Here is a 55,226-nt window from a genome sequence, read left to right as displayed (position 1 = left end):
CACGCGCTCGCGGCTGAAGCGGCCGAAGTTGTAGTACGCCGCGCAGGCGCCCTCGGAGGACACCATGCAGGTGCCGATGGGCGTCTCCGGCGTGCACGCCGTCCCGAACACCTTGCACTCCCACGGCTTGAGCACGCCCTTGAGCACCTCGCCGCACTGGCAGGACTTGGGGTCGGCCACGCGTATCCCGGGCAGCTCGAAGATCCGTTCGGCGTCGAAGGCCGCGTACGCGTCGGACAGGCCGAGCGCCGAGTGGGAGATGAAGCCGAGCCCGCGCCACTCGAAGTGCGCCCGCATCCGCATCACCCGGCCGATGACGTCCATGGCCGTGCGGTTGCCCTCCCAGGGCACCACGCGCGCGTACTGGTTGGCCACCTCGCAGCGGCCCGCCGCGATCTGCCCGAGCAGCATGTGCACGGACTGCAGGATGTCCAGCGGCTCGAACCCGGCGACGACCAGTGGCTTGCCGTAGTCGCGGGCGATGAAGTCGTACGGCCGGCAGCCGATCACGGCCGAGACGTGGCCCGGCCCGATGAAGCCGTCCAGGCGCAGGTCCGGAGAGTCCAGGATGGCCTTGATCGCCGGAATGATCAGGACGTGGTTGCAGAAGACCGAGAAGTTGCGCACGCCCTCGGCGGCGGCCCGCAGCACGGTCATCGCCGTGGACGGCGCGGTCGTCTCGAACCCGATCGCCATGAACACCACCCGCCGCTCCGGGTTCTCCTTGGCGATCTTGAGGGCGTCGAGCGGGGAGTACACCATGCGGATGTCGGCGCCGGCGGCCTTGGCCTCCAGGAACGAGCCGGTCCCGCCCGGCACCCGCATCATGTCGCCGAACGACGTCATGATCACATCGGGCTGGGAGGCGATGTGGATGGCGTCGTCCACCCGGCCCATCGGGATCACGCAGACCGGGCAGCCGGGGCCGTGCACGAGCACGACCTCCTCCGGCAGCAGGTCTTCCAGCCCGTGCTTGTAGATCGTGTGGGTGTGCCCGCCGCACACCTCCATGAACGTGTACCGGCGGCCCGGCTCGCACCGGGCGGCGATGTCCGCGGCCAGTGTCCGTGCCCTGTCCGCGTCGCGGTACTCATCGACGAACCGCACACGCCCCCCTCACGTGATGTCCGACTGGCGCAGCGCGTCCAGCTCGTCGTCGTAGGCCTGCCCGAGGCCCTCCAGGTAGTCCAGCACCGCCTGCGCCTCCGACTCGGAGATCTTCGACAGCGCGAACCCCACGTGCACCAGCACCCAGTCGCCGACCTTCAGGTCCTCCTCCACGAGGAGGCCGACGTTGATCCGGCGGCGCACCCCGGCGACGTCCACCACGGCGAGGTCGGCGTTGTCCGGGTCGGCGGCGACGAGCTCACCGGGGATGCCCAGGCACATCGGCCGGCTCCTCCCCGAAGGTGATGGACTCCAGCACCAGCTCGTCGCCGCCGGAGACGTCCACGTCGGCGCTGCCGCACGGCGGGCAGACCGCCAGCACGTCCAGCGACTCGCAGCGCGCGCCGCAGGCCCGGCACGTGACGGTGACCGGCATGACGACGAGATCGACGGCGGCGTCCTGCGCGGCGGTGCCCGCCGCGGCGAGCGTGAAGGCCTGGTCGAACGCGTCGTCGACGACGGCGTGGCGGACGCCCACGCGCACCCGCGCGCCGCTGATCCGCCTGCCTCCGGCTCGCTGCTCCAGCAGCTCGACCAGGCCCTCGCACATTCCGATCTCGTGCATACGGCGCTACATCCGTTTCATCGTCAGATAACGCTGGATTTCCGGCCATTGGCGGACGATTACCGCGGTCACCACGGCTGTCGCGATCAATGCCGCTACTCGTGTCCTTCTCATGCCATGTCACCTCCTTCCGGATGCGGAGGCCGGGAGGCGGGCCCGGCGTTTTCCGCAATCATGTCCATCACCAGACGGACGGCTTGGGCGGCCGCCTGCCGCACGGGCTCGCTCAGCTCCACGAGCACGTCCTCCTCCGGCCCGCCGGCTGGTGCCACGGCGGGCTCGCAGCACACGACGACCACCCGGCCGGGCAGCCGGCCGAGCTCCCCGGCCAGCCGCAGCACCTGGACCGGGTCCATGCCGTGGCCCTCCACCTGCGCCCCCGAGGGCACGCCCGCGGGGTCCGGCTCCAGCACCGTCAGCGTGCCGGGCGCCTCCCCGCGCGGCGCGGCGTCCACGAGGATCGCGAGGTCGTAGTCCCGCTGGAGCGCGTAGACCAGGTCCATGCCGCGGATGCCGAAGTCGACCACGTCCACGCCGGCCGGCTGTGGCAGCGCGGCCATCCGGCGGGCCACCTCGACGCCGAACCCGTCGTCGCCGAGGAAGACGTTGCCGATGCCCGCGACGAGGATCCGCGTGCCGGGAGCCTGCGCGGCCGGCGAGTCCAGCGGCTCGACCTCGTCGGCCCCGTAGAAGAACCGGTGGCCGGGCATCCGGGCCTCCCCGAGGTCGCGGCCCGGGTCGTCGTCGAGCGTCACCGCGAGGTGGAAGGCGCCCTCGTCGTCCTGCTCGATCGACTCGACGACGGCGACGCGGCCGTCCAGGACCAGGTCCATGATGTCGGTCCGCCCCAGCGCGGAGGGGCGCAGCCGGACCCGGGAGCCGGACCGTACGGGCCGCCCGGCGATGGTCACCACGTCGGGGCCCCGCCGCTCCATCCGCGCCCAGAACCCCATCCCCAGCATGCGATCGGCCCCGTCCGCCGAGCCGTCGCTCATGTCGGCTCCGTGCGGAGGACGCCGTGCAGCCGCATGAGCTGCTCGGGCGTGAGGGCGTCGCACCGCTCCAGGATCTCCCTGCCACGCGGGTCGCCCTCGCGGATCTCCCGCTTCTCCTCGTCGCTCAGCGCCAGCACGCTCAGCGTCAGCAGCTGGTCGATCTCCGTCGCGTCGAACAGGTCGCCCGGACTCTCCGGCGAGATCCGCGGGTGGTCGTACAGGATGATCGGCGCCGACAGCATCGTGTGCCGCTCGCCCTCCTCGCCGACGAGGACCGGCCAGGTGCCGATGTTGCCGCAGCCCTCCGCGTGGGCGCGCAGCTCCTCGGGCGGGTCCATCAGCGAGACGAACCGGCCCTGCGGCGCGTGCAGCACGCTGTGCGCCGAGACCAGGGTGCGCCGCATCACGCCGGTACGGGTGCCGCCCTCCCATGGAGTGGTGTTGACCACGGTGACCGTCAGCCGGAACAGGCCGGGCTCCACCTGCTCGGCGCCCACCTCGACGTGCCCGCGCAGCTCCTCCCAGGACCGGAGCGCAGCGCCGGCCCCGTCGGCGAGGACCTCGGCCTCCCGCCCGGCGGGCACGTCGATCGCGGCGCGGGCGGGCCGCCGCAGCAGGCCCTCCAAGGGCAGGCCGCACGCCGCCACCTCCCGCTCCACCGCCTCCTCCCGGACGAGCACCCGCGCGCCGCCGGGGTCCGGCACGGGCTCGGGCACGCCGCCGGGGACCGGCTCCGGTACGGGCTCCGGCACGCCGTCCCGGAGGACGGCCGGCTCGCGGACGACGACGTGCAGGAAGCGCACCCGCACGTCCACGGCCGCGCCGGGCTCCGCCTCCAGGAGGCACTGGGTCCGCATCAGCCACGGGTTGCCGTCGTGCGCCCGGCCGTACGGCTCGGGGTGCACGCCGCCGATCGTCCAGCGGTGCCGGTTCTTCAGCGCCGACTGCCGGTACGGCCACAGCAGGTAGCCCTCGTACAGCACGGCCCGCGCGATCTGCCTGACCTGGTCCATCAGCGGCTCCCTGCCTTCAGCAGCGACTCCACGACGTCGTCCCAGCCCGGCAGGGCGTTGCGGGTCCGGTAGGCGTGCAGCCGGTCGAACGTGTCACGGCCCAGCCGCAGCCAGGCGCCGCCGGGGAAGTAGTGGTCCATGAGCTCCCGCCAGGTGGCGGCCGGCATGCGGAAGCCGGCCTCGGTGTCCCACGGGATGCGCGCGGCCCGCAGCGAGCCGCCGTCGAGGTGGAACGTCGTGCCGCTGAAGAGGAACTCCAGCGGGATCTCCCCGTCGCGCACACCGTGGAGGTACTTGGCGGCGGCCACGTCGAAGTCGTAGGTGCAGGGCACCCGTACCACGGCGGCCGTCTCGCCGGTGAAGGCGGGCAGGTGCGTGACGGTCTGCGCCCACATCAGGCTGCCCAGGCTCCTGCCCCACAGCTCGGACGGCCCGAACACCTCCGCGAGCCGCTCGCGGCTCGCCTCGTCGTAGCCGCGGCGGGCGGCGGCGATGCGCAGCTGCGTCTCCAGGATGACCGACCGCACCTCGCAGCCGCTCGGGTCGGTGATCCGCAGCGCGAACTCCAGCGTCGGCACGGCCGCGAACTCGGCGGCCCGGGCCTCCTCGACCGTGATGCGCAGGGCCGGAACGCCGCCGGCCGTCGTCGTGTCGGGCACCGGATCAGGCGGGGGAGAGGTTGGGCATGTCGGGGTCGATGACGTCGCGGTCCGCGGCGTTGACGCCGGTGGAGCGCGCGGCGGTGGAGCGGCCGTCGATGAGGTGCCCCACCTGGCGCTCGTAGTGGCCCACGGCGTTGCCCTCGTTGACGCCCTTGATGTGCGAGGGCGTGTCGGGGCGCACCTGGCGCCGTCCCGTCCTGATGTGCGATTCGCTCTTGCGGGTCATCGCGTTCTCCCTTCAACTGTCGTCGACCTCGTGCGCAGCTCGCCGAAGAAGTCGCTGATCGCGTCCCAGACCCGCGATCCTCCGGCGAGCCCCTTCCAGTGGGTGCGGAGCAGGCCGACCAGGGTGTAGCAGTCGTCCACGGGCACGATCCAGTGCTCTCTGGCGCCGCCGGTCCGGTTGACGAGCAGGGCCTCGACGTCGGGTGTCACCCGCCGCAGCACCGGGTTGGCCTCCTCCAGCCGCCGCCACAGGGACGGCTCCAGCGGGGACTCGACGGCGCCGGCGGGGCTCGGGTAGAACAGCGCCGTACGCCGCGCCGCCGCGTCGTGGAAGAGGAACGCCATCTGGACCGGGATGCTCAGCCCGGCCCACGTCTCGTCGTCCAGCTCGAACCCGTCGAGAAGCCACCGGCGGTCCGGAACCAGCCGGTAGGGCCCACCCGCGGCCCCCCTGCCGCCCGTCTTGCCCGTGTTGCCCGTGTTGCCCGTGTTATCGGAGAACAGCACGGAGCACGGCCGGCAGGCGCAGCGCAGCTCGCGGGCCGTGAGGTCGAGCAGGTGCCGGTGTGCCTCGGGAAGAGGGGCGGCGCACAGCTCGCACCACTCCCCGGCCTCGCCCCCGGACCTGACCGCCCGCTGTCCCGGCGCCGCGCCCGGACGGGCGATGAGCCTGCGCAGCGCGCTTCCCGTCATGGCCGCCGCCTCACGCCCGCGTCCTCGGGGCCCTCAGCAGGCTCTCCACGGGGATCACCACGGGAGCCGGTACGGCGGCCGGCTCCTCCACCACGACCCGCTCGAACTCCGGCGCCGCGTCGCGCACCGCCTGCTCCACGGCCGAGCGCACCCGCGCCGCCGAGGACCGGCAGCCCCCGACCGGCCGGCGCAGCCGCAGCCGCACCAGGTCGTCCTCGACCGCCACGACCTCCGCCTCGGCCCCGCCCAGCCGATCCCGCGCCGCCTCCAGCGCGTGGCCGATGCGGGTGGTCGCGTCCAGCGGGTGCAGGCCGTGCAGCAGCAGCAGGTGCGCCACCAGGCCGTCGGCCGCGATCCGCTCCGGCAGGCCGCCGCCGGCCGCGGCGGCCACGGCCATGACCCGCCCCAGCGCCTCGCCGTACAGGTCGAGCAGCGCCTCGGCGAGCTCCACGGCCCGCGGGTCCGTCCCGCCTTCGAGCAGCGCCTCGACGCGGCGCACCCGCTCGGTCACCTCCAGGTCGTCCATCGCGGATCAGCCCGGGACGCTCGTGCCGAGGGTGGGGGAGTGGACCTGCCGCAGCACCTTGCCGTCGCCGAGGTACATGTGCACGCCGCACGGCAGGCACGGGTCGAAGCTGCGGACGGTCCGCATGATGTCGATGCCCTTGAAGTTCTCCGGCCCGTTCTCCTCGAAGATGGGCAGGTCCTGCACCGCGTCCTCGTACGGGCCCGGCGTGCCGTAGATGTCGCGCGGGCTGGCGTTCCACGGCGTGGGCGGGTACGGGTGGTAGTTGGCGATCTTCCCGTCGCGGATGACCATGTGGTGCGACAGGACGCCCCGCACCGCCTCGTGGAAGCCGCAGCCGATCGCCTCGTCCGGCACGTCGAAGTCGGTGAAGACCTTGGTGCGCCCGGCCCTGACCTCGGTGAGCGCCTGCTCGACGAAGTGGAAGGCCAGCGCGGCGGCGTAGGCGACGAAGTACATGCGGGCCCGGTTGCGCTCGATCGTGTTGGCCCACTTCGGCACGTGCCACTCCAGCCGCGTCTCCGGCAGGGAGCCGGACTTCGGCAGGTTGATCTCCACGCTGTGCCCGGTGGCGCGCACGCCGCCGACGTCGACCAGCCCGGCCAGCGCCGTGGTCCACAGCCGGGCCAGCGGCCCGCCGCCGGTGTCCAGGGCCAGGTGGTCGCCAGTGCGCCGGTCGTACCAGCGGGGGCTCATGACCCAGCTGTAGTTGCCGTTCTCCAGGTCGCGCCGCTGCGGCTTGGGCAGCGTCGTCTGGTTCCACGGGTGGCGCTGGTCGACGGGGTTGCCGAGCGGGTCGTGGGTGACGAACGTCTCCTCGCCCTGCCAGTCGTCGTAGTAGGAGCTGCCGAGCAGGATGCGGATGCCGAGGTTGATGTCGACGAGGTTGGTGGTCAGCAGCTCGCCGTCCAGCACGATGCCGGGCGTCACGAACATGGCCCGGCCCCACTCCTCCATGTGCCGGTAGTCGTAGTCGACCACGTTCGGGTCCTGGAACGCCCCCCAGCAGCCCAGCATGACCCGCCGCCGGCCGACCTCCTCGTAGCCGGGCAGCGCCTGGTAGAAGAAGTCGAAGACGTCGTCGTTCATGGGGACGGCCCGCTTGATGAAGTCGAGCGCCCGGATCAGCCGCACCAGGTAGTCGGTGAACACCTGCGGCGTGGCGACCGTGCCGACGCCGCCCGGGTAGACCGTCGACGGGTGCACGTGCCGGCCCTCCATCAGGCAGCACATCTCCCGGGTGAGCCGGCTGATCTGCAGCGCCTCGCGGTACACGTCGCCGGTGAACGGGTTGAAGGCGCGCATGATGTCGGCGATGGTCCGGTAGCCGTGGATGTGCCCCCGTGGCGCCTCCGTGGTCTCGGCGCGGCGCAGCATGCTGGGGTTGGTCTCCTTGACCATCTGCTCGCAGTAGTCGACGAAGACCAGGTTGTCCTGGAACAGGGTGTGGTCGAACATGTACTCGGCGGCCTCGCCGAGGTTGAGGATCCAGTCGGCCAGCGGCGGGGGCTTGACCCCGTATGCCATGTTCTGCGCGTAGACGGAGCACACCGCGTGGTTGTCACCGCAGATGCCGCAGATGCGGCTGGTGATGAAGTGCGCGTCGCGCGGGTCCTTGCCCTTCATGAACACGCTGTAGCCGCGGAACAGGGACGAGGTGCTCTTGCACTCCGCGACCTGCCTGTTCTTGAAGTCGATCTTGGTGTAGATGCCCAGGTTGCCGATGATCCTGGTGATCGGGTCCCAGGACATCTCCACGAGCTGCCGGGTCTCCTGCTCTGGCACTGATCGGGTCGTCACCTCGACGCTCCCCCTTCTAGCCCTGCCAGCGGGGGTCGTACCCGCTGGTCAGCTTGCGTTCGTTGTGACGCCACTTCGGTTCGGTGTTGACCGTCTTGTTGGTGATGGCCCGCAGCCCGCGCACGAGCCCCCCGTAGACGCCCGCCATGCCGGCGGACACGGACGCCCCCGGCGGCTGGTCCATGAACGGCATGAACTTGTCCGGGAAGCCGGGCATCGTGCAGCCGATGCAGATGCCGCCCACGTTGGGGCAGCCGCCGATGCCGTCCATCCAGCCGCGCTTGGTGACGTTGCAGTTGACGACCGGGCCCCAGCAGCCCACCTTGACCTGGCACTTGGGCGAGTTGTAGTCGAGGGCGAAGTCGCCCTGCTCGTAATAACCCGCCCGGTCGCAGCCCTCGTGGACCGTCTTGCCGAACAGCCAGGTCGGCCGGAGCTGCCGGTCGAGCGGGATCATCGGCGCCAGTCCGGCCGCCTGGTACAGCAGCCAGGTCAGGGTCTCCATGAAGTTGTCCGGCTGCACGGGGCAGCCCGGCACGTTGACGATGGGCAGGCCGCCCGCGGAGCGGAAGTCCGGGCCCAGGTAGTCGGCCAGCCCCATCGAGCCCGTCGGGTTGCCCGCCATGGCGTGGATGCCGCCGTACGCCGCGCAGGTGCCGATCGCGACCACGGCCCACGCCCGCGGCGCGAGCCGGTCGATCCACTCGTTGACCGTGATCGGCTGCCCGGTCGCCGGGTCGTTGCCCATCGAGGTCCAGTAGCCGTCCCCGTTGATGTTCTCGTTCGGGATGGAGCCCTCCACCACGAAGATGAACGGGCCGAGCCGGTCCTCGGCGGCATCGTGGAACGCGGCCATGAACGCGCTGCCGACCTCCGGGGCGAGCACCTTGTTGTGCAGGTGGACCTTGGGCAGCCCCGGCACGAGCCCGAGGACGACGTCCTCGATGCTCGGCAGTGAGGCAGCCGTGATCGAGACGGTGTCCCCGTCGCAGCTCATGCCTTCGGACGTCCACAGGATGTGCACCTCATCCAGGGCGGTATCCGGCTTGGCTGTGCTCATGGCCCCGAGCCCCCTTTGTCGGCCTGGCATCGCCGTACAGTGTCCGTTCGGTCACCGTGTGTAGTGCTTTACCGCGTCGCGGAGGGTTGCAAACCATGACACCGATCGCGAAACCGCGATCGCCCCGCCACGCTGTGTCAGCGCGCGAGGGATCGGGCGCGGGGTGCCCGGGTCGGGGAGGCGCCGGTCGAGCGGGCCGCCCAGAGCGCGACCGCGATGTACAGCGCCTGCTCCGGGAGCCGCACCCACAGCGGCGTGGCGGGGGCGCCCTGGAAGGGCACGCCGGCGAGTGCCGCGTACACGTTGGCGGGAAGCAGCAGTACGAAGAGGACCGCCAGGGCGACGCCCGCGGCCCCGCGGGTCGCCGTCACGACCAGCCCTGCGGCGCCGAGCAGCTCCAGCACCCCGGTCGCGTACACCATGAGGCCGGGCAGCGGCACGAAGGGCGGCACCATCGCCACCATGTCGGCGTGGTTCGGCATGAAGGTGACCCCGGCCGGCACGAAGTGCGCGCTCGCGGTGACGACGAGCAGCAGTGCCAGGGCGTGGGCCGCGCTGACCGGCCAGCTCGCGAACCGGCGGACGCCGAGCCTGCCCAGCAGGCGCAGGCCGAGTGTCGTGGCCAGTAGAAGGACGATGAGGGAGAACACGGGCACTCCTCTAGATAGTTACGCTATCCGAATACTGGATAGCGTAACTATCTAATCGGCTCGTGTCCACCTATTGACGACATCCGAAACCGGCGCCTACGGTCGTCCGGACCGGTCTGAACAGGCCGGGCCGAACAGGTAGGTCTGATGGACGACACGCAGGACGCACGCGCCGGCGGGCGGCTCAAGGTGGAGACGCACGGGCTCGACATGATCGGGGACGCCGATCGGAAAGGACGCCCCCGACAGCTCTTCTGGCCCTGGTTCGCGGCCAACGTCTCGGTCCTCGGGCTGAGTTACGGCTCGTTCGCCCTCGGCTTCGGGATCTCGTTCTGGCAGGCGCTGGTCGCCGGGACCGTCGGGATCGTCTTCTCCTTCCTGCTGTGCGGGTTCGTCGCCGTGGCCGGCAAGCGGGGCTCGGCCCCGACGATGGTGCTGAGCCGGGCGGCGTTCGGCGTGCGCGGCAACCGGCTCCCGTCCGCGATCTCGTGGATGCTCACCCTCGGCTGGGAGACCGCCCTGACGGCGCTCGCCACGCTGGCCGCCGCGACCGTCCTCGACCGTCTCGGCTGGGGCGGCGGGACCTCCACCAAGGTGATCGCGCTCCTCGTGGTGGCCGCGCTGATCGTCGCCGGCGGCGTCATGGGCTTCGACGTCATCATGCGCATGCAGACCGTCATCACGGTGGTGACCGGGGTGCTGACCGTGGCGTACATCGTCCTGGTCCTGCCGCACATCCACTGGGACGCCGTGCAGTCGGTGGCGCCGGGCTCGGCCCAGCAGTTCATCGGCGCCCTGGTGTTCATGGTGACCGGGTTCGGGCTGGGCTGGGTCAACGCGGCCGCCGACTACTCGCGCTACCTGCCGCGCCGGTCGTCGAGCGCGGGGGTGGTGGGCTGGACGGCCTTCGGGGCGTCGCTGGCGCCGCTGGTCCTGCTGGTGTTCGGCCTGCTGCTGGCCGGCTCGTCCCCGGGGCTGAACAAAGCGGTCGCCGCGGACCCGATCGGGGCGCTGACCACGGTCCTGCCCACGTGGTTCCTCATCCCGTTCGCGGCGGTGGCGGTGCTCGGCCTGGTCGGCGGGGCGGTGCTCGACATCTACTCCTCCGGGCTGGCGCTGCTGGCGGCCGGCCTGCGGGCGCCGCGCTACGTCGCCGCGCTGATCGACGGAGTGCTGATGGTGGTGGGCACCGTGTACATCGTGTTCTTCGCGGACGACTTCCTCGGCCCGTTCATGGGGTTCCTCACCACGCTCGGCGTCCCGATCGCCGCCTGGTGCGGCGTCATGCTGGCCGACCTCGCGCTGCGCCGCCGCGACTACGACGAGGCCGACCTGTACCGCCCGCGGGGCCGCTACGGGGACGTGCCGCTGCTGCCCGTCGCGGTCGTGGCCGCCGGCGCCGTCCTCGGCTGGGGCCTGGTCACCAACAGCGGCGCGAGCTGGCTGGGCTGGCAGGGCTACCTGCTCGGCCCGCTCGGGCTGGGCGGCAAGGAGGGCGACTGGGCCTTCGCCAACCTGGGCGTCCTGGTCGCGCTGGCCGTCGGCTTCGTCGCCATGCTGGTGCTCGGCCGGTCGCGGGTACGCGCCCAGGAGAGCGCCCCGTCCTCCACCGAGACCACCGAGGATGCGCGGGCATGACGTCGCGCACGGGCCGGCTGGCGGTCATCGACATGCAGCGGATCTTCGGCGAGCCGGACAGCCCCTGGTTCGCCCCCCGCTTCGCCGAGATCGTCGAGCCGATCAGGAAGCTGGTCGGCGCCTTCGGCCCGTGGGTCACGTTCACCCGGTTCGTCGCCCCCGAAGCGCCCGCCGGTGCCTGGGTGGACTACTACGAACGCTGGCCGTTCGCCCTGCAACCACCCGGCTCCCACGCGTACGGGCTGGTGGACGACCTCGCCGGCCTCGCCGCCGACGCCGGCCCGACGCTGGACGCCCCGACGTTCGGCAAGTGGACGCCGGAGCTGGCCGGCCGGGTCGGCCAGGACGGCCGCCTGGTGCTGGCGGGCGTGTCCACCGACTGCTGCGTGCTGTCCACGGCCCTGGCCGCGGCCGACGCAGGCGTCGAGGTGCTCGTCGCCGCCGACGCGTGCGCGGGCGCGGACGACACGAGCCACCAGCGGGCCCTGGAGGTGATGCGGCTGTACGAGCCGCTGATCCGCGTCGTCACCGTGTCGGACATCCTCGCCCGCCCCGACTGACCGCCCGCCCCTTGCATCGGCCGGCGGTCGCCAAGACAAGATCGATATCACCCACAGCCCTACCGGCTGCCCCGTCACTGCGGGTAATTCATCCGTTTCCCGTCGGATGTCCTAGGGATGATCAAGAATGGCGCCATGGGATGGATCGGGATCGCGACGGGCCACGAGCTCACTGTCGGGGGGACGCGGCGGCCGGTGCTCGCCTGCCGGACGGCCGCGGGCCACGTGCTGGCCAAGGTGCCCGCCAACGTCAGGAAGGATCCGATCGCGGTACGGGTCGCCGCCCTCTGCGACCGGCTCGGCGAGCATGCGCGGGCGGTGCACGACCGGGTCGAGTCCTGGATGGTGCGGTCGCTGCCCGTCCCGGCCGCGGTGTTCGCGGCCGTGTGGCACGACCCGGTATGGCGCGAGACGCTCACCGACCTGGTCATCGCCCCGATCGTCGACGGCGCGCCCGACCTCCGCCGCTGCGCGCTCCTGCGCGAGGGCGCGTGGACGGGCGCGGACGCCTTCGCGATCCCGCACCCGCTGCTGCTCGGCGACGAGCTGCCCATCTGGCGGGGTCGGAACATCACGCAGGTTGTCGAGCAGGTACGTCGCGAGGTGTGGACGCGTCCCGCGAGCATGGACCGTACGTTCGGCGTGGTCGACACCTTCGGATACATGGACGCCCGCTATGAGAGCGGCGCCGCGTTCGAGCGCCGCGTGCATGAGCTGGGCGGGCGCATCAAGAGGGACAGGGCGCGGTTCACCGTGCACGCGCCCGAGCCGCTCGGCATCGAGATCGACCTGGACTGGAGCGGGCCGATGAGCCCGGCCTCCATGGCGTGGCTGAGCTTCAGCGCGGGCGGCCGGGAGATCGGCGACATCGCCTGGTCCGAGGGCGTCCGCATTCTCATGGCTCTGTACGCGGACCGCACCGTGGACGAGACCGAGCCGGTGGCGGAGGCGGCCGAGGCGTACTCCCACTACTGCGACGCCCACCAAGGCGAGCCCGGCACCGTGGTGCCCTCCGGCATCACCGCCCCGACGCGCGAGGTGCTGCTGCGCGCCGGGGCGGTGCTGCCGGGCACGCCCGCCGGCTCCGACGAGGACACGTGCGTCGCCGTCCGCTACGAGCACTCCGTCCTGGACGAGCCGGTCGTCGAACTCGTCCGGCGAGCGGCCGTCGACGGCGACAAGGCCGAGAAGTCGCTGTACGACCTGGACCCGGTGGCGGAGACCGGCGTCGGGGCAGTGCACGCGGGCCCACTCGGCTTCCTCGCGTCCGCCCTGCACCGGTACCCGGCGCACCGCGCCCGCATCCTGGCCGCGCACACCGACCTGCGGGCCGCCCGCGGCCTGGCCGCCCGCAAGCCCGGCCTCGCGCGCACCGCGCTCACCCGTACCGGCGACGACCTGGAGACGCACGCGCCCGAGCTGCTGCCGCCGTTCTACGAGGAGTGCGCGCGGATCCTGGCCGCCGCGGGCAGCGCCCGCTTCGCCGCCGCCTTCTTCGAGAAGGCCCGCGCCGCCGAGGACGCGCACGCGCTGCCGGTCGACGAGGCCGCGCTCGTCGCGGCGCACCTCGCCGCGGGACCGGACGCCGCCGGAACGGCCACGCTCAAGAAGCACGGCAAGCGGCTCGCCGCCCGCCATCCCGCCCCCGGCGCATATCGCTGGCACCGCGGCCTGCTCACCGAGTGGTGCGAGGAAGTCCCGGACGGCGCGGACGGCGCGCTGGCCCTGGCCGACGGCTGGGCGGCGCTGGCGAAGGCCGCCGGGCACGCGCTTGCCGGGCCCGAGGACGAACGCGCCGTACGGGCCTTGCTGGAGAGCGGCTGCATGGAGTCGGCACCGCAGGCACTCTGGACGTTCGTCCTTCCGTTGCTCGGCCCGATGGCACGGGCGGACGCGGGCATCGGCCGCGCGCTCCTCGGCATCCTGCCGCTGCCCGCCACGGACACCTCCAAGGCGAAGAGCGCGGCCGTGTCGCTCCTCCTCGGCAACCTCGCGGGCGCGGGGCTGACCGCCCCGTTCACGACGTCCCCCGGACTGGCGGGGGCGGCGGCGAAGGACTGGCTCGGCCGCTTCCTGAAGCTGTACGCGGGGCTCGCACTCCCCGTCGCCGGTCTGGGCGAGCTCCTGCACGACGCCGGTACGCGGCTGCGCGCGGAGGGCCTCACCTGCGACGACCATGAGGCGGTCCTGGGAGTGGACGAGGACGAGGTCAACCGCTGGGAGGAGACCGTCGCCGACCTCCCGCTCCTCGATCTCCTCCTGGACCGCGGCGTCCCGCTCGCGCGGCCGCGGCTGCTGCACACGTTCAAGCTGTACGACCGGCTCGCCTCCGGTGTGGGCACCGACCTGGCCGCCGTCGCCGCCGACCCGGACTGGGCTCTGCTGCTGCGCGACGCGATCGTGGGCAACGTGACCAACCAGCTCAACGTCACCGAGCCCGCCGTCCCGAAGCAGACCGCCCCCGAGACCGTACGGGCCCTGACCGCGACGCCGGGAACGGCGCGGATCGTCGCCGCCATCCTGGCCGAGCATGCCGAGCGGGTCCCAGATCAAGGGCTTCCGGACGCGCACGCCGCCCTGTGCGACGCCGAACGGTTCACCATCGCCGGAGTCCCCGGCCCCCTCCTGGACAGCGTCCGGACGATCGCAATCGGGACGGACCCGGCCCGCGCCCTCGCCGCCACGCTGAGCGGCGGCGTCCTCGACGAACTGGAGTTGCCCGCCTTCGTCCCCGGCCACGTCAACACCATCACCGACTACCTGGAAGAGAGCGGCACCGACCTGCTCCTGATCGAGTCCGGCCGGCTCTGGGAGCACAAGTTCCGCGCCTCCGTCGTCACACCGGATGGAGTCGGCCCTTCCCACGGCTTCGGCACGTACGAGTACGTCTCCAGCCGGTCCCACGAACGGACCGAGGCGCGCGACCTCTACGACCGCTGCCTGATCGTCGTGAACGGCCGGGTGACCGTACTGGACCACGGCGGCCCGCACTGCCCGCACGGCAGCGCGCACCCCGCCGCCCGCCGCGTCGTACCGGCCGACGGAGAACGGGTCGCCTTCCCCGGTGGCGCCGAGGCCACTGTGTGGCGCGGCCAGGGCCGGATCATCGAGCTGCGGGACCCGGCCGGGCGGACCATCGGCCGCTACGTCCGCGGCTGGGGCAGGGTGCCCGAGCACCACGGTGCCGAGAACATCAGCACGGTCGAGCACCACCGCTACGCATCCGGGACCCACCTGGTCATGCCTCCCGGCCGGTGGTCGGCGATGCGGCCGCGCGACCCCGAAGGATCCAGGGCGCTGCGCGCCGTCGACGAGAAGAAGGCGCAGGCCCTGATCGACGTCGCGGACGCCGCGCTCGCCGCCGACCTCATGCGGGTGCTGGACCCCGAGAGCTGGTACGCGGAGATGTACGCAGCCCGCGACGAGCTGGCGGGACGGCTCCACCCGCTCCTGCCGGAGATCACCGACGAGTCGCTCTGGAAAGGCGTCACGTTCCTGGTGTGGACGGCCGTCGAATGCCGCGAGCGCGCGTTCGCCCTGCTGGAACGCCTGGGGATGACCCCGCCGCCCCACCTGCGCCCGGCGCCTGCCTCCGCGGCACCCACCGTCCAGTCCGAGAAGTCCCCCGAGCCGGACGATCCGGGGCCTGAGTCCGCGTACGAGAGGATCGTCCACTTCACCCGTGCCGCCGTCGATGTGCCGTACGACAAGACGATCGCGACATTCAACGCCGCCGCCGTCGAGGGGGTCGAGAACACGCTGGGCCGCCTCGGCGCCGCCGTCCTGGAGGCCGCTTGGGGCAACGACGGCCGGCGCGCGCAACTTCTGGAACTGGCCGCCGTCCCCGAACTCCTCCGTACCGACGGCACCTGGCACGTCGCCCGGCTGCGCCCGGAGTACGACCTCGGGCAGATCCGCTCGGGCCTCGGCCCTATCATGGCCGCCGCCGTCGCCGACTACGAGCCGGTGGGGCACGGGTACGCGGTCACGGCGCTCCTCTGCACCCCGGACGGCCCCGACTCGCTCCTGTTCACCCGCAACCGCGCCGTCGAGCTGCGGACATGCCGTGGCTGGGGCGACCCGGACCGGCTCCGGCGGGCGCTCGACCTGATCGCCGAGAACGGCCCGCCGCCCGTGGACCGCGAGGCGACCGTACGGGCGTTCGCCGAGGCCACCGGCCTGTCACCGGCCCAGTGCCTGATCCTGCTGTCCACCTCGGCCCGCACGCTCTCCTGGCCGGACGGCTGGGCGCGGGGCCGCGTCGCCGCCTTCCGCGAGGGCGACGCCGCCCGCGCCCGCGAGCTCGGCCTGACCGAGATCGAACTGCGCGTCGCCGCGCTCTCCCTGGAGGCGCTCACCACCACCGACGAGGCCATCGAAGTCGTCGAGCTGCTCATGCCCGACGACCCCGCCGACCTCTGGCGTACGGGCCCCGACCTGGATCGGGCGGTCGCGTACTGGACGGAACGCCACCCGAGGCTCACCCCGCTCACCATCGAGCAGTGGGTCACCCTCGCCTGCGGCGCCGAGGATGCCCTGGAGGCGCTGATCGCCCTGCTCGGCGAGCGTTCGTCCGTACCGCCGCTGGGTCACATCGCCCGCGCCGCGAGGCTCCTGGCCGACCGCCTGCCCAAGGACCACCCCGCCCGTACGACCGCCGCCGCCCGCCTGCGTGACCTGCACGAACACGTCACCGGCCCGGACACGACCCTGCCCGTCGCCGCCGGGGTCACCTCGGTCACCGCCCTGGAACGAGCCGCCGGAGCGACCGCGGCCCACCTCCCGGAGAGCAGGCTCGCCATCGGCGAAGCCCTCACCCTGGAGCCCGCCGGAGACGGCTACCGCGTCCACCTCCGCCCGTCCCGCTGGTCCGACCTGGACGCGCTGGCCCCGGCCCTCCGCCGCGGCGGCGCCACCGATGTCGCCCTGGTCATGGAGGACCTGCGCTTCCTCCGTTCGTCCGAGCCACTGGAGGCCGCGACCCGGCTGGAGTGACGTTCCCGGAGGTGTGCGGGCGGTGGCAGGCGATCCAATGGTCCGGGGCCAGCAACCGCATCCGGGGTTCCTCACCACGCTCGGCGTCCTGATCGCCGCCTGGTGCGGTGTCATGGCAGATCTTCGGCGAGCCGGACAGCCCCTGGTTCGCCCCCCGCTTCGCCGAGATCGTCGAGCCGATCAGGAAGCTGGTCGGCGCCTTCGGCCCGTGGGTCACGTTCACCCGGTTCGTCGCCCCCGAAGCGCCCGCCGGTGCCTGGGTGGACTACTACGAACGCTGGCCGTTCGCCCTGCAACCACCCGGCTCCCACGCGTACGGGCTGGTGGACGACCTCGCCGGCCTCGCCGCCGACGCCGGCCCGACGCTGGACGCCCCGACGTTCGGCGACGCGTGCGCGGGCGCGGACGACACGAGCCACCAGCGGGCCCTGGAGGTGATGCGGCTGTACGAGCCGCTGATCCGCGTCGTCACCGTGTCCGACATCCTCGCCCCGGCCGGCTGACCGCCCTCTCGCCTTCCGCGCGCGAATGTCTACGGCTGGTACCCGAGGTGGCGGAGGAGGGTGCGCAGGCGGCCCTCGATCTCCGCGGCGCTCAGCTCCTCCTCGCCCTGCAGCAGGACGAACCCGATCGACCCGGCCAGGACGTCCTGGAGCACGCCGGGATCGGTGTCCGGCGGGAGGTGGCCGTCGGCGACGGCGCGCCGGGCGACGTCGGACAGGGCGTCGATGCGGGGCCGGAGGTAGCGCTCGGTGTAGGCGGTCACCAGCTTCGGGTAGTCCACCGAGGCGCCGATGACCCGTGCCATCAGCGCCCGGAACCGTGGCCGGCTCAGGAGCCCCGAGACGTACCCGATCAGGTCCTCCAGGGACCGCGCGTCGGTGGGCGGTGCTTCGAGACCGGGGTCGCGGGCGTGCTCCAGGGCCGCCATCAGCAGATCCTCCTTGGTGCGCCAGCGCCGGTAGACGGTCAGCTTGGCGACACCGGCGCGCTGGGCGACCGCCTCGATGCTGGTGCCCGCGGCCCCGCGCTCGATCAGCAGGTCCAGCGCCGCGTCGAGGATCGCGGCGTCGTTGCCGGGGTCACGGGGACGGCCGCGCTCTACGCCGGCCACAGCACCTGATCGAGCCATGCCGCCAGTCTGTCGGGTGCCGGGCGGCCACGCCAACCGATGTGCCCGTCGGGACGGACCAGCACCACGTCACGCGGGTCGAGACCGTGCACCCGGCCGGGGACGCCGGGCACGGGGACGAGGGCGGTGACGAGGCCGGCGCCGAGCCGGGCCGCGGCGGCCTCGGCGTGCCGGTCGGCGACGTGCCGGTCGGGGGCCAGCACCACCCACCGCCCGCCGACGGCCGCGTGCAAGGTGACCTCGCGGCCGGCGGCGTCAATGCACCTGACGTCGGGCATCCGGTCACCCGGGCGGGGGCCGGAGGCCCACCGATGCGTCTCCGGGGCCAGCGGCCCGCCCCGATAGCCGATGCCGAGCTGGGACGCGGCCAGCCACAGCCGGCGCTGCACCGCGGGCAGGCGGACGGCCGGCAGCACCACCTTGTCGCGGACCAGGCGCTTCCATCTGGTGTCGGGCAACATGATGTCCACCGCGGTGCTGGTGGCCCTCAGGACGTTGCGGGCCAGCGGACGCCGCTCGCCCTCGTAGGAGTCGAGGAGCCGCCGGTCGGCGCGGCCGTGGGCCACCAGCACCAGCTTCCAGGCGAGGTTCTCCGCGTCGCCCAGGCCGGTGTTCTGCCCCTGACCGCCGGTGGGACTCTGGATGTGCGCGGCGTCGCCGGCGATGAAGATCCGGCCGCGGCGATAGGCGTCGGCCAGCCGGCGGTGGATCCGGAACTCCGAGGCCCACCGCACCTCCTCGACCGTGTCCAGCCCGACGCCGCTGCGGCGGGAGAACTCCTTCAGCACCCGGTCGGTGATCTCGCTCTCGGACAGCCGGTCGGGCAGGCCGGCCGGTGGCTCGGTGAACACCCGCCAGGTGTCGTCCGGCAGCGCGGTCACCGACAGCATGTGGCCGGCGTCCATCCACGTGGTACTGCCGTTCCGGTCGTAGGGCCATCGGGCCCGCACGTCGACCATCAGCAGGCGTTCGATGAGGGCGCGCCCCGGAAAGGCGATCCCGGCGAGCTTGCGCGTCATGCTGTGCGCGCCGTCGCAGCCGACGAGCCAGCCGGCCTCGGCGCGGTGCTCGGTGCCGTCGCCGGTCCGGAGGGTGACGGTGACGCCCTCGCCGTCCTGCCGGGTCCCGACCAGCCGGGTGCCCCACTCGACGTCGCCGCCCAGCTCCGCCAACCGTCGCCGCAGTACTCCCTCGACCTCGGCCTGCGAGACCAGCAGCGCCTGTTTCGGCTGGTCCAGGACCGCTTGGCCGACCTGGAGCCGCAGCACGGTGCGGGAGCCCTCGTTGTAGGACATGTGGAGCGAGCGCTGCGACCTTCCGGGCAGGTCGCCGAGCGCGCCGATCCGTTCCAGGACCTCGACGCCGCGTGGTTGCAGGCCGAGCGCTCGTGAGGTGCCGGCGGGGCCGGAAGCGGCGTCGACGACCCGGACGGGGACGTCGTGCAGGGTCAGGTGGACGGCGAGGGCCAGCCCCGTGGGGCCGGCTCCGGCGATGAGTACGCTGTCGGTCATTTAATAAACGATACGGTACCGATTATTAAATAGCCAGTCCGAATGCTCCTGGTGACGCCGGGTCGGCTACGGCGTGGCGGGGAGGTGGCGGAGGTCGGCCGCCATGCGGGCGGCGGTCTCGGATAGCGCGGGCAGGACGTCGCGCAGCAGGTCGTCGGGCGTGGCGCGGCTGGCGTGGGTGGCGACGTTGACGGCCGCCACGACCCGTCCGTCCCGGCCGCGTACGGGCACCGCGATCGACCGGACCCCTTCCTCAAGCTCCTGGTCCACCAGGGCGTAGCCGTCCTCGCCGGCCCGGCGGACGGCCCGTGCGAACGCGGCGGGGGAGGTGACGGTGTGGCGGGTCAGCGGCCGGAGCGCGATGGCGGCCAGCCGCTCCTCGGGCTGGTCCGCGAGCAGGACCCGGCCCATGGAGGTGGCGTACGCGGGGAAGCGCGTGCCGACCCTGATGTCGACGGTCATGACGCTCACGGTCGGCACGCGCGCCACGTACAGGACGTCGTCGCCGGACAGCACCGCGACGGAGGCCGAATGGCGCAGCCGTGCCACCAGGTCCGCCAGGTGCGGCTGGACGACCTCGCCGAACGAGAGCTCCGACAGGTGGGCGTAGCCCAGCTCCATCACCCGGGGCAGCGGCCTGAAGCGGGAGCCGCCGGCCGCCGCGTACCCGAGGCGTTCCAGGGTCAGCAGCGACCGCCGCACCGTGGCACGGGGGAGCCCCGTGGCCCTGGCGACGTCGGCCAGGGTGGAGCCGCCGGGCGTCGAGCCGAGCGCCACCAGCACGGCCAGCCCACGCGCCAGCGACTGCAGTGCGCCGTCCGGGCTGTCCACGGGAGCCTTCACGGAGGCCGGTCGGTGGAGGTCCACGGGGGCGGGCCGGGCGGACCCCCGGGCGGGGCAGGGGGCGGCCAGGGTCGCTTCCATCTCCGTGACCGTCCTGAGCAGGCTGGGCATGGCGTGCTCGCGCAGCCCCCCGGCGGTGTGCCTGCTGGTGTGGCTGACCACGCTCACCGCGCAGACCGGCGCGCCGTCCGGGTCCCGTACGGGCATCGCGACCGCGACCAGGCCCGGCTCGACGAGCTGGTCGTCCTCGGCCCACGGCGCGCCGGGAGCGAGGAGGACGAGGCCCGCCGCGCAGCGGGCGGCGGGCAGCAGGTCGCCGACCCGGAAGACCACCGACATGGTGCGCCGCCGCGTGAACCGGCCGACGAAGCGGACCCCGTCGCCGTCGAGGACGGCCAGCGACACCGACTCGTCCAGCTCCTCGGCCAGCCGCTCCGCGAGCGGCGCCAGCCGGTCGCGCAGGCCGCCGCAGGCCAGGTACGCCTCGCCCAGCTCCATCAGGCGCGGGGCGAGCCGCACGTCGCGCCCGTCGAACCGCACGTAGTCCAGGCAGGCGTACGTGGCCAGGATGCGGTCGATCGTGGACCTGGCCAGCCCGGTCGCGTGCACCAGGTCCGACGCGCGCATCCGCCGCACGGGCTCGGCGGTCAGCGCCCGCAGGACGGCGAGCCCGCGCTCCAGGGTTCCGGCCGGCTCCATCCGCCCCTCCTCCGACAGCTCGTGACGTGCGGCCCGCCAGCGGCGGTACCACCAGGGCCGCGCCAGACGGCTGATCCGGCCCGCCCGCCCAGGCCGGTGTGCCGCCTCGGGACGGTTTGACAGTGGCGTCGCGGCGTCCGCATACTCGTCCACACAATAGTGAACTGAAGTTCGCTGTGCGAACACCTTCGGGGCGGAAGGAGCGTCGTGCGGAGGGACAAGGTGGTCGCCACCGCCGGTGAGGCGCTGGCCGGTGTGCGTGACGGCGCGTCGTTCGCGGTCGGCGGCTTCGGCCTCAGCGGCATCCCGAGCGTGCTGATCCGGGCCCTCCACGCCACCGGGGTGAGCGGCATCTCCGTGGTGTCGAACAACTGCGGAGTCGACGGCGGCGGCCTGGGCGTCCTGCTGGCCGCCGGGCGCATCGCCCGCGTGACCGCCTCCTACATCGGCGACAACAAGGAGTTCGCCCGCCAGTACCTGACGGGGAAGCTGGAGGTCGAGCTGACCCCGCAGGGCAGCCTGGCCGAGCGGCTGCGCGCGGGCGGCGCCGGGATCCCCGCCTTCTACACCCCGGCCGGCGTCGGCACGCCCGTCGCCGAGGGCGGCCTGCCGCTGCGCCACAACCCCGACGGGTCGATCGCCGTCGCCTCGCCGCCCAAGGAGACCCGCGAGTTCGACGGCCGGCCGTACGTGCTGGAGCGCAGCATCACGACGGACTTCGCGCTCGTCCGCGCGGCCAAGGGGGACCGGCACGGCAACCTGGTCTTCGCCAGGTCCGCCCGCAACTTCAACCCGCTGGCCGCGATGGCCGGGCGGGTCACCGTCGCCGAGGTCGAGGAGCTGACCGAGCTGGACGCCGACGAGGTTCACCTGCCCGGCGTGTTCGTCCAGCGCCTGCTGGTGCTCACGCCCGAGCAGGCCGCCGACAAGGCCGTCGAGAAGCGGACGGTCGCCCCGTGAGCTGGACCCGGGACGAGATGGTCGCGCGGGCGGCGGCGGAGCTGCGCGACGGCGACCACGTCAACCTCGGCATCGGCCTGCCCACCCGGATCCCGTCGTTCCTGCCCGAGGACGTGGACGTGGTCCTGCACTCGGAGAACGGCATCCTCGGTGTCGGCCCCTATCCCGCCGAGCACGAGGTGGACCCCGACCTGATCAACGCGGGCAAGGAGACGGTGACCGTCCGGCCGGGGGCGTCGTTCTTCGACTCGGCGCTGTCGTTCGGGATGATCCGCGGCGGGCACATCGACGTGGCGGTGCTCGGCGGCATGCAGGTGTCGGCGCGCGGCGACCTGGCGAACTGGATGGTTCCCGGCAGACTGGTCAAGGGGATGGGCGGGGCGATGGATCTGGTCCACGGCGCGCGCCGGGTCATCGTGCTCATGGAGCACACCGCCAGGGACGGCACGCCGAAGATCGTCGAGGAGTGCACGCTGCCGCTCACCGGCCGGGCGTGCGTGCACCGGATCATCACCGACCTCGGCGTGCTGGACGTCGCCGGCGACGGGCTGAGACTGGTCGAGACCGCGCCCGGCGTCACCCCGGCCGAGCTGCGCGACCGCACGGCCGCGGAGGTCCACGCGTGAGGATCCGCCGCCGAGGCCCCCGGCCGTGGCGGTGCCGTCGTGGTCGGGCAGCCGTACGTCGGGCAGCCGTACGTCGGGCAGCCGTACGTCGGGCCGCCGCACGTCGAGCCGTCGTAGTCGAAAGGTAGCCGCTCATGATGCCACCCCTCACCCAGGCCGACATCGACAGGGAGATCGCCGAGATCCGCGCCGCCCGCGACGGCCGGCAGGCGGACCATCCCGACCGGGACTACGCCCCCTACCGCAGCACCGTGCTGCGCCACCCGAAGCAGCCGCTGGTGGCGCTGAAGGACCCAGAGGCGGCGGAGCTGACCGGCCCGGTCTTCGGCGTCACGGACGTCACTGCGCTCGACGCCGACCTGACCCGGCAGCACGTGGGCGAGCCGCTGGGCGAGCGGATCACGGTGCAGGGCCGCGTCCTCGACAGGGACGGGCGGCCGGTGCGGGGCCAGCTCGTCGAGATCTGGCAGGCCAACGCCTCGGGCCGCTACCCGCACCAGCGCGACGACCATCCCGCGCCGCTCGACCCCAACTTCACCGGCGTCGGCCGCTGCCTCACCGACGACGAGGGCCGGTACGCGTTCACCACGATCAAGCCCGGCCCCTACCCCTGGCGCAACCACGTCAACGCCTGGCGGCCGGCCCACATCCACTTCTCGGTGTTCGGCACGGCCTTCACCCAGCGGCTGGTCACGCAGATGTACTTCCCGAACGACCCGCTCTTCCCGTACGACCCGATCCTGAACTCCGTCACCGACAAGCGGGCCAGGCGGCGGCTGGTGTCCGCCTACGACCACGAACTGTCGCGGCCCGAGTGGTCGCTCGGCTACCGCTGGGACATCGTCCTCGACGGCCCCGCCGCGACCTGGATGGAGGAAGGCCGTTGAACCCCACCCCCTCGCAGACGGTCGGTCCCTTCTACGGCTACGCGCTGCCGTTCCCCGGCGGCGGTGACCTCGCCACCGGCGGGATCACCGTGCACGGGTACGTCCATGACGGCGCGGGCGCGCCGGTGCCGGACGCGCTGCTGGAGTTCTGGCAGGCCGACCCCGCCGGTGACCTGCGGGGCGCGCCGGGCACGCTGCGCCGCGACCCGGTGAACGGGGCGATCATCGGCAGGCACGGCGTCGACTTCACGGGGTTCGGCCGGGTGCCGACCGACGCCGACGGCCACTGGACCCTGCGCACCCTGGTGCCCGGCACGGGGTACATCAGCGTCTGCGTGTTCGCGCGCGGCCTGCTGCACCACCTCTACACCCGCGTCTACCTGGCCGAGCACCCCTTCCTCGACACGCTGCCGCCCGAGCGGGCGCGCACGCTCCTGGCCACGCGCGAGCGCGAGGACGTCTACCGGTTCGACGTCCACCTGCAGGGCGAGAAGGAGACGGTGTTCTTTGACTTCGGCTGACCGGCCCGCGGCCGGCGCCCGGCCGCCGGCTGCTCGGTCCGCGAGCGGCGGCCGCACGCGGGCCGACCGGCTCACGAGCGGTGGCCGGGCGCCGGTCGAGGGCGCGGACCTCGGGCTGTTGTCGCCCATGCGGGGCGGGACCGAGGCCACCGGTGACGCCGCCGTCCTGCGGGCGATGCTGGACGCGGAGGCCGCGCTCGCCCGCGCGCAGGCGGCCCTCGGACTGGTCCCGGCGGAGGCGGCCGACGCCGTCACCGCCGCCGCCCGGGAGCTCGTCGTCGACGTGGCCGGACTGGCGGAACGCGCCCGCTCCGGCGGCAACCCGGTCATCCCGCTGGTGGAGGACCTGCGCGCGGCCGCCGAGCCGCACGGCGGGTACGTCCACCTGGGCGCCACCAGCCAGGACATTCTCGACACCGCCCTCATGCTCGTCGCCCACCGCGCTCTCGGCCCCGTGACGGACCACCTGGACCAGGTGATCGACCGGCTGTCCGGGCTGGCGGCCGAGCACCGCGACACGGTCATGGCCGCCCGCACGCTCACCCAGCAGGCGGTGCCGACCACGTTCGGGCTGAAGGCGGCGGGCTGGCGCAAGCTGGCCGTGGACGCCCGGTCCCGGCTCCTCGCCGCCCGGCGGGCGCTGCCGGTGCAGGTCGGCGGTCCGGCCGGCACCCTCGCCCCGGCCCGCTCGGCTGCCGATCACGGGGCCGGCGGGACGCCGGGTGGTGAGGCCGTACTGGGCCTGATGGCCGCCTTCGCCGCCGAGACCGGGCTGGCCGAGCCCCTGCTGCCGTGGCACGTGCTGCGCACCCCCGTCGCCGACCTGGCCGGGGCGCTCGCGTTCACCGCCGGAGCGCTGGGCAAGGTGGCGGCCGACGTGCTGGTGCTGTCCCGTACCGAGATCGGCGAGGTGGCGGAGGGCGTCGGGGGCGGCTCGTCGTCCATGCCGCACAAGCACAACCCGGTGCGCGCCACGATGATCGCCGCCACCGCCCGCCAGGTGCCCGCGCTCGCCGCGATCCTGTACGGCTCGCTGGCCGCCGAGGACGAGCGGCCCGCCGGGGCCTGGCACGCCGAGTGGCAGCCGCTGCGCGAGGCGCTGCGACTGGTCGCCGGTGCCGCCCGCGACGCCGCCGAGCTGGTCGGCGGCCTGCGGGTGGACCCCGTCAGGATGCGCGCCAACCTGGACGTGGACGGCACGCCCGGCTGCGCGGCGGCTCTCGTCGACCGGGCGCTGGAGGAGAGATGACGTCGCTGCGCTATCGGCTGGACGGGCCCGAAGGCGGGGAGCCGCTCGTGCTGGGGCCGTCGCTCGGCACGTCGACGCGCGTGTGGGAGCCGCAGCTCGCCGCGCTGACCCGGACGTTCCGGGTGCTCAGGTTCGACCTGCCCGGCCACGGCGGCTCACCGGGGCCCCGAGGCGCCCTCACCATCGACGCTCTCGCGGAGCAGGTGCTGGAGGTGGCCGACGCGGCCGGAATGGGCGGCGTGGCCGGAGCCGGCGGCACGACCGGAGCGGGAAACGGGGAGAGCGCGGACGGAACGACGGGCGCGGGCGGCAGGGAGGGGGCGGACGGCACGGGCGGCTTCCACTACGCGGGGGTCTCGATCGGCGGTGCGATCGGCGCGACGCTGGCGGCGCGCCACCCCGGCCGCGTGCGCTCCCTGGCGATGATCTGCTCCTCCGCCCGGTTCGGCGAGCCGCGGGCCTGGCGGGAGCGGGCGCGGCTGGTCCGGGAGCAGGGCACCGCGGCGCTGCTGGAGGCCACCGCCGGGCGGTGGTTCGCCGGCCCCGCCGACCGGGCGCTGCTGGACGACCTCGCGGCCACGGACCCGGAGGGGTACGCCGCCTGCTGTGACGCCCTGGCCGCCTACGACCTGCGGGGCGACCTCGGAGACATCACCGTTCCCACGCTGGTGCTGGCCGGGCGGGACGACCCGGCGACGCCGCCCGCCCACGCGAGGGAGCTGGCCGACGGCATCACCGGCGCCACGCTCGTGGAGGTGCCGGGCGCCGCCCACCTGGCCAACGTCGACCAGCCGGAGAAGGTCACGTCCGCGCTGCTCGCGCACCTGCCCTCGGAGCCGGGCATGCGGGTGCGGCGCGAGGTGCTGGGCGACGGGCACGTGAACCGGGCGATCGCCGGCACCACCGGCTTCACCAGGGACTTCCAGGACTTCATCACCCGCTACGCCTGGGGCGAGATCTGGACCCGGCCGGGCCTGGACCGCCGCACCCGCAGCTGTGTCACGCTCACCGCGCTCGTCGCCCGCGGCCACCTCGACGAGCTGGCCATGCACGTCCGCGCCGCCCTCCGCAACGGCCTCACCCCGGACGAGATCGGCGAGGTGCTGCTCCAGACCGCCGTCTACTGCGGTGTGCCCGCCGCCAACGCCGCCTTCGCCGTGGCGCAGCGCGTCCTGTCCGAAGGCCCGGGCACGCCGGCCTGAGGGCTCACTCCTCCACGTGGATGGCCAGCGCGGGGCAGACCGCCGCGGCCTGCCGGACGTCGTCGGCCAGCTCGGCGGGCGGCGTGGGGTCGAGCAGGATCACGATGCCGTCCTCGTCGCGCTGGTCGAACACGTCCATGGCGGCGGTCACGCACTGCCCGGAGGCGACACACTTGTCCTGATCAATGGTGATCTTCACGGGTTCCTCTTGCTCTCGGTGGGGTTTACCAGGTGACGGGGAGTTCGTAGACGCCGTAGACCTGGCCGTCGTGCTTGAACGGGATCTTGTCCAGGTCCGTGGCCAGGCGCAGGGTGGGGATGCGCCGGTAGAGGGTGCTGTAGACGACCTGGAGCTCCATGCGGGCCAGGGGCTGGCCCAGGCACTGGTGCACGCCGAAGCCGAACGCCACGTGGCGGCGGGCGTCGCGGCGGATGTCGAGGTCGTCGGGGTCGGGGAAGGTGCCGGGGTCACGGTTGGCGATGTCGTTCGGCATGATCATGCCCTCGCCGGCGCGGATGACCTGGCCGGCGATCTCGATGTCCTCCAGGGCGACCCGGCGGCGGCCGCTGTGGGTGATGTTGAGGTAGCGCAGCAGCTCCTCCACGGCTCCGGCGACCAGCTTGGGGTCGTCGGAGTCACGCAGGAGCGCGAGCTGGTCCGGGTTCTCCAGCAGGGCCAGCGTGCCGAGCGCGATCATGTTCGCGGTGGTCTCGTGGCCGGCGATGAGCAGGAGCACGCCCATCTGGGCGGCCTCCTCCCGGCTCAGCTCGCCGGCCGTGACCCGGCCGGCCAGCTGCGACAGCAGGTCGTCCGCGGGCTCGGCGATCTTGCGTCCCACCAGGTCGTCCAGGTACGCGGCCAGCCGGCCGCCGGCCGCGGCCCGCTCCTCCGGCTTCGCGTCCCGCCGGATGATGACCTTGCTGTTGTCCTGGAAGAAGCCGTGGCCGGCGTACGGGACGCCGAGCAGCTCGCAGATCACCAGCGACGGGACCGGCAGCGCGAACGCCTCGACCAGGTCCACCGGCTTAGGGCCGGCCAGCAGGTCGTCGATCAGGTCGTCCACGATCTTCTGCACGGCCGGGCGCATGCCCTCCACCCGCTTGACCGTGAACGGCGCCTGCACCATGCGGCGCAGCCGGTGGTGCTCGGGGTCGTCCATCAGGATGAAGCTGATGAACCCGCCCTTGGGGGTGGGCGCCGAGATCGGGTAGCCGGGGCGCAGGAAGTCGGCGCTGACCCGCGGGTCGGCCAGCAACGCCCGCTGCTCGGCGTAGCGGGTCACCAGCCACGGCGTGCTGCCGTCCCACAGCCGTACCCTGACCAGCGGCGCCTCCTCCTGCAGGGACCGCAGGGCCGGCGGCGGGTCGAACGGGCACGTGGCGGCCCTGGCCATCGGGAACTCCGGGACGGCGGCCGGGCCGGCGCCGGCCTCGCTCAACGTGTCGGTCATCGCGTGATCTCCTCATCGTCGGGACTCTTGGCCGGGACCCTTGGTCGGGACCCTTGGGCGGGGCTCTTTGCAGGGACGCGTCGCCACGTCCCGCCCGGGGCGGTCGTGGCGGTGCGACCTCATGTCGTCACGGCTCACGCGTGACGGGGGCGAGCCACACACCGGTGATCGCGTCGATCAGTCCGGTGGCGGCGTCGTGCCAGGTGGAGCGTGGGGTGGGGACGCCCTCGGCCAGGGCGTGCTCCCGTACGGCGCACATGTGCACCATGAGCTGGCCGCCCATCTCGGCGCGCTCGGCGCGCACGTCCTCCGGCAGCTCGGGCAGGTGGCGGCGCAGCCCGTCGATGATCTGCCGCAGCGAGGGCGAGGTGAGGGACTCGTCGATCATGATCTCGCGCAGCGCCGGGTCGGTCATCACCTGGGCGCCGAACCGGGCGAACCAGGTGGGGTTGCCCAGGGCGGCCAGGTGGTCGGTGACCGGGCGCACCAGGCAGGCCACCCAGTCCCGTACCTCGGTGGAGTCGCCCATCTCGGCCAGCATCCGCCGGCGGGCGCGCTCGATCGGCTGGGCGTGCTTGCGCGCGATGGCGCGCACCAGGTCGGCCTTCGTGCCGAAGTGGTAGCCGACCGCGGCGTTGTTGCCCTGCCCCGCGGCCTCGCTGACCTGGCGGTTGGACACGGCGTACACGCCGTGCTCGGCGAACAGCCGCTCCGCCGCCGTCAGGATCTGCTCCCGCGTCTCGCCGACCCGCACGGCCCGCGCGCTCCGGGCGGTCACGCCGGCCCGCCGTCGTCTCGGCCCACGAACGCCCCCTCCGAACCGATTTCGGTCAAGCTCAGTCAATCGGCACAGTCAGCTTAAGTCAAGCGACTGCTTTAAAAGTCGATGTGCGCTGTGCACAGGATGTGCCGTATGCACTGAATATGTAGGTTGCACATACGGTGTGATAGATATGCTGGCGCGCACTGACGGCAAGAAGGACTGGCATGGACAAGCCCACGGACCTCATCGAGTACGAGACCATGCTGCTCGGACGGCACCGTCACATCGACCGCATGGCGTACATCCTGCTCAGCCGCGTCCGGCTGGAAGGCATGATGTCGATCGGGCAGCTCAGCGACGCGTTCGGCCTGGACGTCTCCACCCTGAACCGGCACACCTCGGCCCTGCTGCGCTCCGGCCTGGTCGAGCGCATCCCCGATCCCGACGGCGGGATGGCCCGCAAGTTCCGCCTGACGAGGGCCGGGGAGCAGTACCTCGACGACGAGCGGGCCAAGAACATCAACGGCCTGGAGAAGGTGCTGGTGAACTGGACGCCCGAGGAGGTCGCCACGTTCGCCGCCTACCTCAGGCGGTTCAACACCGACGTCGAGCGCCTCGCCGGACGGCCCTGGCCCCGCCCCTGACCCCTGCCACTACGACACGGTGACCGCCCCGCCCGCCGCGGCCTCGGCGCCCAGCCGGGAGCCGGTCATGGCGTCGGTCACGTGCCGGCGGTGCAGGCGGGCCGCCTTGGCCATGTTCCAGCCGAGCACACCGGTGACCGTGCCGCCCTCCCGGTACAGCGCGACGAAGCGGCCCTCCTCCGGGTCGCCCTCGACCACCTCCACCTCGGCGCCCGCCGTGGGCAGGCCGTGAGCCTGGAGCTTGACGTCGTACTGGTCGGTCCAGAAGTACGGGACCGGCGTGTACGACCGGTTCGCGCCGAGGATGTTGGCGGCCACGACCTGGGCCTGCTCGACGGCGTTCGTCCGGTTCTCCAGCCGCAGCCGTCTGCCGAGCCCCTCGTGGTGCCAGGAGGCGACGTCGCCCACCGCGTAGACGCCGGAGGCCGCGCGGCAGCCGGAGTCGCAGGCCACCCCGTCGTCCGCCGTCAGGCCGCTGCCGGCCAGCCAGCCGGTCGCCGGCCGTGAGCCGATCGCCACCACGACCGCGTCGGCGGGCAGCAGCTCGCCGGAGGCCAGCCGTACCCCCGTGACGTGGCCGCCGGAGCCGGTGAGCTCCCGGACGGCGACACCGAGCCGCAGCCGGACGCCCCGGTCGGCGTGCAGCCGCGTGAGCGCCCCGCCGATCCGCTCGCCGAGCTGGTCGGCGAGCACGGCCCGGCCCAGGCCGGCGAGCGTGACGTCGAGGCCCATGCCGCGCGCGGTGGCGGCCACCTCGGCGCCCAGGACGCCCTCGCCCACCACGACGAGACGCGGACCGGCCAGCAGGTGCTCGCGCAGCGCGAGCGCGTCGTCCAGGGTGCGCAGCACGTGCACGCCCGCCAGCCCGTCCTGGCCGGGAAGCCGGGCCGGCGTCAGGCCCGTGGCCAGGACGACGGCCTCCGCGCGCAGCGTCCGGCCGGAGGCGGTCAGCACCTCGCGCGCGGCGGCGTCGAACCGGACCGCGGGGTCGCCGAGCACGAACTCGGCGTCCAGCCCGGCGAGCTGGTCCGCCGTCCGCAGGTGCGCCCGCTCACGCTCCCAGGCACCGGAGAGCACCTGCTTGGACAGCGGCGGCCGGTCGTAGGGCGGGTGCCGCTCGGCGCCCAGGACGGTCAGGCGGCCCTGGTGGCCGTGGCGCCGCAGCGCCTCGGCGACGGCGAGGCCGCCCGCGGAGGCGCCCACGACGAGCACGTCGGCCTGGACCGTCAAGACCGCTCCTCCACGCTGATCGCGGCGGCCGGGCACACGCCGGCCGCCTCGCGGACGACGGCGTGCAGCGCCTCGGGCGGCGTGGCGTCCAGCAGGATCACGATGCCGTCGTCCTCTCCCTGGTCGAAGACGTCGGGCGCGAGCAGCGCGCACGTTCCCGCGCCGCAGCACTTGTCGGTGTCGACGGTGATGTTCACGTTCGTCCTTCCTTCCGGTTCAGTCGTGGGCGCGAGGAGGCGGAGCGGTCACCACCGCACCGGCACCTGCTCCAGGCCACCGACGATCAGTCCCTCGCGGCGGGCCAGGACGTCGGCGGGCACGGCCAGCTCCAGCGTGGGCAGGCGATCGATCAGCACCTTGAGGACGGTCTGCAGCTCCGTGCGGGCCAGGGACTGGCCGAGGCACGCGTACGGGCCGGCGCCGAAGATCAGGTGCGGGTTGGGGGAGCGGGTCAGGTCCATGTCCGCGGCGCCCTCGAAGGCGCTCTCGTCGCGGTTGGCCGAGGACAGGCTGCACACGACCGTGGCGCCCTTCGGCAGGGTCGTGCCGCCGATCTCGACCTCCTCGCTGATGTAGCGGGGGATGCCGAAGCCGAAGTTGGCGTCGTAGCGCAGGCACTCCTCGACCGCGGTGCGGATGAGCGAGGGGTCGGCGACGAGCCGCTCCCAGCGGGTGCGGTCGGCCAGCAGCATGGCCACCATCTTGCCGATCATGTTGGCGGTGGTCTCATGGCCCGCGACCAGCAGTCCCTGGGCCGTCATCACCGTCATCTCCTCGGTGACCCGGCCGTCGAGCGCGCCGACGAGGGTGATCAGCTCGCTGACCAGGTCGTCACCCGGCTCGGCCCGCTTGGCCGCGGCGTGCGCGCGCATGTACGCGGCGAAGTCGGCCTGCGCGGCGTCGATCTCCTCCTGGGTGTACTTCGTCAGGCTCAGCAGCGTGTCCGACCAGTGCGCGAACCGGTCACGGTCGGAGTCCGGCACCCCGAGCAGCTCGCAGATCACCCACACCGGCAGCGGGAACCCCAGCGCGGCCACCAGGTCGGCGGGCGAGCCCTGCTCGACCATCTCGTCCACCAGGCGGTGGGCCGCCGCCTCGATGCCGGGCTGCATGGCCGAGACGCGCTTGGCGGTGAAGGCCTTGCCGATCAGCTTGCGCCACTCCCGGTGCGCCTCACCCCTGACCGTGGTGCCGCCGCTGGCGAACACGCCTCCGCCCTCGTTCGCCGTGATGTTGGCGGCGTCGTCGGCCACGAGGTGGTGGGTGAAGCGCGGGTCCGACAGCAGGTCCTTGACGTCGGAGTACCGGGTGAGCAGCAGCGCCTCGTCCCCGCTGGCCAGCCGGATGGGCGCCACGGGGCAGCGGCCGCGCAGCTCGGCCCACTCCTCCGGCGGCTCCAGGGCGCCGGGGGCGGGGAACGGGTAGTCCTGGATGTCCGTCACATGTCCTCCTGGATGGCCAAGACCGGTCGCGGAGACCGGCCCGCTGATGGGATGCCGCCGCGCCACCGGACAATGTTGTCCGGTTGTCACCGTAGCCCCACCCCGGGCATGTGTCGAGCGGGGCGGCCGAGCAACCGGACAATATTGTCCGGTTGCTACTCTAGGCTCCATGTCGGATACGCGTCGACCCAACAGGGGACCGAGTGCCGCGGCGGAGAACCGGGCCGCGCTCATCGCGGCGGCCAGCCACGTCTTCGCCGGCTCCGGGTACGACGCCCCGCTCAGCGCGATCGCGCGGGCCGCCGGGGTCGGCCAGGGCAGCCTGTACCGGCACTTCCCCGACCGTGTCAGCCTCGCGCTGGCCGTCTTCGAGGACGGCGTGAGCGAGCTGGAGGCCCTGGCCGCCGAGCCGGGCGCCACCCTCGACGACGTGCTGGCCCTGATGACCGAGCACACCATCGCCTCCACGGCGTTCATCGACATGGTGAGCGTGTCGCCGGCCGACCCCCGCATGATCGCGGTGCGTGGCCGGGTGGCCGACCTGCTGGACGACGTGCTCGGCCGGGCCCGCCGCGCCGGCGCGGTCCGGGCGGACCTGACGACCGAGGACCTGGTCATGGCCGTCGGGATGCTCGCCGGGGTGCTGCGCAGGACCCCCGCGCCGGCCCGGCGGCAGGCGGCCGAGCGGGTGTGGCGGATGCTCCGCCACGGCATCTACCCCCCGGACCGGCCTTGAGCACGCGACCGATCCACGAACCGGAGGCACCCGGCATGCTCCCCTCACTCACCGGCCCAGCGGCCGAGGCCGCCGACCGTGTCGGCGCGCTGCTGCACGCCTCCGGGCGGCTCGGCGTCGCCTTCTCCGGGGGCGTGGACTCCTCCGTGCTGCTGGCGCTCGCCGTACGGGAGCTGGGGGCGGACCGGGTGATCGCGGTGCTGGGCGTCTCGCCGAGCCTCGCCGCCGCCGAGCGGGCGGTGGCCCACGAGGTCGCCGCGTACGTCGGCGCGCGGGTGGTCGAGGTCGCCACCCACGAGGGCGACCTGCCCGCGTACCGCGCCAACGGCCCGGACCGCTGCTTCCACTGCAAGAACGAGCTGTTCGTCCGCATCTCCGACGAGGTCGCCGCCGCGCACGGCATCACCGCCGTGGCCTACGGGGAGAACGCCGACGACGTCCGCCGCCCCGACCGGCCCGGCAGCCGGGCCGCCGCCCGGCACCAGGTGCTGCGGCCGCTGGCCGACGCGGGCGTGGACAAGGCGGAGGTCCGCCGCATCGCCGCCGCCCTCGGCCTGCCGAGCGCCGCCAAGCCGGCCGCTCCCTGCCTGGCCTCCCGCATCCCGCACTTCTCCGAGGTCACGCCCGAGAAGCTGGCCCAGGTGGAGCGGGCCGAGGCGGCGCTGCGGGAGCTGGGCTTCACGGACTGCCGGGTGCGCCACCACGGCGAGGTCGCCAGGATCGAGGTGCCCGTCGCCGAGATCGCGCGGCTCGCGGGCGACCTGCGCGAGCCGGCGCTGTCGGCGGTGCGGGAGGCCGGGTTCCGCATGGTGGCCGTCGATCTGGCCGGCATCCAGTCGGGCGCCTTCACCCTGCCTCTGGTGCAGGGGCCGGACGCGGGGGCGCGGCGTGGCTGACGGCTGGAGCGCGCCGGAGTCGTTCGCCCGGCTGGACCACGACAGGGCGGCCCGCCGGGGCTACCCGGAGGCGGTGTACTGCGCGGGAAAGACCCCGGAGCAGGTCCGCGCGATCGCCGCCGAGCTGAGCGAACGCACCCGGACGGCGCTCCCGCCGGCCGTCGCGGCCGGGGCGGCGGCGGCCGGGGCGGCGGGAGGGGCGACGCTGTTCACGCGGGCCGAGCCCGAGCACGCGCGGGCCGTGCTGGCCGAGCTGCCCGACGCCCGCCACGATCCGGACTCCCGGCTGCTCGTGTGGCCGCCCGAACCCCCGCCGCCCTTCGGCGGGCAGGTGGTCGTGCTGGCCGCGGGCACCTCCGACCTGCCGGTGGCGCGCGAGGCCGAGCTGACCGCCCGCTACCTGGGCCGGCCCTGTGAGCTGGTCGTGGACGTGGGCGTGGCCGGGCTGCACCGCGTGCTCGGCCTGCTCGACCTGCTGCGCTCCGCCCGCGTCGTGGTCGTGGCGGCGGGCATGGACGGGGCGCTGCCGAGTGTGGTGGCCGGGCTGATCTCCGCGCCGGTGGTGGCCGTGCCGACGTCGGTCGGGTACGGGGCGGCGTTCGGCGGGCTGGCGCCCCTGCTGGCCATGCTCAACGCGTGCGCGCCCGGCGTCGCGGTCGTGAACATCGACAACGGCTACGGCGCCGGCCACCTGGCCGCCCAGATCGCCGCCCCGCCGTGAACGAGCGCCGCGACGATCCTCGGGCGCTCAGGCGCGCAGCAGGGTGACGATGCCGGCGGCGACCAGCGCGGCGGCCCACATGCGGTCCACGTTGAACCACGCGCGGCGCAGGACGGCCAGCCCGGCCACCTCGTAGACGAGCACCGCCACCACGCCGGCGACCGTGAACATCCCGAGCGTGTGCCACAGCGCCACGCCCAGGCCGCCGGCGACGGCGTGGCCCGCGTGACCGCCCCCGGCCGGGCCGCCCCCCTCGGCGGCCAGACCGGCGAAGACGGGGACCAGCATCAGGCCGGCGCCGTGCGCCGACGACATGAGGAACGACCAGGCGGCGAGCTGCGGCAGGGACAGCCGCATCCCCACCCAGCGGAAGTGCCGCTTCGACAGCAGCCGCCACAGGCCGAAGGCGACCAGCGTCACACCGCCGGCGACCGACAGCACGGTGGCGGTCGTGAGCGAGCCGGTCACGCCGACCACGACCGCGACCAGCGCGACGGAGGCCAGGTGACCGGCGGCGATCGCCGGCAGCGAGGCCAGCAGCATGTCCCTGCTGCGCTCCTGCAGGCCGCGGGCCACCGCGAACAGCCAGCCCATGGCCGGGTTCAGGCCGTGGAAGGCGCCCAGCAGCAGAGCGGCGGCGACGGTCATGGGCGGCCGGTCAGGGGTAGCAGTAGGAGTCGGACGAGGCGTCGCCGCCCTGCAGCCGCACCTGGTGCGGGCGCAGGCCGCGGAAGGCGTCGCCGTGCGGCAGGAACCGCTCATCGAAGGTGAACGAATCGGTGTCGATCCTGGCCAGCCAGGCGCCGACGCCGTCGGGGTAGAACTGGTCGTCCCAGGCGCCGTACAGGGAGTTGGTCAGGTAGACGCGCCTGCCGTCCCTGCTGACCTCGACCATCTGGGGGCCGCCGCTCAGCGGGCCGTCGGCGGCCGGGTGCGACTCGCGCCGGACGATGCCGCCGATCCGCAGCGAGCCCAGCTCGACGGGCTTGAACGGGTCGCTCACGTCGTACTGCTTGAGCTCCCCGGTGCCCCAGCAGGAGACGTACAGGCGCTGGTCGTCCACCGACAGGTCGATGTCGGTGACCAGCGGCGGCACCGCGCCGAACGGCTTGAGCACGTCCGGCAGGTCCTGCTCGCCGGCGGGCTCGGCCGGGATGTCGATCACCTTGCGCGCCTGCCAGCGGCCGCCCTCCTGGAACCACGTCCACACCGAGGCCGACAGGTCCTCGACGCTGACGACGACGCAGGCGAAGCCGTACGTCCTGGTCGGGTCGTGCGCCGGGCGCAGCTCCAGCGTCATCTGGTACTGGTCGCCCAGGTCCACCTCCTGGAGGTGGCGGCGCTTGCGCAGGTCCCAGAAGTGCAGGCGGTGCCCGTACTTGCGGCCGAGGAGCAGCTCGCCCACCACCCCGTCCTCGATCATGGACGGCGTGCCCCACTCCGAGGTGACGAGCACGTCGTGGTTGATGTGCCACCAGAAGTCGTAGGACAGGTACTGCGGGCCCCGGTCCATCTCCCAGCGGCCGAGCACCTCGAACGACTGGTGGTCGAGGATCGCGATCCCGCCCGGCCCTTCCTCGCCGTTCGCGCCGCCGAGCGCCGAGACGTAGAGGCCCTCGGGGCCGCAGTGGACGGTGTGCGGCCGCGAGTACCCGGCGCGCCGGGCCAGCTCCTCGGGCTCGATCACCTTGACGATCTCCGGGCTGATCCGGTCCTTGGTGTCGAGGATGTGGATGCGGGAGGAACGCAGCCCCGGCACGACCAGGTAGCGGCGCTCGACGTGGGGGTGCGGGGCGTAGGGGCACAGGGCGCTGCTGCAGGCGTTCCAGCCGAAGTGGTGCAGCTCGTCGCCCGTGTTGGGCAGATCGGTCCAGCCGGTCACCTGACCGTAGCCGGGCGAGGACGGGTCGGTGTCGACGACGGCGATCGCGTCGGGCCGGGCAGCCCGGCGGTCGAACGCGGCCACGTAGGCCAGCCGCTCGGGAGGCGCGGCGGCGGCGTCGCGCGGCGAGGGGTAGAACGTGGGGTCCGGAGTCCAGAGTGCCATGACCCCATACTTCATGCATTACCTACCCGGTCAACAGACAAGCTTCCCCGACCTGTGCCGGCTCAGGAGGAAATATTGGCCCGCGCGGATGGAGCCGTGACCCGCAGGAACTCCGGCACCTCGGTGGGCCGTTCGAGACTGGGCAGGTGACCGGCCCAGGCCAGCTCGACGTGGCGGGCCTGTCGCAGCCGCTCGGGAAGCCGGGCGCCGATCTCGCGGAAGTCCGGCAGGTCGTGCGCGCCGGACACAGCCAGGCACGGCACCGCGATACACGCCGGATCCACCTCGACGGGCGTGCGTCGACCGCCTGGTCGAGGAGGTGACGGCCGAGCGGATGGGCGCTGCCTTTGCCGCACGCCGATACGCCCAGCTGCTGATCTTGGAGGTGCTTCGGGCTTACCTGGGCCAGGCCGAACTGCCGCCGGGGTGGCTGCGGGCGCTGACCGACGACCGGCTGCGTCCCGCGCTGACCCTCATGCACCGCGAACCGGGCCGGCCCTGGGGGTTGGCGGAACTGGCCCGTGCGGCGGCGATGTCGCGGACGTCGTTCGCCGTGCGGTTCCGCTCCGTGGCCGGTGTCCCCCTCTGACCTACCTCAACTCCTGGCGGATGCTGCTGGCCCAGCGGGCGCTGAGCGACGACGACGTCCGGATCGGGGCCCTCGCCGTGCAACGTGGCTACACATCGGAAAGCGTCTTCAGCACTGCCTTCAAACGAGAGGTAGGAGAGGCGCCATCGCGCTACCGATACCGGCTCCGACAAGCGTCCTGACCAGTGGCGCCGACGGCGAAGCTCCGATCAGCACCAGTGCCTGTGCGGCGTCTTGTCGAACCGGAAGGCCAGCCCACGCCACGCCACTCCTTCATCCGGTTGATGCAGCGTTCGGCCGTGTTGCGCTGCTTGTAGAGATAGGGATCATGCGTGACCGGCCGGCGGCCGCGGCAGCTGCGCTTCTTGCGGTTGGCCGCCTGATCGGCCTTCTCCGGGACGACCGCTTCGATCCGGCGTCAGCGCAGGTAGGTGCGGTTGCTCCGGGAGGCCGACGCGCTGCTGGGCGGCCTCGTCCGGCAGGCCTGGGAGGAGGGCAGCGTGTGCCGCGGCATCACCCCGCAGGAGGTGCTCGACCTGCTCGACGTGGCGATCTGCCGTCCCGGCGCCCGGCCTGGCGACCCGCTCACGATCGTCCTGCTCGACGGGCTCAGGGCCGCCTGTCCCTGAGACGGCGCGACCGGAGGCCGGATGTTCACCCGGCGGTCCGGATGTCCCGGTCAGGCGGGGTAGGGGGCGGGCATGCGCTATCACGCACTGGCCTGCGACTACGACGGGACCCTCGCCAGGAACGGCCGGGTCGAGCCGGAGACGGTCGAGGTGCTGGAGCGGCTCTCCCGGGCCGGGGTCAAGCTGCTCATGGTGACCGGGCGCGAGCTGGAGGACCTGCTGGCGGTCTTCCCGCACGCCGGCGTGTTCGACCTCGTGGTCGCCGAGAACGGCGGCCTGCTGTACGACCCCGCGCAGCGGCACGCCGAACCGCTGGCCGACGCGCCGCCGCCCGACCTCGCCGAGCGGCTGCGCGCCGAGGGGGTCAGCCCGCTCGGCGTCGGACGGGTGCTGGTCGCCACGAGGACCCCGTACGACGTCCAGGTCCTCGCCGCGATCCGTGACCTGGGCCTGGAGCTACAGGTGATCTACAACAAGGGCGCGGTCATGGTGCTGCCCCCTGGAGTGAACAAGGCGAGCGGCCTGGCCGCCGCCGTCGAGCGCCTGGAGCTGTCGCCGCGCAGCGTCGTCGCGGTCGGCGACGCGGAGAACGACCACGCCTTCCTCACCGCCGCCGAGTGCGGGGCCGCCGTCGCCAACGCCCTGCCCTCGCTCAAGGACACCTGCGACGTGCGCCTGGCGGGCGAGGCCGGCGCCGGGGTGACGGAGCTGGCCGGGCTGATGCTCTCGGGCGAGCTGGACGCCGTGGAGGTGCCCCGCAGGCACATCCTCCTCGGCGACGATGGCGGTGGCGGTGACGGTGACGGTGGAGGCGGCGGTGGCGGCGGTGAGGTGCGGCTGCCCCCGTACGGGGTGGGGATGATGGTGGCCGGCCCGTCCGGGAGCGGGAAGTCCACGGTGACCACGGCGCTGCTGGAGCGGCTGGTCGGCGCCGGCTACCAGTGCGTGATCGTCGACCCGGAGGGCGACTACGCCGACTACCCCGGCGTGATCGTCCTCGGCGACCCGGAGCGGGTGCCCGCCGTCGAGGAGGTCCTGCACGCGCTGCGGCTGCCGGACCAGAGCGTCGTGGTCAACCTGATCGGGCTGCGGCTGCGGGACCGGCCCGCGTACTTCGCCGAGCTGCTGCCCCGTCTCGCCTCCCTGAGGGCCGGGCTCGGGCACCCGCACTGGGTGGTGGTCGACGAGGTCCACCACGTGATGCCCGCCGAGCTGAGGCACGTGCCGCTGCACGCGGCCGGGGACGTCGGCTCGCTACTGATGATCACCGTTCATCCCGACGCGGTGAGCCCGGCCGCCCTGCGGCTCATGACCTCCGTCCTGGCCGTGGGCCGGGACCCCACGGCCACGCTGGCGGCCTTCGCCACCGCCGCCGGGTACGACCCGCCGCGCGCGGGGTCGCCGCGGGACGGCGACGTCGCGCTGTGGCGGGTCGGCACGGAAGCGGCGCGGCGCGTCACACCGGCGCCCGGCGAGGTGGAGCGGACGCGGCACCGGCGCAAGTACGCGGCCGGCACGATGTCCAAGGACAAGAGCTTCTACTTCACCGGCGCCGAGGGACGGCTGCGGCTGCGGGCGCGCAACCTGCACACGTTCGTCGAGCTGGCCGAGGGCGTGGACGACGAGACGTGGCTGCACCACCTGCGGCGGGGCGACTACTCCACCTGGATCCGCGAGAGCCTGGGCGACGCGGATCTGGCGGAGGAGGTCGCGGCGGCGGAGCGGGACTGCCGTGAGGATGCGGAGTCCGGGCGGCGGCGGATCGCCGGCCTCATCGCCGACCGCTACACGCTGCCCGCCGAGCCCACCGACTACGACCCCGACCACGACGACACCTGAGACGGCCTGCCCGTTGTCTCCGGTCGTTCAGGCCATGGCGAGCAGGCGGGCCCGTACCCGGGCGATGACCTCCTGCGGCATCGGGGCGTAGCCGAGCAGCGACAGGTACGACTGGCCCGCGTTGCCCGCCGCGTACCGCAGGAAGCTCCGGGTGAGCGGCGCCGTCCCCCGCGCGCAGACGATCTCGTAGGTGACCAGGACGATCGGGTACGCCCCCCGCCTCCTGCCCGTGTAGTCGAGTGTCATCTCCAGGCCGCCGACTCCGTCGGCGATCCGGGCGTCCTCCAGCCCCCGGGTCGCGCCCTCGGGCGACAGCGCGACGAACTCGCCCGCGCCGTTGCGGACCTTCGCCGTGGCCAGCCCCGCGCGGCCCGCGAACCCGTACTCCACGTACCCGATCGACCCCCAGGCGTCCCGGATGGCCGTGGCCATGCCGTCGGAGCCCTGGACCCCGCGTCCCGCCACCGGCCACGTTTCCCATGACCGGTGCGACGGGGAGCCGCCCGCGGCCAGGTAGGCGGCGAAGCCGTGGCTCGTGCCCGAGTCGTCGGAGCGGTGGAGGACCTCGATGTCGCCCTGGGGGAGGTCCGCGCCGGGGTTCTCCGCGGCGATCGACGGGTCGTCCCAGGTGGTGATCCGCCCGCCGAACACCCCGGCGAGGGTGCCGGGCGACAGCCTCAGGCCCGGGACGGACGGCAGGTTGTAGGCCACCGCGATCGGCCCCACCACCATCGGCAGGTGCAGCGCCCGGCCGCGGCACCGCCCGTCGGCCTCCGCCTGCTCCCGGGGGTTCATCACGCGGTCCGAGCCCGCGAACGCGGTGGCGCCCCGGATGAAGTCGCGCACGCCGGCGCCGGAGCCGTCGGCCCGGTAGTCGATCCTCGTGCCGGGATGGATCGCCTCGAAGTCCGCCCGCCAGGCGTTCATCGCCGTGAGCTGCGCCGTCGAGCCCGACGCGACGATCGTGTCCGTACGGTCCGAGGCGGTCGCCGTCCTCGCGGGCGGGCTCCACACCACGTGAACCGTCAGCCCGGCGGCGGTGAGCAGCAGGGACAGGAGCATCGCGGTCATCTTGGGCACATATGCGAGGTTATGAAGGCCTCATGACCGAAGGGTGAACCCCCGTGCAGGTCGATCAGAAGGAAAGCCCATCAAGTGGTCAAGACCTGGATGACTTCCGGCTCGGGTGGCGCTGCCGGAGGGCGGACAGGTCGGCCGATGCCCGTCCACACCGCGTAGGCCGTGCCGACCTCCAGGCTCTTCAGGGCGAACGCGAGCAGGCCGAAGCTGGCGACCGCGAAGACGCCGAAGCAGATGCTCGGCGGGAGCGACGAGAACCCGTCGCTGAGCTTCAGCGAGTAGGCCATGGCGACCTCGAACAGGCCGGCAGCGACGATCATGAACCAGGCCATGACGGCTCCTCTCGTGGGAGCGTCGTCTTGTCAGGCCGGGTACGGCGCGTCTCGTCCGGGCGGGCCCCGGAACGGACCCACGTCCAGGGCAACGGCCGGTCACCCGGTCGCATTCCCTCACCGACGACGGGACGCCAGGAATAGATCCGGCGAAACCGGGCAGGACCCCGCTCGTGCCAGGTAGTGGGTGGTTCGCCCGCTGGCCGGTGGTCCGGCAGCTCAGGGGCGAGGACGGACGAGGCGCCGCCGCGCGCTCGGCCCGTACCGACGCGCTCCGGCCCCGCACCGAGGAGGCCGACAAGGTGGCCCGCTCCGTCTGCCCGTACTGCGCGGTCGGCTGCGGCCAGCTCGTCTACGTCAAGGACGGCCGGGTCACCCAGATCGAGGGCGACCCCGACTCGCCGATCTCGCGCGGGCGGCTGTGTCCGAAGGGCTCGGCCAGCAAGCAGCTCGTGACCCATCCGGGCCGCCAGACGCAGGTGCTCCACCGCAGGCCGTACGGCACGGAATGGGAACGGCTCGACCTCGCGACTGCGATGGAGATGATCGCCGACCGGGTGGTGCGCACGCGGCGGGAGACGTGGCAGGAGACCCACGAGGGCAGGGTCGTGCGCCGCACGATGGGCATCGCCGGCCTGGGCGGGGCGACGCTCGACGACGAAGAGAACTACCTGATGAAGAAGCTCTACACCGCCCTCGGCGCCATCCAGGTGGAGAACCAGGCCCGTATTTGACACTCCTCCACCGTCCCCGGTCTGGGGACCAGCTTCGGGCGCGGCGGCGCGACCACCTTCCAGCAGGATCTGGCCAGGGCGGACTGCATCGTCATCCAGGGCTCCAACATGGCCGAATGCCACCCCGTGGGCTTCCAGTGGGTGATGGAGGCCAAGCAGCGGGGCGCCAAGGTCTTCCACGTGGATCCGCGCTTCACCCGCACCAGCGCGGTGGCCGACCGGCACCTGCCGATCCGCGCGGGCAGTGACATCGTCCTGCTCGGCGCGCTGATCAACCACGTGCTGGAGAACGGGCTCGACTTCCGGGAGTACGTGCTGGCCTACACCAACGCCGCCACGATCGTGTCGGAGGACTTCCGCGACACCGAGGACCTCGACGGCCTGTTCTCCGGCTGGGACCCGGGGAGCGCCACGTACGACCCGAGAAGCTGGGCGTATGAGTCCACCACGGGCGAGTCCACGGGCGCGCAACCGGCGGCCGAGGAGGCGGAGGGCGGCCCGCGGCACGCCGCCGCGGCCGGGCCCGACACCTACGGCGCGGGCGGCGCCGGCGCGCACCCCAGCCCCAGCACCGACCCGACGCTGACGCACCCGCGCTGCGTCTACCAGATCCTCAGGCGGCACTTCGCCCGCTACACCCCGGAGCTGGTCGAGCGGCTGTGCGGCATCTCCCGGGACGGCTTCGCCGAGCTGGCCGAGGCCGTCACCGCCAACTCCGGCCGGGAGCGCACCACCGCCTGGGTCTACTCGGTCGGCTGGACCCAGCACACCGTCGGCGCGCAGTACATCCGCACCGCCTCGATCCTGCAGCTCCTCCTCGGCAACATGGGCCGGCCCGGCGGCGGCATCATGGCCCTGCGCGGCCACGCCAGCATCCAGGGCTCCACCGACATCCCGACGCTGTTCAACCTCCTGCCCGGCTACCTCGCCATGCCCGACGCCCACCGGCACGACGACCTGAACCACTACCTGGAGCGCGAGGGCGGCGAGACCGGCTTCTGGGGCAACCGGCGCTCGTACCTGGTGAGCCTGCTCAAGGCGTGGTGGGGCGAGGCGGCCACCGAGGCCAACGACTACTGCTTCGGCCACCTGCCCCGCCTGACCGGCGACCACGGCCACTACACCACGGTGATGGGCCAGATCGACGGCACCGTCAAGGGCTACTTCGTGATCGGGGAGAATCCCGCCGTCGGCTCCTCCGGCGGCCGGGCGCAGCGCCTCGGCCTGGCCAACCTCGACTGGCTCGTGGTACGCGACCTGACCCTGGTGGAGACCGCCACGTTCTGGCGGGACGGCCCGGAGCTGGAGACCGGCGAGCTGCGTACCGAGGACATCGGCACCGAGGTGTTCTTCCTGCCCGCCGCCAGCCACGTGGAGAAGGAGGGCACCTTCACCAACACCCAGCGGCTGCTCCAGTGGCGCGAGAAGGCGCTCGACCCGCCCGGCGACTGCCGCAGCGACCTGTGGTTCTACTACCACCTCGGCCGGCTCGTCAGGCAGCGGATGACCGGCGACGAGACCGACCGCCCGGTACGCGAGCTGACCTGGGACTACCCCGAGCACGGCGAGCACGGGGACCCCTCGGCCGAGGCCGTGCTCCGCGAGATCAACGGGGTCGGCCCCGACGGACGGGCCCTGTCCTCGTCCACCGAGCTCAGGCCCGACGGGTCCACGGCCTGCGGGTGCTGGATCTACTGCGGCGTCTACGCCGACGAGGTCAACCAGGCCGCCCGACGCCGCCCCGGCCGCGAGCAGAGCGTCGTGGCGCCCGAATGGGGCTGGGCGTGGCCGGCCAACCGGCGCATCCTCTACAACCGGGCCTCAGCCGACCCCGACGGCCGCCCCTGGAGCGAGCGCAAGGCGTACGTGTGGTGGGACGCCGAGCGTGGCGAGTGGACCGGCCACGACGTGCCCGACTGCGAGATCGGCAAGCCGCCCGGCTACGTGCCGCCGGAGGGCGCGCGGGCCGAGGCCGCGCTCGCCGGCACCGACCCGTTCATCATGCAGTCCGACGGCAAGGGCTGGCTGTACGTGCCGGCCGGGCTCGCCGACGGGCCGCTGCCCGCCCACTACGAGCCGCACGAGTCGCCGGTCGCCAATCCCCTGTACGGCCAGTGGGCCAACCCCGCCCGCCGCACCTACGACCGCCCGGAGAGCCCGTACAACGCGCCGGGGCCGGCCTTTCCCTACGTGCTGACCACGTACCGGCTGACCGAGCACCACACGGCGGGCGGCATGAGCCGGCCGCTGGCCTACCTCGCCGAGCTGCAGCCCGAGCTGTTCTGCGAGATCGACCCGCGGCTCGCGGCCCGCCTGCGGCTGGCCGACGGCGACTGGGCCACGATCGTGACCAGCCGGGCCGTCCTGGAGGCCAGGGTGCTGGTCACCGGGCGCATGCGGCCGCTGCGCGTCGAGGGCAGGGTGATCCACCAGATCGGGCTGCCGTACCACTGGGGGTGGGGCGGCGGCGGCCTGGTCACCGGCGACGTCGTCAACGACCTGACGCCGCTGGTGCTCGACCCGAACGTCTACATCCAGGAGGGCAAGGCGATGACCTGCGACGTACGGCCGGGCCGGCGGCCGAGGGGCCGGGCGGCGCTCGACCTGCTGGAGACGTACCGCCATGGCTGAGCGGATGGGGTTCTTCACCGACACCAGCGTCTGCATCGGGTGCAAGGCGTGCGAGGTGGCCTGCAAGGAGTGGAACCAGCTGCCCGACGACGGGTTCGTCTTCGAGGCCACCTCCTACGACAACACCGGCATGCTGGGCGCGAGCACCTGGCGGCACGTGGCGTTCATCGAGCAGTCGCGCCCGGTGGCCGTCCACGGCGACCAGACCGGAGACGGTGACCAGGCCGGCGACGGCGACGACGGGGTGGAGCGGTGGCTCATGTCCTCCGACGTGTGCAAGCACTGCACGCACGCCGCCTGCCTGGACGTCTGCCCGACGGGGGCGCTGTTCCGCACCGAGTTCGACACGGTGGTGGTGCAGGCCGACATCTGCAACGGCTGCGGCTACTGCGTGCCGGCCTGCCCGTACGGGGTGATCGACCGGCGGGAGGACGACGGGCGCGCCTGGAAGTGCACGATGTGCTACGACCGGCAGCGCGGCGGCCTCGAACCGGCCTGCGCCAAGGCGTGCCCCACCGACTCCATCCAGTTCGGGCCCCTGGACGAGTTGCGGGAGCGCGCGGAGGAGCGGGTGACGCGGCTGCGCGCCGACGGCCACGAGGAGGCCCGCCTGTACGGCGAGAGCCCGTCCGACGGGGTGGGGGGAGCGGGGGCGTTCTTCCTGCTGCTGGACGAGCCCGAGGTGTACGGCCTGCCGCCGGACCCGGTGGTCACCACGCGCGACCTGCCGGCGATGTGGCGCTGGGCCGGGGCGGCGGCCCTGTCGGTGGCGGGCACGGTGGCGTTCGCCTTCCTGGGGTCGCGCCGGGCCGTTCCCGGGCGGGGTGCCCGGTGAAGGGTTCTCCGGGTGCGATGTCCGGTGAGGGCAGCACAGTGAAGGGTGGAGGCGGGGAGAAGGCCGTCGTGCCGGAGGCCGAGTTCCGGTCGTACTACGGCCGCCCGGTGATCAAGGCGCCCGTCTGGCACGAACCCCACATGCCGACATATCTCTATCTGGGTGGTATGTCAGGCGTGTCGTCGTCGGTGGCCGTCATGGCCCGGCTGACCGGCAACGTCCGCCTCGCCCGCACCGCCCGCCTGGCCGCCGCCGCGGGCGCGAGCATCGGCGCCGCCCTCCTCGCCGCCGAGCTGGGCAGACCCGAGCGGTTCCTCAACATGCTGCGCGTCTTCAAGCCCACCTCGCCGATGAGCGTCGGCTCCTGGATCCTGGCCGCCCAGGGCGGGCTGTCGGCCGCCGCGGCCACCTCCGACCTGACCGGCGTCCTGCCGGCCGCCGGGGACGCCGCGCTCCTGGCCACCGCGCTGACCGGCCCGCTGACCGCCACCTACACCGCCGTCCTGGTCGCCGACACCGCCGTGCCCGCCTGGCACGAGGCGTACCGGGAGCTGCCGTTCCTGTTCGCGGGCAGCGCGATGGCCGCCGCCGGGGGAGTCGCCATGCTGGCCACGCCCAGGCCCCAGGCCGGGCCCGCCCGCGCGGTGGCGGCCCTCGGGGCGGCCGTCGAGACGGTCGCGGGCGAGGTCATGCAGCGCCGGCTGGGCCTCGTCGGCGAGCCGTACCGGCTGGGCCGGGCGGGCCGCCTCCTGCGCACCGCCCGGATGCTGACGGCCGGAGGAGGACTGCTCGCGACGGTCGCCGGCCGCAGCCGCACCCTCACGGCCCTGTCCGGCCTCGCCCTCACGGCCGGCTCCCTGTGCACCCGCTTCGGCATCCTGGAGGCCGGCCGCACCTCGGCCGCCGACCCGAAGTACACGGTGGTCCCCCAACGGGAGCGCCTCGACGCCGCCTCCTAGCCGGGGGCCGACAGGCATGGTCCTCACGAGGGGCGCGCTACGCGCGAAGGGGTTCGGGCAGCGTCCAGCGGGGGCCGAGCCCCCCGCACCCCCAGGCAGGGGTCCTCCGGCCCCCTGCACCCCCGGGTGTGGGCCAGGTACCGCGCGGTAAGGGCGAGGACCCCTGGCTCGACATGGTGCAGACGTCCTGGCAGGAGGCGGGGCGGATCAGCTCAGTGAAGGAGCGTCAAGAACCTGCCACCGGTAGACGCGCTCGTCGCGATTGATGTCGATCAGGGTGACCCGAGTCAGTGTGACCGGGATGATCATGGCATGGCGGGCCAGCACTTCACGGATGGGCGCCAGCGGTGCGCCACTGATGTGAGAGTAGGCCAGGCTCACATGGGGGCGGAATCCGTCAGCGGTTTCGGGCACTCGCTCTGCTCCCCAGATGTCGCCGATACCCGCGCGGATGGCTCGGCGTACTGCGTCCACTGCTTCAGAGAACCGGACGGGCAGATTCACACCCTCGGCATCTGCCACGAGAGGCCCCAAGGTGACCGAGAGGGGGCCGATGCCGACCAAGCGGCGGCTCACAGCCTCGCTGATGGCGGACAGGTCCTCCCGGCTCACCTCATCGGTGAAGCCCACTCCCTGCACCGTCATGTGCAGCCACTCGATGGGGATCGGACCCAACGCACCGGTCGCCTCCAGCTCGGGCTGTACCTTGGCCGCGAAGTCGTGGAGGGTCCGCTGGCCCTCCACGAGGATGTGCCAAGTGCGCAAGAGAACTCGCAAGCCGCTCTGGAGAAGGCCGAGCGGCAGAACCCGTACTGGGCCTACCTCGACAGCCTCGACAGTGCCGAATCCCGCCGCACCATGAAGGGCTGCCTCGACCGGATCGCCCGCCTCATGGCCGGCAAGGACCCCGCCGGCCGCGACCCCGAGGGGAAGCCGGACTCGGCCGTGCTCGCCATCACCGGGGAGACGGTCCACTGGCACCTGCTGCGGGACCTGATCAAGAACGTCGACCACGCCACGAAGTTCACCGGCGAGTTCACCTCGATGGCCTCGCGCACGGTGACGGATGCGAAGGTGCTGCGCCGCCGGCTGCTGCTGTGCACCTTCGGGCTCGGCACGAACATGGGGATCAAACGGGTCGCCGACGGCACCGCGGCGATCGAGGGGAATGGAGGCCGACACCGAGGCCGCGCTGCGCCGCACCCGCCGGCTGTTCGTCAACCGCGACAACCTGCGCGCCGCGATCCGCACGGTGGTCAACAAGACGCTGGAGGTGCGCAACGTCTCGCTGTGGGGGCCGGGCACGGCGTGCGCGTCGGACTCGCGCAAGTGGTTGTGGCCGTGAGAAGCAGCAACGTTTGTTCGCTGGTCTGAGCGACGGCCGCGTGGTAGTCGGGGCGGTGATGTCGATGAGATATAGCGACAGTGTCATAGGGCATGCATAGGTAGAGCCCGGGCGTGGTGCCGGCCTGCCTCCTGCCGCCGAACTTGAGGCGTCGCCAGCGAAGCCGAGGCACCTGTAGGTGTTTGTCAACACGACCGAGGTAGCGGGACTTGATCGCCAGATCGCTTCGAGGTCCGGGTCGCAGCGGTCGGCGCGTTGTCACCGACCCTGGAGCAAGCCATTGATCGAAGTTCTGACACCGATTCGCAAGATAAGGATCAAGCAGGCGTACATCCCTGAGGCACGAGCGATCCTCCCTGACGGGGACACCTGCGTGGTCGTCGACGCCTACGGCCAGTTGTTCACCGTCTCGCTGTCCACCAGTGAAGTCGTCCGAGTGGAGTCGGGCTCGCTGGGGGTCTCCGCGCTTTCGGTGACCCCAGATGGTCGGCTGATGGCCACGAGCATGCACGCCTTCGGCGAGTACGGCATCCGAATCTGGGACGTGGCGAGCTGGACGGTAACCATGGAGTTGCCCGGGCACAGCCACCCGATCCTGGCGGTGTCGGCAGTGGGTCGAATCGTGGTAACGGCGGCCCGGGACGGTACGCGGGTCTGGGATTTGCGCCAGGGATCCTGCAGATTCACGCTGCCGGGCACGGAAGAGGTGATGTGGGTCGCGGTAACCCACGACGAGCGCCATGTGATCACGATGAGCTGGGATCGTTCGATCGTGCTCTGGAACCTGCGGACAGGCGTACCGATCCGGACGCTGCGGGACGCCGACTCCCGATTTCCAGCCTTGAGCTCGCCCGCGAGTGACAACGGGGTCTGGATCCGGACCGTCCTGGCGGACTCGGTACGCGGTCGCGTGCTGGCGGCCGACGGTCAACTGTGCGTGGGCGGCCTCGACGGCCGGCATCCCCTGGCGAACTGGGAGACGATACCCCAACATGACAGGATGCACATGATCCTGGGAAAGGACATGGTGCACACCTGCGTGGCGGCGCTGAATCCGGCGGACGGGACCGTGGCCGTCGACTACGGCGGACGCGTATACCTCCTGGACCCAGGCGGGCAACCGCTCGCAGTGATGGGACCGGAACCGGGGCCGGGGTGGATACCGGTGAGCACCATGACCTTCACCCCGGACGGCCGACTGGTGTACTCCTTCCCCGGCGCCTTCGCGGCCGTGGAGGTATGGCCAGCGCTCTCAGAACTCACCGAATGGGACATCTCTGCTCACCAACGGGTCGCAAGGGGCTTGAGGGGTGATGGGGGTATGACGAGCATCCGAACGAAAAGTCTCGTTAGCAGCGCGGATGAACGGCTTGCCGTGACTTTCCGTTCACATGCGTCTCGCCGAAAGGTTCCCTCGGCTGTCCTTCGACGTACGAGAAAGCCTGAGCACTCCACGGGCCGGGACAGTGTAGGAAAGAGGCGCGGGCCAGGGTCATCTGGCGTGGTCGTGAGCGCGGCTGCAATGATGCCGCCCCGTCAGCGTCAGTGGATCTGCACACATCTGCGAGAGGTGGGGGCCGTTTCAGTCCCAGCACATATCGATGCGCCCGGCGAAGTTGTCGTATCCGGCACGCTCGAAGGCCTGGGCCATCGGCTCGTTCCCTAGGTCGGTGTCCGCGGTGATGCGTTGGGCACCCTGGGCGGCGAGCAGGCGGGTCCCTTCACCGAGCAGGTCATTGACGAAGCCCTGACCACGATGGCCCTCGGTGACCCCGACGTAAGCGATCACGAAGCCGTTGGGGCTTTGCGCCGGAACGACCATCCCTACTGGTTCGCCGTTCGGGCGGACGCCGACCCGCCACCATTCGCGCGGACTGGGATAGCTCAGCAGCTCGTCGTGATACTGCACACGGGCGTACTCCTGGATGGAGGAGCGGGCGATGTCGGCTCGGCTGTAGGCATCGAGTGTGCCTGGAAGGATGCCGGTCAAGAGTGCGATCGCTTCTTCGTCGTTCCTGACCGGACGGAAACTGAGTCCGCCTCGGGGTGCGGGCAACGGTGTATGGGACGTCCAGCGGTAGCGGAGCCTCTCGACGAACACCCTGCCGCCGTTGCGCCGCACCACCTCGATCCGGTCCCTGATCCGGCGGCCGGTCTTGGCATCGTCTCTCCAGCCCGCCGGGACGGGTTGGAGGACGTACTGAGGTGGACGGGTACCCGCCGGGAAGAGCTCGGCCAGGGCCGTGCGCAGAAGATGCTCGCCGATGTCGATGCGAAACGGGTCGTCGCAGGTGTCATCGATGTCGAGGGTTTCCAGGACTTCCGGTCTAGTGCCGCTGCGAGACCACCAGCCGACCCGTGCCACCGGCCGGCCGTCCCGCAGGGCCGTCCACATCCAGTCGGCTTTGCAGTGTCCGTTCCGGAGATCTTCCGTGAGGCTGTCGTTGTAGGGGCCGGGCAGTGCGTTGAAGAGGTCAATCTCCTCTGGTCCGGTAATGGGACGGAAGATCAGGTCAGAGGTCACGACGTAGGACTCCACAGGTTTCGTTAGTGAACCAAATGCGCATGATGCCGTTTCTCTTCGCCGGGGCCTGCGCAGCGAGCATCCCGCAAGACCTCCGCCGGGCGCTGCTCCACCCGCCGACCCAGCTCCGCCCGACCGACGAGCCGGCTTGGCACTCGGTACCGAGGCTGCCTAAGATCCCCTCACGGCACCTACCTCGTCAAGCTATTTACACCGCTCCGAAGACGCCACCCTGATCAGGCAGCGGTGAGTCTCAGGGCGTCCCTCATCTGGTGCGCTATGGGGTGGTGGAGCGTAGCTGCGAAGGAAGGTCCGCACACCCCTGATGACGAGCTTAGTGATCTTGTCCTGGGGCAGTGTGACGGCGCCGTAGAACCTTTTGCTGGTTGACGTCGGTGACGGCCAGCAGGGTGAGGTGAGCGGCGGCGCTCTCGGCTCGTCGATCTTCAGCAGGCCGCGGTCGGCGATCCGGCGCAGATAGTCTCGTTAGTAGGCCTAGTGGGCTCGGCGTAACGCTCCGATGCCTCTGAGCTAGGTGTTTACGCTGGTTAAGCAGCTGGTGCCGGGCGAGCTGTGGGTGCTCGTCCGGGAATCGGCTCCCGGTGTGTGCGTATGGATTACCTCCCAAGTAATCGACAGCCGTGATGCCGGCTGTGAGCATCAGGATGCTCGCGGCCGACACCATCCGACGATGCGGATGGTGCGCCGAGTGCCCGACCCAGTTTCATTGAGGAAAGGGAACGTGCCTTGACCAATATCGCCGAAATCATGGACCGGTACACCGCGGTGTGGAACGAGGTGGACGCCGCCCGCCGTCAGCAGGCCGTCAGCGGGCTCTGGGCGAGCGATGGCTACTACGCCAACGTGACCAATGAGTACCGTGGCCACAGCCGGATCCACGAGGCCATTCATGAGGCGTACGAGGACTTCGTCGAGAAAGGATTCGCTTTCACGATCCACAACTACCAGGTGAACCACAACTCTGTGCGTCTCACCTGGCACATGGTGCCTGCCAGCGGCGGTGATGTCGCGGCCGTCGGCACAGAGTTCATCGTCCTTGGCCCGGACGGCCTCATCCAGAGCGACTACCAGTTCATGGACATGGACCCGACCCAGTAAGACGTCGCTTTATTTCCGCAGCGGGTGCTGTCGGCACCGAGGTCCGTCTGGTCTGCTCGACCAACGAGTTGGCAAGCAGGTGCAGGCCCAGGAGGCGGAGCGCGTCGAGGAGGAAGCGCGCCAGCGTGCGGTGTCGCTGGCCCGGGCCCGGGCGCGTGCTGGGGACTGCCGTTTCCGCGAGGGGGTGAGGCGCGTGGTGAACGACTTGACCTCGAAGATGACGGGCCCGTGCTCGGTCTGCAGCCAGCTGTCGACGCCGCCATCGTCACCGCTCCCGTCCATGCCCTGTGCTGTGGGATACCACCGCCGGATGAGAATCTTCACGGCGCTTCCGCGACCGGCTTCCACTGGATCACGTGTCCTCCCCGGACAGCGGTACTGATCGTCAACAGCGCGAGGCTACGCTTCGTGGCCGCTTGCGTCCGTCTGCCCGGGGACGCGCCCCTTGGAATCGCCACAAGGCCGATGAGGTCGTGCCGCACAGCGGCGCCCGCAGGAAGTCACCTCTACTGGCTGGCGGTCACGGTGACCCTCAGGGGATGAGGTCGAGCTCCACGTCGCCGCTGATCGAGCGGAGCGGGAAGGGCTGGCCGGTGACGATGGGGACGCGGCGGCGGAGTGCGGCGTCCACGACGCTCGCCGCGGTGACCGCTTCGGGCGCCGAGATGCCGGCGGCGTGCAGTGTGTCTGCGATGGCGGCGGCGTTGCCCTGGTCGATGGGGACGACGACGGTTGTTTCGAGGCCGACGAGGACGTCCAGGACGGGGCGGGCGCGGTCGGGGATGGCGGCGTAGGCGGCGGTCAGCGCGGGGGCGGGGATGACGAGCGAGCCGACGTAGGCGTCGTGCATCCACACAACCGCTTCCATATACCGGGTCCGCTGCGTCGCGAAGTCGGTCAGGGCCGACGTGTCGAGCACGCGGCCTACGGTGGCGATCACTGGGCGGCGGCTCGGGCGTCCTCGAACTGCCGCTCACGCTGGGCGGCGAGGTTGAGCATCTCGGCGGGCGGTTCGCCGCCGAACATCTCGCGCAGGCGGGCCTTCATGCTGGCCCGCTGCTCGCCGCTGAGCTCCTGCGGCTCCTCGTCGCCGTGGGGGTGGGCTGTCATGGGGGCGGTGTTCATGGTTCCAGGGTAGCCGCGGTGTGGGCGGGCTCGCCAGGAGCGGCCGCGCGGGCGGCCGCTGTGGTGCCAGGGGATCTGCGGAGAGGCTGGAGCGGTTGCTCTGGCCGGTCAAGGGTGGGCTGCTGTTGGCGCGGGGAAGCGGGCCGATGGCAAGTCACGGTAGTGATCACCGTCACTCCGGCGGTTCGTCACGTGGAGGGAGGTCTGCGGGCAGCGTTGGATCGTTCGGCCAGCGGAAGATTTTGATGATGGCGTAGAGCATTCCAGCTGCGAGTTGTTCATCCTGTACGGAGACTCCTGCGGTAGCCGGTCGGCATCGTGGAGCTTGCGGATGACTTCGCGGTCGATGGTCGGCAGACGTGCCGCCAGTGAGAGCAGAACGGCTGTGTGCGGGGTGCGATCCGCATCGAGAGGGGCAGGACCTTCTCGAGGAGCTGCCGAACCGCAGTCGCCCTTCCAGTCTCTTGTCTCCGGACAGGCGGGCCAGGCCGATCTCACGGGTTGAGTCCCGTAGACCACAGCGGGACCGGCGGCCTCGGCCGGACCTTGCGGATATTCCTGTTCCGCGGGCCTGGCCCGGATTTCTCCGAGCGCGACCGCGCGCTGCTCACGTTGCTGCGGCCGCACCTGCACGAGGCATACCTCGATGCCGAACGGCGCCGGCATCCCGCTCCCCGGCTCACCCCCCGGCAGTGGCAACTGCTGCACCTGCTCGCCGCGGGACACACCAACCTGCAGATCGCCCGCCGGCTGGGCGTGTCCGAAGGAACCGTGCGCAAGCACCTGGAGAACGCCTACCGGCGGCTGCAGGTCTCCAATCGCATGGACGCGGTCACCCGCGCGTTCCCGGAGGGAGTTGTGAGGTGTCCTCCGGAATCATCGCGGAGTGCGTGAGGCCGTCAGGCGGCCCGATCGGCGGAGCCTTGGTGCAGCGGTCCGGTCCCGGCACCTCGCCGGAGTGCCGGGGTGGTCGGCCAGGAGGTGGCGGGACCCGCAGCGCCACCGCGGAGGGCGCTCAGCGCAGGCGCAGGTGCGGGCCCTCGAAGGGGACGAGTTCGCCGATGACCGGTGCGCCGGGGATCTCGCCGGCGATCAGGAGCCCGCCCGAGGTCTGGGCGTCGGCGAGCAGCAGCAGCTCGTCCTCACCGTGGCCGCCTGGCTCCAGCCGGGGCCGCACCCAGTCGAGATTGCGGCGCGTGCCGCCGCTCACGTACCCGTCGCGCAGCGCCTCCCGGGCCCCTTCGAGGTACGGCACCGCCGCCACGTCCACCACCGCCGTCACCCGGCTGGCCCTGGCGAGCTTGTAGAGGTGGCCGAGCAGGCCGAACCCGGTCACGTCCGTGGCGCACTCCACCCCGGCGGCCAGGGCGGCCCGGGACGCGTCGCGGTTCAGCGTGGTCATCGCGGCGACCGCCTGCTCGAACACCTCACCCGTCGCCTTGTGCCGCGTGTTCAGCACCCCGACGCCGAGCGGCTTGGTCAGCGAGATCGGCAGGCCGGCCCGGCCGGCGCCGATGCGCAGCAGCCGCGCAGGGTCGGCCAGGCCCGTGACCGCCATGCCGTACTTCGGCTCCGGATCGTCCACGCTGTGTCCGCCCGAGACGTGGCACCCCGCCGCGCGCGCCACGTCCAGGCCGCCGCGCAGCACCTGCTCCGCCAGGTCCAGGGGCAGCCGCTCGCGGGGCCAGCCCAGCAGGTTCACCGCGACCAGCGGCTCCCCGCCCACCGCGTACACGTCGGACAGGGCGTTGGCCGCCGCCACCCGCCCCCAGTCGTACGGGTCGTCCACCACGGGCGTGAAGAAGTCGGCCGTCACCACCACCGCCCGGCCGCCGTCCAGGCGCACCACGGCCGCGTCGTCGCCGTCGTCCAGCCCGACGATCAGCTCACCGGCCGGTGACACGGGCGCGGGCGTGCCGGCGAGGGCGGCGACGATGGTCTCCAGCTCGCCGGGCGGGATCTTGCAGGCGCAGCCGCCGCCGTGCGCGTACCCGGTCAGCCGGACCGCGCCCCGCTCCGGCCCGTCCGTGGACGCCGTGCCGGCGCTCAAGCCGTTCGAGTCGCTCACGCCGTTCAAGTCGCTGGTGCCGCTGATGCCGGTCATGTCGCGTCGCTTACGTCGCTCATGTCGCCCAGGTCACCCATGTCGCTCACGCTGGCCTCGCACAGGTCTGTCCGTGTCGGTGTGTGCCGCCTCGACCCGTACCCGCCCGCGGGTAGGTTCTCCCTTGGAGGCGTCTGGGCGCCTGGTGGCCCCCGCGGTCTTCAAAACCGACGAGGCCGAGGTCCTCGGCCTGGCGGGTTCGATTCCCGTCCGCCTCCGCTTATGTTCGGAACGTGGACCTGCGAAGGCGTGTGCCGCGGACCGACGCCGTGCTCGCCGACCCGCGGCTGGTCGAGGCCGCCGGCCGGCTGGGCCGGGCGGTCGTCAAGGAGGCCGTGACGCGGGCACAGGAGCGGGCGCGGCGCGGCGAGATCGGCCCCGAGGAGGTGGCCGACGCGGCGGTGACCGCCCTCCCGGCGCGGGCCGCGGGCCTGCGCCCCGTCCTCAACGCGACGGGCGTGCTCGTCCACACCAACCTCGGCCGGGCGCCGCTGTCGGCCGCCGCCGTCGAGGCGATGGCCGCCGCGGCGGGCCACGCCGACGTGGAGTTCGACCTGGTCTCGGGAGCCCGGGCGCGGCGCGGCCGGAGCACGCTCGACGCGCTGGCCCGCGCCGTCCCCGCCGCCGAGGACGTCCACGTCGTCAACAACAACGCCGCCGCGCTCGTCCTCGCGGCCACCGCGCTGGCCGCCGGCCGCGAGATCGTGATCAGCAGGGGCGAGCTGGTGGAGATCGGCGACGGGTTCCGCATCCCCGACCTGCTCGTCTCCACCGGGGCGCGGCTGCGCGAGGTCGGCACCACCAACCGCACCTCCGCCCGCGACTACGCGGACGCCGTCGGGCCGGAGACGGGTTTCGTGCTCAAGGTCCACCCGTCGAACTTCCGGATCGAGGGCTTCACCGGCTCCGCCCAGGTTCCCGAGCTGGCCGGGCTCGGCGTGCCTGTCGTCGTGGACATCGGCTCCGGGCTGCTCGCCCGCGAGCCCCTGCTGCCCACCGAGCCCGACGCCACCGGCATGCTGAAGGCGGGCGCGGACCTGGTGACGGCCAGCGGCGACAAGCTGCTCGGCGGGCCGCAGGCGGGTCTCCTCCTCGGCCGCCACGACCTGGTCGAACGCTGCCGGCGGCATCCTCTCGCCCGCGCGCTGCGGGTCGACAAGCTGACGCTCGCCGCGCTGGAGGCGACGCTGCGCGGCCCCGTCCCGCCGGTCCGGCGGGCGCTGCACGCCGATCCCGCCGCGCTGGCGGAGCGCGCCGCGGCCCTGGCCGGCC

General features: G+C 72.6%; 57 protein-coding genes, 1 tRNA gene, 2 pseudogenes and 1 riboswitch (1 of these 61 running past the window's edge). Of the genes and pseudogenes, 28 read left to right on the top strand and 32 right to left on the bottom strand.

The genetic code is table 11. The features are described from left to right. From hypD to AB0H64_RS27800, 12 genes are all read right to left on the bottom strand, one after another. Positions 1-1,107: the 5' portion of a hydrogenase formation protein HypD gene (gene hypD / locus AB0H64_RS27855; RefSeq protein WP_357630136.1), read on the bottom strand. The gene continues 21 nt to the left of window position 1, outside the view; only the first 1,107 of its 1,128 coding nucleotides appear in the window; the start codon lies at positions 1,105-1,107; its stop codon lies off the left edge, out of view. A gap of 9 nt (positions 1,108-1,116) precedes the next feature. Next, positions 1,117-1,389 carry a HypC/HybG/HupF family hydrogenase formation chaperone gene (locus tag AB0H64_RS27850; protein WP_357630133.1) on the bottom strand — a complete coding sequence of 91 codons (273 nt, stop codon included), beginning with the start codon at positions 1,387-1,389 and terminating at the stop codon, positions 1,117-1,119. Further along, on the bottom strand, positions 1,367-1,732 hold the full coding sequence (locus AB0H64_RS27845; RefSeq protein WP_357630130.1) for a hydrogenase maturation nickel metallochaperone HypA: 366 nt from the start codon (positions 1,730-1,732) through the stop codon (positions 1,367-1,369). The genes AB0H64_RS27850 and AB0H64_RS27845 overlap by 23 nt, the downstream gene beginning before the upstream one ends. A 110-nt stretch (positions 1,733-1,842) precedes the next feature. Beyond that, complete coding sequence (locus AB0H64_RS27840; RefSeq protein ID WP_357630127.1) at positions 1,843-2,727, bottom strand: hydrogenase maturation protease; 885 nt, start codon at positions 2,725-2,727, stop codon at positions 1,843-1,845. Continuing rightward, on the bottom strand, positions 2,724-3,740 hold the full coding sequence (locus AB0H64_RS27835; protein ID WP_357630124.1) for a hypothetical protein: 1,017 nt from the start codon (positions 3,738-3,740) through the stop codon (positions 2,724-2,726). Before AB0H64_RS27835 ends, AB0H64_RS27840 begins: the two co-directional genes overlap by 4 nt. Beyond that, positions 3,740-4,399, bottom strand: coding sequence for a DUF6084 family protein (locus AB0H64_RS27830; RefSeq protein ID WP_357630122.1), 660 nt, complete (start codon positions 4,397-4,399; stop codon positions 3,740-3,742). Before AB0H64_RS27830 ends, AB0H64_RS27835 begins: the two co-directional genes overlap by 1 nt. Before the next feature lie 4 nt (positions 4,400-4,403). Next, on the bottom strand, positions 4,404-4,628 hold the full coding sequence (locus AB0H64_RS27825) for a hypothetical protein (protein ID WP_310714882.1): 225 nt from the start codon (positions 4,626-4,628) through the stop codon (positions 4,404-4,406). Continuing rightward, complete coding sequence (locus AB0H64_RS27820; RefSeq protein WP_357630118.1) at positions 4,625-5,320, bottom strand: DUF5947 family protein; 696 nt, start codon at positions 5,318-5,320, stop codon at positions 4,625-4,627. Before AB0H64_RS27820 ends, AB0H64_RS27825 begins: the two co-directional genes overlap by 4 nt. Before the next feature lie 10 nt (positions 5,321-5,330). Then, positions 5,331-5,846 carry a NifU family protein gene (locus AB0H64_RS27815; RefSeq protein ID WP_357630115.1) on the bottom strand — a complete coding sequence of 172 codons (516 nt, stop codon included), beginning with the start codon at positions 5,844-5,846 and terminating at the stop codon, positions 5,331-5,333. A 6-nt stretch (positions 5,847-5,852) separates the two neighbouring features. After that, positions 5,853-7,646, bottom strand: a complete 1,794-nt coding sequence (locus tag AB0H64_RS27810; RefSeq protein ID WP_357630113.1) for a nickel-dependent hydrogenase large subunit — start codon at positions 7,644-7,646, stop codon at positions 5,853-5,855. 16 nt (positions 7,647-7,662) lie between these two features. Then, entirely contained in the window at positions 7,663-8,706 is a 1,044-nt protein-coding gene (locus AB0H64_RS27805) for a hydrogenase expression protein HypE (protein ID WP_357630110.1), read from the bottom strand. Between the two features lie 137 nt (positions 8,707-8,843). Then, positions 8,844-9,356 carry a hypothetical protein gene (locus AB0H64_RS27800; protein ID WP_357630107.1) on the bottom strand — a complete coding sequence of 171 codons (513 nt, stop codon included), beginning with the start codon at positions 9,354-9,356 and terminating at the stop codon, positions 8,844-8,846. A gap of 147 nt (positions 9,357-9,503) precedes the next feature. Here AB0H64_RS27800 and AB0H64_RS27795 point away from each other — a divergent pair, with 147 nt between their 5' ends. The 4 genes from AB0H64_RS27795 to AB0H64_RS27780 all read left to right on the top strand — a co-directional run bounded on the left by AB0H64_RS27795 (position 9,504) and on the right by AB0H64_RS27780 (position 17,052). Further along, entirely contained in the window at positions 9,504-10,994 is a 1,491-nt protein-coding gene (locus AB0H64_RS27795) for a cytosine permease (protein WP_357630104.1), read from the top strand. After that, on the top strand, positions 10,991-11,554 hold the full coding sequence (locus tag AB0H64_RS27790) for an isochorismatase family protein (RefSeq protein WP_357630101.1): 564 nt from the start codon (positions 10,991-10,993) through the stop codon (positions 11,552-11,554). Before AB0H64_RS27795 ends, AB0H64_RS27790 begins: the two co-directional genes overlap by 4 nt. A 135-nt stretch (positions 11,555-11,689) precedes the next feature. Next, positions 11,690-16,549, top strand: coding sequence for a DUF4132 domain-containing protein (locus AB0H64_RS27785; protein WP_357630098.1), 4,860 nt, complete (start codon positions 11,690-11,692; stop codon positions 16,547-16,549). A 107-nt stretch (positions 16,550-16,656) separates the two neighbouring features. After that, a complete protein-coding gene (locus tag AB0H64_RS27780; protein WP_357630096.1) occupies positions 16,657-17,052 on the top strand; it encodes a hypothetical protein in 396 nt (131 codons plus the stop codon). A 29-nt stretch (positions 17,053-17,081) separates the two neighbouring features. On the opposite strand, the gene AB0H64_RS27775 is transcribed toward AB0H64_RS27780, so the two are convergent. The 3 genes from AB0H64_RS27775 to AB0H64_RS27765 form a co-directional block, all read right to left on the bottom strand. Then, positions 17,082-17,681 (bottom strand): TetR/AcrR family transcriptional regulator, encoded by a 600-nt coding sequence (locus AB0H64_RS27775; protein ID WP_357630094.1) that lies wholly within the window; start codon positions 17,679-17,681, stop codon positions 17,082-17,084. After that, positions 17,651-19,192 (bottom strand): FAD-dependent monooxygenase, encoded by a 1,542-nt coding sequence (locus AB0H64_RS27770; protein ID WP_357630091.1) that lies wholly within the window; start codon positions 19,190-19,192, stop codon positions 17,651-17,653. The genes AB0H64_RS27775 and AB0H64_RS27770 overlap by 31 nt, the downstream gene beginning before the upstream one ends. A 66-nt stretch (positions 19,193-19,258) precedes the next feature. Beyond that, positions 19,259-20,734: an IclR family transcriptional regulator C-terminal domain-containing protein gene (locus AB0H64_RS27765; RefSeq protein ID WP_357630088.1), complete on the bottom strand. Its 1,476-nt coding sequence runs from the start codon at positions 20,732-20,734 to the stop codon at positions 19,259-19,261. A 207-nt stretch (positions 20,735-20,941) separates the two neighbouring features. Between AB0H64_RS27765 and AB0H64_RS27760 the strand changes: the two genes are divergently transcribed. The 6 genes from AB0H64_RS27760 (at position 20,942) to pcaC (ending at position 26,179) form a co-directional block, all read left to right on the top strand. After that, on the top strand, positions 20,942-21,694 hold the full coding sequence (locus tag AB0H64_RS27760; RefSeq protein WP_357630085.1) for a CoA transferase subunit A: 753 nt from the start codon (positions 20,942-20,944) through the stop codon (positions 21,692-21,694). Beyond that, positions 21,691-22,320 (top strand): CoA transferase subunit B, encoded by a 630-nt coding sequence (locus AB0H64_RS27755; RefSeq protein WP_357630082.1) that lies wholly within the window; start codon positions 21,691-21,693, stop codon positions 22,318-22,320. Before AB0H64_RS27760 ends, AB0H64_RS27755 begins: the two co-directional genes overlap by 4 nt. Positions 22,321-22,457: 137 nt before the next feature. Continuing rightward, complete coding sequence (pcaH, locus tag AB0H64_RS27750; RefSeq protein ID WP_357630363.1) at positions 22,458-23,207, top strand: protocatechuate 3,4-dioxygenase subunit beta; 750 nt, start codon at positions 22,458-22,460, stop codon at positions 23,205-23,207. After that, positions 23,204-23,728, top strand: coding sequence for a protocatechuate 3,4-dioxygenase subunit alpha (pcaG, locus tag AB0H64_RS27745; RefSeq protein WP_357630079.1), 525 nt, complete (start codon positions 23,204-23,206; stop codon positions 23,726-23,728). Before pcaH ends, pcaG begins: the two co-directional genes overlap by 4 nt. Continuing rightward, entirely contained in the window at positions 23,715-24,977 is a 1,263-nt protein-coding gene (gene pcaB, locus AB0H64_RS27740) for a 3-carboxy-cis,cis-muconate cycloisomerase (protein WP_357630077.1), read from the top strand. Before pcaG ends, pcaB begins: the two co-directional genes overlap by 14 nt. After that, positions 24,974-26,179, top strand: a complete 1,206-nt coding sequence (gene pcaC / locus AB0H64_RS27735; RefSeq protein WP_357630074.1) for a 4-carboxymuconolactone decarboxylase — start codon at positions 24,974-24,976, stop codon at positions 26,177-26,179. Before pcaB ends, pcaC begins: the two co-directional genes overlap by 4 nt. A 4-nt stretch (positions 26,180-26,183) precedes the next feature. On the opposite strand, the gene AB0H64_RS27730 is transcribed toward pcaC, so the two are convergent. The 3 genes from AB0H64_RS27730 to AB0H64_RS27720 all read right to left on the bottom strand — a co-directional run bounded on the left by AB0H64_RS27730 (position 26,184) and on the right by AB0H64_RS27720 (position 28,408). Then, complete coding sequence (locus tag AB0H64_RS27730; RefSeq protein WP_357630071.1) at positions 26,184-26,378, bottom strand: ferredoxin; 195 nt, start codon at positions 26,376-26,378, stop codon at positions 26,184-26,186. A 25-nt stretch (positions 26,379-26,403) separates the two neighbouring features. Then, positions 26,404-27,630, bottom strand: coding sequence for a cytochrome P450 (locus tag AB0H64_RS27725; RefSeq protein WP_357630069.1), 1,227 nt, complete (start codon positions 27,628-27,630; stop codon positions 26,404-26,406). 127 nt (positions 27,631-27,757) lie between these two features. Beyond that, complete coding sequence (locus AB0H64_RS27720) at positions 27,758-28,408, bottom strand: TetR family transcriptional regulator (protein WP_357630066.1); 651 nt, start codon at positions 28,406-28,408, stop codon at positions 27,758-27,760. Between the two features lie 209 nt (positions 28,409-28,617). Here AB0H64_RS27720 and AB0H64_RS27715 point away from each other — a divergent pair, with 209 nt between their 5' ends. Next, on the top strand, positions 28,618-29,037 hold the full coding sequence (locus AB0H64_RS27715) for a MarR family transcriptional regulator (RefSeq protein WP_357630063.1): 420 nt from the start codon (positions 28,618-28,620) through the stop codon (positions 29,035-29,037). A gap of 9 nt (positions 29,038-29,046) precedes the next feature. On the opposite strand, the gene AB0H64_RS27710 is transcribed toward AB0H64_RS27715, so the two are convergent. From AB0H64_RS27710 to AB0H64_RS27700, 3 genes are read right to left on the bottom strand one after another with little or no spacing between them, the layout of a single operon-like run. After that, entirely contained in the window at positions 29,047-30,267 is a 1,221-nt protein-coding gene (locus tag AB0H64_RS27710; protein WP_357630060.1) for an FAD-dependent oxidoreductase, read from the bottom strand. Beyond that, entirely contained in the window at positions 30,264-30,464 is a 201-nt protein-coding gene (locus tag AB0H64_RS27705; RefSeq protein WP_357630058.1) for a ferredoxin, read from the bottom strand. The genes AB0H64_RS27710 and AB0H64_RS27705 overlap by 4 nt, the downstream gene beginning before the upstream one ends. 48 nt (positions 30,465-30,512) lie before the next feature. Beyond that, positions 30,513-31,709 carry a cytochrome P450 gene (locus AB0H64_RS27700; RefSeq protein ID WP_357630056.1) on the bottom strand — a complete coding sequence of 399 codons (1,197 nt, stop codon included), beginning with the start codon at positions 31,707-31,709 and terminating at the stop codon, positions 30,513-30,515. Positions 31,710-31,878: 169 nt separating this feature from the next. Here AB0H64_RS27700 and AB0H64_RS27695 point away from each other — a divergent pair, with 169 nt between their 5' ends. From AB0H64_RS27695 to larB, 3 genes are read left to right on the top strand one after another with little or no spacing between them, the layout of a single operon-like run. Further along, positions 31,879-32,445 carry a helix-turn-helix domain-containing protein gene (locus tag AB0H64_RS27695; protein WP_357630054.1) on the top strand — a complete coding sequence of 189 codons (567 nt, stop codon included), beginning with the start codon at positions 31,879-31,881 and terminating at the stop codon, positions 32,443-32,445. A 35-nt stretch (positions 32,446-32,480) separates the two neighbouring features. After that, positions 32,481-33,341 (top strand): ATP-dependent sacrificial sulfur transferase LarE, encoded by an 861-nt coding sequence (gene larE / locus AB0H64_RS27690; protein ID WP_357630051.1) that lies wholly within the window; start codon positions 32,481-32,483, stop codon positions 33,339-33,341. After that, positions 33,334-34,062: a nickel pincer cofactor biosynthesis protein LarB gene (gene larB / locus AB0H64_RS27685; protein WP_357630048.1), complete on the top strand. Its 729-nt coding sequence runs from the start codon at positions 33,334-33,336 to the stop codon at positions 34,060-34,062. Before larE ends, larB begins: the two co-directional genes overlap by 8 nt. 27 nt (positions 34,063-34,089) lie before the next feature. Here the strand turns inward: larB and AB0H64_RS27680 are convergent, their stop codons facing one another. From AB0H64_RS27680 to AB0H64_RS27670, 3 genes are all read right to left on the bottom strand, one after another. After that, the gene (locus tag AB0H64_RS27680; RefSeq protein ID WP_357630045.1) at positions 34,090-34,710 is read right to left on the bottom strand and encodes a hypothetical protein; all 621 of its coding nucleotides are present in this window, start codon (positions 34,708-34,710) and stop codon (positions 34,090-34,092) included. 10 nt (positions 34,711-34,720) lie between these two features. Next, positions 34,721-36,109 (bottom strand): selenium-binding protein SBP56-related protein, encoded by a 1,389-nt coding sequence (locus AB0H64_RS27675; RefSeq protein WP_357630043.1) that lies wholly within the window; start codon positions 36,107-36,109, stop codon positions 34,721-34,723. Positions 36,110-36,171: 62 nt separating this feature from the next. Beyond that, positions 36,172-36,393, bottom strand: coding sequence for an alpha/beta hydrolase (locus tag AB0H64_RS27670; RefSeq protein ID WP_357630042.1), 222 nt, complete (start codon positions 36,391-36,393; stop codon positions 36,172-36,174). Positions 36,394-36,488: 95 nt separating this feature from the next. Here AB0H64_RS27670 and AB0H64_RS27665 point away from each other — a divergent pair, with 95 nt between their 5' ends. Next, positions 36,489-36,698 carry a hypothetical protein gene (locus AB0H64_RS27665; protein ID WP_357630039.1) on the top strand — a complete coding sequence of 70 codons (210 nt, stop codon included), beginning with the start codon at positions 36,489-36,491 and terminating at the stop codon, positions 36,696-36,698. Positions 36,699-36,718: 20 nt separating this feature from the next. Further along, the gene (locus AB0H64_RS27660; RefSeq protein WP_357630037.1) at positions 36,719-36,880 is read left to right on the top strand and encodes a helix-turn-helix domain-containing protein; all 162 of its coding nucleotides are present in this window, start codon (positions 36,719-36,721) and stop codon (positions 36,878-36,880) included. A 45-nt stretch (positions 36,881-36,925) separates the two neighbouring features. Here the strand turns inward: AB0H64_RS27660 and AB0H64_RS27655 are convergent. Beyond that, positions 36,926-37,197: pseudogene (locus AB0H64_RS27655) on the bottom strand (hypothetical protein); the annotation flags it as partial. Between AB0H64_RS27655 and AB0H64_RS27650 the strand changes: the two are divergent. Continuing rightward, positions 37,130-37,327, top strand: coding sequence for a hypothetical protein (locus tag AB0H64_RS27650; protein WP_357630373.1), 198 nt, complete (start codon positions 37,130-37,132; stop codon positions 37,325-37,327). The pseudogene AB0H64_RS27655 and the gene AB0H64_RS27650 overlap by 68 nt on opposite strands. A 72-nt stretch (positions 37,328-37,399) precedes the next feature. After that, positions 37,400-39,166 carry an HAD hydrolase family protein gene (locus AB0H64_RS27645; protein WP_357630035.1) on the top strand — a complete coding sequence of 589 codons (1,767 nt, stop codon included), beginning with the start codon at positions 37,400-37,402 and terminating at the stop codon, positions 39,164-39,166. A gap of 27 nt (positions 39,167-39,193) precedes the next feature. Here the strand turns inward: AB0H64_RS27645 and pstS are convergent, their stop codons facing one another. Continuing rightward, positions 39,194-40,237 carry a phosphate ABC transporter substrate-binding protein PstS gene (gene pstS / locus AB0H64_RS27640; protein WP_357630361.1) on the bottom strand — a complete coding sequence of 348 codons (1,044 nt, stop codon included), beginning with the start codon at positions 40,235-40,237 and terminating at the stop codon, positions 39,194-39,196. An 80-nt stretch (positions 40,238-40,317) separates the two neighbouring features. Further along, on the bottom strand, positions 40,318-40,578 hold the full coding sequence (locus tag AB0H64_RS27635; protein WP_357630032.1) for an SMR family transporter: 261 nt from the start codon (positions 40,576-40,578) through the stop codon (positions 40,318-40,320). Between the two features lie 16 nt (positions 40,579-40,594). Further along, positions 40,595-40,662: riboswitch (guanidine-III (ykkC-III) riboswitch) on the bottom strand. An 89-nt stretch (positions 40,663-40,751) separates the two neighbouring features. Between AB0H64_RS27635 and fdh the strand changes: the two genes are divergently transcribed. Genes fdh through nrfD form a run of 3 tightly spaced genes read left to right on the top strand, consistent with a single transcriptional unit; the run spans position 40,752 to position 45,737 of the window. After that, positions 40,752-43,943 carry a formate dehydrogenase gene (gene fdh / locus AB0H64_RS27630; protein ID WP_357630030.1) on the top strand — a complete coding sequence of 1,064 codons (3,192 nt, stop codon included), beginning with the start codon at positions 40,752-40,754 and terminating at the stop codon, positions 43,941-43,943. Further along, positions 43,936-44,778: a 4Fe-4S dicluster domain-containing protein gene (locus AB0H64_RS27625; RefSeq protein WP_357630027.1), complete on the top strand. Its 843-nt coding sequence runs from the start codon at positions 43,936-43,938 to the stop codon at positions 44,776-44,778. Before fdh ends, AB0H64_RS27625 begins: the two co-directional genes overlap by 8 nt. A gap of 38 nt (positions 44,779-44,816) precedes the next feature. Further along, complete coding sequence (nrfD, locus tag AB0H64_RS27620; protein ID WP_357630025.1) at positions 44,817-45,737, top strand: NrfD/PsrC family molybdoenzyme membrane anchor subunit; 921 nt, start codon at positions 44,817-44,819, stop codon at positions 45,735-45,737. A 207-nt stretch (positions 45,738-45,944) separates the two neighbouring features. Here the strand turns inward: nrfD and AB0H64_RS27615 are convergent, their stop codons facing one another. Next, a complete protein-coding gene (locus AB0H64_RS27615) occupies positions 45,945-46,481 on the bottom strand; it encodes a 2'-5' RNA ligase family protein (protein ID WP_357630022.1) in 537 nt (178 codons plus the stop codon). Positions 46,482-46,595: 114 nt separating this feature from the next. Between AB0H64_RS27615 and AB0H64_RS27610 the strand changes: the two are divergent. The 3 genes and pseudogenes from AB0H64_RS27610 to AB0H64_RS27600 form a co-directional block, all read left to right on the top strand. Continuing rightward, positions 46,596-46,886 (top strand): annotated as a pseudogene (locus tag AB0H64_RS27610) (Tn3 family transposase); the annotation flags it as partial. Continuing rightward, complete coding sequence (locus tag AB0H64_RS27605; protein WP_357630358.1) at positions 46,804-47,082, top strand: Tn3 family transposase; 279 nt, start codon at positions 46,804-46,806, stop codon at positions 47,080-47,082. The pseudogene AB0H64_RS27610 and the gene AB0H64_RS27605, both read left to right, overlap by 83 nt. Before the next feature lie 280 nt (positions 47,083-47,362). Then, a complete protein-coding gene (locus tag AB0H64_RS27600; protein WP_357630019.1) occupies positions 47,363-48,748 on the top strand; it encodes a WD40 repeat domain-containing protein in 1,386 nt (461 codons plus the stop codon). Here the strand turns inward: AB0H64_RS27600 and AB0H64_RS27595 are convergent. After that, on the bottom strand, positions 48,665-49,606 hold the full coding sequence (locus AB0H64_RS27595) for a GNAT family N-acetyltransferase (protein ID WP_357630017.1): 942 nt from the start codon (positions 49,604-49,606) through the stop codon (positions 48,665-48,667). The two genes, AB0H64_RS27600 and AB0H64_RS27595, sit on opposite strands and share 84 nt — an antisense overlap. Before the next feature lie 747 nt (positions 49,607-50,353). Between AB0H64_RS27595 and AB0H64_RS27590 the strand changes: the two genes are divergently transcribed. After that, entirely contained in the window at positions 50,354-50,725 is a 372-nt protein-coding gene (locus AB0H64_RS27590) for a nuclear transport factor 2 family protein (RefSeq protein WP_357630014.1), read from the top strand. A 532-nt stretch (positions 50,726-51,257) separates the two neighbouring features. On the opposite strand, the gene AB0H64_RS27585 is transcribed toward AB0H64_RS27590, so the two are convergent. Next, positions 51,258-51,644 carry a hypothetical protein gene (locus AB0H64_RS27585; protein WP_357630011.1) on the bottom strand — a complete coding sequence of 129 codons (387 nt, stop codon included), beginning with the start codon at positions 51,642-51,644 and terminating at the stop codon, positions 51,258-51,260. A 17-nt stretch (positions 51,645-51,661) separates the two neighbouring features. Then, positions 51,662-51,850 carry a hypothetical protein gene (locus AB0H64_RS27580; protein WP_357630009.1) on the bottom strand — a complete coding sequence of 63 codons (189 nt, stop codon included), beginning with the start codon at positions 51,848-51,850 and terminating at the stop codon, positions 51,662-51,664. A gap of 501 nt (positions 51,851-52,351) precedes the next feature. Between AB0H64_RS27580 and AB0H64_RS27575 the strand changes: the two genes are divergently transcribed. Further along, entirely contained in the window at positions 52,352-52,744 is a 393-nt protein-coding gene (locus AB0H64_RS27575) for a response regulator transcription factor (protein WP_357630006.1), read from the top strand. A 121-nt stretch (positions 52,745-52,865) separates the two neighbouring features. Here AB0H64_RS27575 and selD read toward each other — a convergent pair whose 3' ends face one another. Continuing rightward, positions 52,866-53,954: a selenide, water dikinase SelD gene (selD, locus tag AB0H64_RS27570; RefSeq protein ID WP_357630004.1), complete on the bottom strand. Its 1,089-nt coding sequence runs from the start codon at positions 53,952-53,954 to the stop codon at positions 52,866-52,868. 126 nt (positions 53,955-54,080) lie between these two features. On the opposite strand from selD, the gene AB0H64_RS27565 reads away from it, so the two are divergent. Together AB0H64_RS27565 and selA are read left to right on the top strand one after the other, a co-directional pair. Continuing rightward, positions 54,081-54,174: transfer RNA gene (locus AB0H64_RS27565), tRNA-Sec, on the top strand. 13 nt (positions 54,175-54,187) lie between these two features. After that, on the top strand, positions 54,188-55,226 hold a 1,039-nt coding region (gene selA / locus AB0H64_RS27560; RefSeq protein ID WP_357630002.1), incomplete at its 3' end, for an L-seryl-tRNA(Sec) selenium transferase.

The organism is Nonomuraea sp. NPDC050733 (genome assembly GCF_040654215.1).
Classification (GTDB): Bacteria; Actinomycetota; Actinomycetes; order Streptosporangiales; family Streptosporangiaceae; genus Nonomuraea.
The sequence above is the reverse complement of the archived record's forward strand: the minus strand, read 5'-3'. Positions and strand labels throughout refer to the sequence as shown.

What these genes read in the sequence shown, in the direction of transcription:
- AB0H64_RS27850 (WP_357630133.1), bottom strand. Translation starts at nt 1,389, where the DNA reads ATGTGCCTGGGCATCCCCGGTGAGCTCGTCGCCGCCGACCCGGACAAC.
- AB0H64_RS27715 (WP_357630063.1), top strand. Translation starts at nt 28,618, where the DNA reads ATGGACAAGCCCACGGACCTCATCGAGTACGAGACCATGCTGCTCGGA.
- larE (WP_357630051.1), top strand. Translation starts at nt 32,481, where the DNA reads ATGCTCCCCTCACTCACCGGCCCAGCGGCCGAGGCCGCCGACCGTGTC.
- AB0H64_RS27725 (WP_357630069.1), bottom strand. Translation starts at nt 27,630, where the DNA reads ATGACCGACACGTTGAGCGAGGCCGGCGCCGGCCCGGCCGCCGTCCCG.
- AB0H64_RS27845 (WP_357630130.1), bottom strand. Translation starts at nt 1,732, where the DNA reads ATGCACGAGATCGGAATGTGCGAGGGCCTGGTCGAGCTGCTGGAGCAG.
- AB0H64_RS27825 (WP_310714882.1), bottom strand. Translation starts at nt 4,628, where the DNA reads ATGACCCGCAAGAGCGAATCGCACATCAGGACGGGACGGCGCCAGGTG.
- AB0H64_RS27660 (WP_357630037.1), top strand. Translation starts at nt 36,719, where the DNA reads ATGCTGCTGGCCCAGCGGGCGCTGAGCGACGACGACGTCCGGATCGGG.
- AB0H64_RS27635 (WP_357630032.1), bottom strand. Translation starts at nt 40,578, where the DNA reads ATGGCCTGGTTCATGATCGTCGCTGCCGGCCTGTTCGAGGTCGCCATG.
- AB0H64_RS27770 (WP_357630091.1), bottom strand. Translation starts at nt 19,192, where the DNA reads ATGACCGACAGCGTACTCATCGCCGGAGCCGGCCCCACGGGGCTGGCC.
- AB0H64_RS27785 (WP_357630098.1), top strand. Translation starts at nt 11,690, where the DNA reads ATGGGATGGATCGGGATCGCGACGGGCCACGAGCTCACTGTCGGGGGG.
- AB0H64_RS27625 (WP_357630027.1), top strand. Translation starts at nt 43,936, where the DNA reads ATGGCTGAGCGGATGGGGTTCTTCACCGACACCAGCGTCTGCATCGGG.
- AB0H64_RS27675 (WP_357630043.1), bottom strand. Translation starts at nt 36,109, where the DNA reads ATGGCACTCTGGACTCCGGACCCCACGTTCTACCCCTCGCCGCGCGAC.
- AB0H64_RS27775 (WP_357630094.1), bottom strand. Translation starts at nt 17,681, where the DNA reads ATGGCTCGATCAGGTGCTGTGGCCGGCGTAGAGCGCGGCCGTCCCCGT.
- AB0H64_RS27795 (WP_357630104.1), top strand. Translation starts at nt 9,504, where the DNA reads ATGGACGACACGCAGGACGCACGCGCCGGCGGGCGGCTCAAGGTGGAG.
- pstS (WP_357630361.1), bottom strand. Translation starts at nt 40,237, where the DNA reads ATGACCGCGATGCTCCTGTCCCTGCTGCTCACCGCCGCCGGGCTGACG.
- AB0H64_RS27790 (WP_357630101.1), top strand. Translation starts at nt 10,991, where the DNA reads ATGACGTCGCGCACGGGCCGGCTGGCGGTCATCGACATGCAGCGGATC.
- selD (WP_357630004.1), bottom strand. Translation starts at nt 53,954, where the DNA reads ATGACCGGCATCAGCGGCACCAGCGACTTGAACGGCGTGAGCGACTCG.
- pcaC (WP_357630074.1), top strand. Translation starts at nt 24,974, where the DNA reads ATGACGTCGCTGCGCTATCGGCTGGACGGGCCCGAAGGCGGGGAGCCG.
- AB0H64_RS27680 (WP_357630045.1), bottom strand. Translation starts at nt 34,710, where the DNA reads ATGACCGTCGCCGCCGCTCTGCTGCTGGGCGCCTTCCACGGCCTGAAC.
- AB0H64_RS27805 (WP_357630110.1), bottom strand. Translation starts at nt 8,706, where the DNA reads ATGAGCACAGCCAAGCCGGATACCGCCCTGGATGAGGTGCACATCCTG.
- AB0H64_RS27645 (WP_357630035.1), top strand. Translation starts at nt 37,400, where the DNA reads ATGCGCTATCACGCACTGGCCTGCGACTACGACGGGACCCTCGCCAGG.
- AB0H64_RS27605 (WP_357630358.1), top strand. Translation starts at nt 46,804, where the DNA reads ATGCGAAGGTGCTGCGCCGCCGGCTGCTGCTGTGCACCTTCGGGCTCG.
- AB0H64_RS27820 (WP_357630118.1), bottom strand. Translation starts at nt 5,320, where the DNA reads ATGACGGGAAGCGCGCTGCGCAGGCTCATCGCCCGTCCGGGCGCGGCG.
- AB0H64_RS27695 (WP_357630054.1), top strand. Translation starts at nt 31,879, where the DNA reads ATGTCGGATACGCGTCGACCCAACAGGGGACCGAGTGCCGCGGCGGAG.
- AB0H64_RS27815 (WP_357630115.1), bottom strand. Translation starts at nt 5,846, where the DNA reads ATGGACGACCTGGAGGTGACCGAGCGGGTGCGCCGCGTCGAGGCGCTG.
- AB0H64_RS27835 (WP_357630124.1), bottom strand. Translation starts at nt 3,740, where the DNA reads ATGGACCAGGTCAGGCAGATCGCGCGGGCCGTGCTGTACGAGGGCTAC.
- AB0H64_RS27580 (WP_357630009.1), bottom strand. Translation starts at nt 51,850, where the DNA reads ATGAACACCGCCCCCATGACAGCCCACCCCCACGGCGACGAGGAGCCG.
- pcaH (WP_357630363.1), top strand. Translation starts at nt 22,458, where the DNA reads ATGCCACCCCTCACCCAGGCCGACATCGACAGGGAGATCGCCGAGATC.
- AB0H64_RS27765 (WP_357630088.1), bottom strand. Translation starts at nt 20,734, where the DNA reads ATGGAGCCGGCCGGAACCCTGGAGCGCGGGCTCGCCGTCCTGCGGGCG.
- AB0H64_RS27840 (WP_357630127.1), bottom strand. Translation starts at nt 2,727, where the DNA reads ATGAGCGACGGCTCGGCGGACGGGGCCGATCGCATGCTGGGGATGGGG.